This window comes from Qipengyuania sp. ABI-127-1 (assembly GCA_022953095.1).
Lineage (GTDB): Bacteria > Pseudomonadota > Alphaproteobacteria > Sphingomonadales > Sphingomonadaceae > Qipengyuania.
In genome coordinates this window covers 1-55,813 of the sequence record JALJCR010000004.1, presented here as the reverse complement: position 1 = coordinate 55,813, position 55,813 = coordinate 1, and the positions used below count along the sequence as shown (strand labels likewise).

56 protein-coding genes, 2 tRNA genes and 1 pseudogene (1 of these 59 cut by a window edge) are annotated in these 55,813 nt (G+C 63.2%); 23 read left to right on the top strand and 36 right to left on the bottom strand.

Annotated features, from left to right (window positions below):
• From MUY37_RS15150 to glpX, 12 genes are all read right to left on the bottom strand, one after another.
• Window positions 1-269, bottom strand: the start of a protein-coding gene (locus tag MUY37_RS15150; RefSeq protein ID WP_499196195.1) for an SDR family NAD(P)-dependent oxidoreductase. 484 nt of this gene lie to the left of the window's left edge; only the first 269 of its 753 coding nucleotides appear in the window; its start codon is at window positions 267-269; its stop codon lies beyond the left edge, outside the window.
• Window positions 266-2,656, bottom strand: a complete 2,391-nt coding sequence (gene pheT / locus MUY37_RS15145; protein WP_499196194.1) for a phenylalanine--tRNA ligase subunit beta — start codon at window positions 2,654-2,656, stop codon at window positions 266-268. The genes MUY37_RS15150 and pheT overlap by 4 nt, the downstream gene beginning before the upstream one ends.
• A complete protein-coding gene (pheS, locus tag MUY37_RS15140; protein WP_499196193.1) occupies window positions 2,653-3,753 on the bottom strand; it encodes a phenylalanine--tRNA ligase subunit alpha in 1,101 nt (366 codons plus the stop codon). The genes pheT and pheS overlap by 4 nt, the downstream gene beginning before the upstream one ends.
• Window positions 3,754-4,016: 263 nt before the next feature.
• The gene (locus tag MUY37_RS15135; protein ID WP_499196192.1) at window positions 4,017-4,934 is read right to left on the bottom strand and encodes a helix-turn-helix domain-containing protein; all 918 of its coding nucleotides are present in this window, start codon (window positions 4,932-4,934) and stop codon (window positions 4,017-4,019) included.
• Window positions 4,935-5,042: 108 nt separating this feature from the next.
• Window positions 5,043-5,912, bottom strand: coding sequence for an AraC family transcriptional regulator (locus MUY37_RS15130; RefSeq protein ID WP_499196191.1), 870 nt, complete (start codon window positions 5,910-5,912; stop codon window positions 5,043-5,045).
• 119 nt (window positions 5,913-6,031) lie between these two features.
• Window positions 6,032-6,391 carry a 50S ribosomal protein L20 gene (rplT, locus tag MUY37_RS15125; protein WP_499196190.1) on the bottom strand — a complete coding sequence of 120 codons (360 nt, stop codon included), beginning with the start codon at window positions 6,389-6,391 and terminating at the stop codon, window positions 6,032-6,034.
• Window positions 6,392-6,414: 23 nt separating this feature from the next.
• Window positions 6,415-6,618: a 50S ribosomal protein L35 gene (gene rpmI, locus MUY37_RS15120; RefSeq protein WP_067693021.1), complete on the bottom strand. Its 204-nt coding sequence runs from the start codon at window positions 6,616-6,618 to the stop codon at window positions 6,415-6,417.
• Between the two features lie 118 nt (window positions 6,619-6,736).
• A complete protein-coding gene (locus tag MUY37_RS15115; RefSeq protein WP_499196189.1) occupies window positions 6,737-7,477 on the bottom strand; it encodes an SDR family oxidoreductase in 741 nt (246 codons plus the stop codon).
• Between the two features lie 16 nt (window positions 7,478-7,493).
• Window positions 7,494-7,925 (bottom strand): hypothetical protein, encoded by a 432-nt coding sequence (locus tag MUY37_RS15110; RefSeq protein ID WP_499196188.1) that lies wholly within the window; start codon window positions 7,923-7,925, stop codon window positions 7,494-7,496.
• A gap of 43 nt (window positions 7,926-7,968) precedes the next feature.
• The gene (gene hisN, locus MUY37_RS15105; RefSeq protein ID WP_499196187.1) at window positions 7,969-8,742 is read right to left on the bottom strand and encodes a histidinol-phosphatase; all 774 of its coding nucleotides are present in this window, start codon (window positions 8,740-8,742) and stop codon (window positions 7,969-7,971) included.
• Window position 8,743: 1 nt separating this feature from the next.
• Window positions 8,744-9,679: a ribose-phosphate pyrophosphokinase gene (locus MUY37_RS15100; protein WP_499196186.1), complete on the bottom strand. Its 936-nt coding sequence runs from the start codon at window positions 9,677-9,679 to the stop codon at window positions 8,744-8,746.
• Window positions 9,680-9,815: 136 nt separating this feature from the next.
• Entirely contained in the window at window positions 9,816-10,790 is a 975-nt protein-coding gene (gene glpX / locus MUY37_RS15095; RefSeq protein WP_499196185.1) for a class II fructose-bisphosphatase, read from the bottom strand.
• A 108-nt stretch (window positions 10,791-10,898) separates the two neighbouring features.
• On the opposite strand from glpX, the gene MUY37_RS15090 reads away from it, so the two are divergent.
• Window positions 10,899-11,477, top strand: coding sequence for a hypothetical protein (locus MUY37_RS15090; RefSeq protein WP_499196184.1), 579 nt, complete (start codon window positions 10,899-10,901; stop codon window positions 11,475-11,477).
• Here the strand turns inward: MUY37_RS15090 and MUY37_RS15085 are convergent.
• Together MUY37_RS15085 and MUY37_RS15080 are read right to left on the bottom strand one after the other, a co-directional pair.
• Window positions 11,431-12,738, bottom strand: coding sequence for a homoserine dehydrogenase (locus MUY37_RS15085; protein WP_499196183.1), 1,308 nt, complete (start codon window positions 12,736-12,738; stop codon window positions 11,431-11,433). The genes MUY37_RS15090 and MUY37_RS15085 overlap by 47 nt on opposite strands.
• Window positions 12,739-12,808: 70 nt before the next feature.
• The gene (locus MUY37_RS15080; RefSeq protein ID WP_499196182.1) at window positions 12,809-13,651 is read right to left on the bottom strand and encodes a hypothetical protein; all 843 of its coding nucleotides are present in this window, start codon (window positions 13,649-13,651) and stop codon (window positions 12,809-12,811) included.
• A gap of 356 nt (window positions 13,652-14,007) precedes the next feature.
• Here MUY37_RS15080 and MUY37_RS15075 point away from each other — a divergent pair, with 356 nt between their 5' ends.
• The 4 genes from MUY37_RS15075 (at window position 14,008) to MUY37_RS15060 (ending at window position 16,613) form a co-directional block, all read left to right on the top strand.
• On the top strand, window positions 14,008-14,667 hold the full coding sequence (locus tag MUY37_RS15075; protein ID WP_499196181.1) for an energy transducer TonB: 660 nt from the start codon (window positions 14,008-14,010) through the stop codon (window positions 14,665-14,667).
• Between the two features lie 57 nt (window positions 14,668-14,724).
• Window positions 14,725-15,522: a MotA/TolQ/ExbB proton channel family protein gene (locus MUY37_RS15070; RefSeq protein ID WP_499196180.1), complete on the top strand. Its 798-nt coding sequence runs from the start codon at window positions 14,725-14,727 to the stop codon at window positions 15,520-15,522.
• A gap of 83 nt (window positions 15,523-15,605) precedes the next feature.
• Window positions 15,606-16,136, top strand: a complete 531-nt coding sequence (locus MUY37_RS15065; RefSeq protein WP_499196179.1) for an ExbD/TolR family protein — start codon at window positions 15,606-15,608, stop codon at window positions 16,134-16,136.
• 39 nt (window positions 16,137-16,175) lie between these two features.
• Window positions 16,176-16,613: an ExbD/TolR family protein gene (locus MUY37_RS15060; RefSeq protein ID WP_499196178.1), complete on the top strand. Its 438-nt coding sequence runs from the start codon at window positions 16,176-16,178 to the stop codon at window positions 16,611-16,613.
• Window positions 16,614-16,674: 61 nt separating this feature from the next.
• On the opposite strand, the gene MUY37_RS15055 is transcribed toward MUY37_RS15060, so the two are convergent.
• From MUY37_RS15055 to MUY37_RS15035, 5 genes are all read right to left on the bottom strand, one after another.
• Window positions 16,675-19,158 carry a ligase-associated DNA damage response DEXH box helicase gene (locus MUY37_RS15055; protein WP_499196177.1) on the bottom strand — a complete coding sequence of 828 codons (2,484 nt, stop codon included), beginning with the start codon at window positions 19,156-19,158 and terminating at the stop codon, window positions 16,675-16,677.
• 192 nt (window positions 19,159-19,350) lie between these two features.
• Entirely contained in the window at window positions 19,351-20,172 is an 822-nt protein-coding gene (locus MUY37_RS15050; protein ID WP_499196176.1) for a DUF2059 domain-containing protein, read from the bottom strand.
• Window positions 20,173-20,192: 20 nt separating this feature from the next.
• The gene (gene pgmG, locus MUY37_RS15045) at window positions 20,193-21,596 is read right to left on the bottom strand and encodes a phosphoglucomutase/phosphomannomutase PgmG (RefSeq protein ID WP_499196175.1); all 1,404 of its coding nucleotides are present in this window, start codon (window positions 21,594-21,596) and stop codon (window positions 20,193-20,195) included.
• Window positions 21,593-21,859, bottom strand: coding sequence for a DnaJ domain-containing protein (locus MUY37_RS15040; protein WP_499196216.1), 267 nt, complete (start codon window positions 21,857-21,859; stop codon window positions 21,593-21,595). Before MUY37_RS15040 ends, pgmG begins: the two co-directional genes overlap by 4 nt.
• Window positions 21,860-21,891: 32 nt before the next feature.
• Window positions 21,892-22,701, bottom strand: coding sequence for a division plane positioning ATPase MipZ (locus tag MUY37_RS15035; RefSeq protein WP_499196174.1), 810 nt, complete (start codon window positions 22,699-22,701; stop codon window positions 21,892-21,894).
• Between the two features lie 226 nt (window positions 22,702-22,927).
• Between MUY37_RS15035 and MUY37_RS15030 the strand changes: the two genes are divergently transcribed.
• Both MUY37_RS15030 and panC read left to right on the top strand, forming a co-directional pair.
• Entirely contained in the window at window positions 22,928-23,701 is a 774-nt protein-coding gene (locus MUY37_RS15030; RefSeq protein WP_499196173.1) for a CsgG/HfaB family protein, read from the top strand.
• A 75-nt stretch (window positions 23,702-23,776) separates the two neighbouring features.
• Window positions 23,777-24,625 carry a pantoate--beta-alanine ligase gene (gene panC / locus MUY37_RS15025; protein ID WP_499196215.1) on the top strand — a complete coding sequence of 283 codons (849 nt, stop codon included), beginning with the start codon at window positions 23,777-23,779 and terminating at the stop codon, window positions 24,623-24,625.
• A gap of 233 nt (window positions 24,626-24,858) precedes the next feature.
• Here the strand turns inward: panC and MUY37_RS15020 are convergent.
• The 9 genes from MUY37_RS15020 to pepN form a co-directional block, all read right to left on the bottom strand.
• Window positions 24,859-24,932, bottom strand: a tRNA-Gly gene (locus MUY37_RS15020).
• A 46-nt stretch (window positions 24,933-24,978) separates the two neighbouring features.
• Entirely contained in the window at window positions 24,979-25,602 is a 624-nt protein-coding gene (locus MUY37_RS15015) for an OmpA family protein (protein ID WP_499196172.1), read from the bottom strand.
• Window position 25,603: 1 nt separating this feature from the next.
• Window positions 25,604-27,457 carry a cation:proton antiporter gene (locus tag MUY37_RS15010; RefSeq protein WP_499196171.1) on the bottom strand — a complete coding sequence of 618 codons (1,854 nt, stop codon included), beginning with the start codon at window positions 27,455-27,457 and terminating at the stop codon, window positions 25,604-25,606.
• Between the two features lie 93 nt (window positions 27,458-27,550).
• Complete coding sequence (locus tag MUY37_RS15005) at window positions 27,551-28,081, bottom strand: adenine phosphoribosyltransferase (RefSeq protein WP_499196170.1); 531 nt, start codon at window positions 28,079-28,081, stop codon at window positions 27,551-27,553.
• A gap of 79 nt (window positions 28,082-28,160) precedes the next feature.
• Window positions 28,161-29,012: a cytochrome c1 gene (locus tag MUY37_RS15000; protein WP_499196169.1), complete on the bottom strand. Its 852-nt coding sequence runs from the start codon at window positions 29,010-29,012 to the stop codon at window positions 28,161-28,163.
• Between the two features lie 18 nt (window positions 29,013-29,030).
• Window positions 29,031-30,326 carry a cytochrome b gene (locus MUY37_RS14995; protein ID WP_499196168.1) on the bottom strand — a complete coding sequence of 432 codons (1,296 nt, stop codon included), beginning with the start codon at window positions 30,324-30,326 and terminating at the stop codon, window positions 29,031-29,033.
• 23 nt (window positions 30,327-30,349) lie between these two features.
• Window positions 30,350-30,922, bottom strand: coding sequence for a ubiquinol-cytochrome c reductase iron-sulfur subunit (gene petA / locus MUY37_RS14990; protein WP_499196167.1), 573 nt, complete (start codon window positions 30,920-30,922; stop codon window positions 30,350-30,352).
• A gap of 282 nt (window positions 30,923-31,204) precedes the next feature.
• On the bottom strand, window positions 31,205-31,867 hold the full coding sequence (gene pgeF / locus MUY37_RS14985; protein ID WP_499196166.1) for a peptidoglycan editing factor PgeF: 663 nt from the start codon (window positions 31,865-31,867) through the stop codon (window positions 31,205-31,207).
• Window positions 31,868-34,525 carry an aminopeptidase N gene (gene pepN, locus MUY37_RS14980; RefSeq protein ID WP_499196165.1) on the bottom strand — a complete coding sequence of 886 codons (2,658 nt, stop codon included), beginning with the start codon at window positions 34,523-34,525 and terminating at the stop codon, window positions 31,868-31,870.
• Window positions 34,526-34,567: 42 nt separating this feature from the next.
• Between pepN and MUY37_RS14975 the strand changes: the two genes are divergently transcribed.
• A complete protein-coding gene (locus MUY37_RS14975) occupies window positions 34,568-35,353 on the top strand; it encodes a Rossmann-fold NAD(P)-binding domain-containing protein (RefSeq protein ID WP_499196164.1) in 786 nt (261 codons plus the stop codon).
• On the opposite strand, the gene MUY37_RS14970 is transcribed toward MUY37_RS14975, so the two are convergent.
• Both MUY37_RS14970 and MUY37_RS14965 read right to left on the bottom strand, forming a co-directional pair.
• On the bottom strand, window positions 35,337-36,281 hold the full coding sequence (locus MUY37_RS14970) for a DMT family transporter (RefSeq protein WP_499196163.1): 945 nt from the start codon (window positions 36,279-36,281) through the stop codon (window positions 35,337-35,339). The two genes, MUY37_RS14975 and MUY37_RS14970, sit on opposite strands and share 17 nt — an antisense overlap.
• The gene (locus MUY37_RS14965) at window positions 36,278-37,273 is read right to left on the bottom strand and encodes a threonine aldolase family protein (RefSeq protein WP_499196162.1); all 996 of its coding nucleotides are present in this window, start codon (window positions 37,271-37,273) and stop codon (window positions 36,278-36,280) included. The genes MUY37_RS14970 and MUY37_RS14965 overlap by 4 nt, the downstream gene beginning before the upstream one ends.
• 61 nt (window positions 37,274-37,334) lie before the next feature.
• On the opposite strand from MUY37_RS14965, the gene MUY37_RS14960 reads away from it, so the two are divergent.
• Window positions 37,335-37,625, top strand: coding sequence for a GNAT family N-acetyltransferase (locus MUY37_RS14960; protein ID WP_499196161.1), 291 nt, complete (start codon window positions 37,335-37,337; stop codon window positions 37,623-37,625).
• Here the strand turns inward: MUY37_RS14960 and MUY37_RS14955 are convergent.
• Both MUY37_RS14955 and MUY37_RS14950 read right to left on the bottom strand, forming a co-directional pair.
• A complete protein-coding gene (locus MUY37_RS14955; protein WP_499196160.1) occupies window positions 37,622-39,154 on the bottom strand; it encodes a PH domain-containing protein in 1,533 nt (510 codons plus the stop codon). The genes MUY37_RS14960 and MUY37_RS14955 overlap by 4 nt on opposite strands.
• Window positions 39,151-39,618, bottom strand: coding sequence for a PH domain-containing protein (locus tag MUY37_RS14950; protein ID WP_499196159.1), 468 nt, complete (start codon window positions 39,616-39,618; stop codon window positions 39,151-39,153). Before MUY37_RS14950 ends, MUY37_RS14955 begins: the two co-directional genes overlap by 4 nt.
• A gap of 90 nt (window positions 39,619-39,708) precedes the next feature.
• Between MUY37_RS14950 and MUY37_RS14945 the strand changes: the two genes are divergently transcribed.
• Entirely contained in the window at window positions 39,709-40,605 is an 897-nt protein-coding gene (locus tag MUY37_RS14945; protein WP_499196158.1) for an SDR family oxidoreductase, read from the top strand.
• Between the two features lie 298 nt (window positions 40,606-40,903).
• Here MUY37_RS14945 and MUY37_RS14940 read toward each other — a convergent pair.
• Window positions 40,904-40,978: transfer RNA gene (locus MUY37_RS14940), tRNA-Thr, on the bottom strand.
• Between the two features lie 114 nt (window positions 40,979-41,092).
• On the opposite strand from MUY37_RS14940, the gene MUY37_RS14935 reads away from it, so the two are divergent.
• From MUY37_RS14935 to MUY37_RS14890, 10 genes are all read left to right on the top strand, one after another.
• Window positions 41,093-41,236 carry a hypothetical protein gene (locus tag MUY37_RS14935; protein WP_499196157.1) on the top strand — a complete coding sequence of 48 codons (144 nt, stop codon included), beginning with the start codon at window positions 41,093-41,095 and terminating at the stop codon, window positions 41,234-41,236.
• Window positions 41,237-41,364: 128 nt separating this feature from the next.
• A complete protein-coding gene (gene gpmA / locus MUY37_RS14930; protein WP_499196156.1) occupies window positions 41,365-42,051 on the top strand; it encodes a 2,3-diphosphoglycerate-dependent phosphoglycerate mutase in 687 nt (228 codons plus the stop codon).
• A gap of 1 nt (window position 42,052) precedes the next feature.
• Window positions 42,053-42,535, top strand: a complete 483-nt coding sequence (gene purE, locus MUY37_RS14925; RefSeq protein ID WP_499196155.1) for a 5-(carboxyamino)imidazole ribonucleotide mutase — start codon at window positions 42,053-42,055, stop codon at window positions 42,533-42,535.
• On the top strand, window positions 42,535-43,590 hold the full coding sequence (locus tag MUY37_RS14920) for a 5-(carboxyamino)imidazole ribonucleotide synthase (protein WP_499196154.1): 1,056 nt from the start codon (window positions 42,535-42,537) through the stop codon (window positions 43,588-43,590). Before purE ends, MUY37_RS14920 begins: the two co-directional genes overlap by 1 nt.
• Window positions 43,587-44,081: a dihydrofolate reductase gene (locus MUY37_RS14915; protein WP_499196153.1), complete on the top strand. Its 495-nt coding sequence runs from the start codon at window positions 43,587-43,589 to the stop codon at window positions 44,079-44,081. The genes MUY37_RS14920 and MUY37_RS14915 overlap by 4 nt, the downstream gene beginning before the upstream one ends.
• The gene (locus MUY37_RS14910; RefSeq protein WP_499196152.1) at window positions 44,081-45,259 is read left to right on the top strand and encodes a dipeptidase; all 1,179 of its coding nucleotides are present in this window, start codon (window positions 44,081-44,083) and stop codon (window positions 45,257-45,259) included. Before MUY37_RS14915 ends, MUY37_RS14910 begins: the two co-directional genes overlap by 1 nt.
• Entirely contained in the window at window positions 45,256-46,182 is a 927-nt protein-coding gene (locus MUY37_RS14905; RefSeq protein ID WP_499196151.1) for a bifunctional riboflavin kinase/FAD synthetase, read from the top strand. The genes MUY37_RS14910 and MUY37_RS14905 overlap by 4 nt, the downstream gene beginning before the upstream one ends.
• A 47-nt stretch (window positions 46,183-46,229) precedes the next feature.
• On the top strand, window positions 46,230-49,274 hold the full coding sequence (gene ileS, locus MUY37_RS14900; protein ID WP_499196150.1) for an isoleucine--tRNA ligase: 3,045 nt from the start codon (window positions 46,230-46,232) through the stop codon (window positions 49,272-49,274).
• Entirely contained in the window at window positions 49,271-49,822 is a 552-nt protein-coding gene (gene lspA, locus MUY37_RS14895; RefSeq protein ID WP_499196149.1) for a signal peptidase II, read from the top strand. The genes ileS and lspA overlap by 4 nt, the downstream gene beginning before the upstream one ends.
• A complete protein-coding gene (locus MUY37_RS14890; RefSeq protein WP_499196148.1) occupies window positions 49,819-50,229 on the top strand; it encodes a DUF3035 domain-containing protein in 411 nt (136 codons plus the stop codon). The genes lspA and MUY37_RS14890 overlap by 4 nt, the downstream gene beginning before the upstream one ends.
• A gap of 251 nt (window positions 50,230-50,480) precedes the next feature.
• Here the strand turns inward: MUY37_RS14890 and MUY37_RS14885 are convergent, their stop codons facing one another.
• Window positions 50,481-51,800 carry a hemolysin family protein gene (locus MUY37_RS14885; RefSeq protein WP_499196147.1) on the bottom strand — a complete coding sequence of 440 codons (1,320 nt, stop codon included), beginning with the start codon at window positions 51,798-51,800 and terminating at the stop codon, window positions 50,481-50,483.
• A gap of 187 nt (window positions 51,801-51,987) precedes the next feature.
• Between MUY37_RS14885 and MUY37_RS14880 the strand changes: the two genes are divergently transcribed.
• Window positions 51,988-52,683, top strand: a complete 696-nt coding sequence (locus MUY37_RS14880) for a YiaD family glycine zipper/OmpA-like lipoprotein (protein WP_499196146.1) — start codon at window positions 51,988-51,990, stop codon at window positions 52,681-52,683.
• A 198-nt stretch (window positions 52,684-52,881) separates the two neighbouring features.
• On the opposite strand, the gene MUY37_RS14875 is transcribed toward MUY37_RS14880, so the two are convergent.
• On the bottom strand, window positions 52,882-53,649 hold the full coding sequence (locus MUY37_RS14875; protein WP_499196145.1) for a 3'(2'),5'-bisphosphate nucleotidase CysQ: 768 nt from the start codon (window positions 53,647-53,649) through the stop codon (window positions 52,882-52,884).
• A 119-nt stretch (window positions 53,650-53,768) separates the two neighbouring features.
• Here MUY37_RS14875 and sucC point away from each other — a divergent pair, with 119 nt between their 5' ends.
• Window positions 53,769-54,968 (top strand): ADP-forming succinate--CoA ligase subunit beta, encoded by a 1,200-nt coding sequence (gene sucC, locus MUY37_RS14870; RefSeq protein ID WP_499196144.1) that lies wholly within the window; start codon window positions 53,769-53,771, stop codon window positions 54,966-54,968.
• Between the two features lie 19 nt (window positions 54,969-54,987).
• Here the strand turns inward: sucC and MUY37_RS14865 are convergent, their stop codons facing one another.
• Entirely contained in the window at window positions 54,988-55,497 is a 510-nt protein-coding gene (locus MUY37_RS14865; RefSeq protein ID WP_499196143.1) for a DUF6265 family protein, read from the bottom strand.
• Between the two features lie 201 nt (window positions 55,498-55,698).
• Here MUY37_RS14865 and MUY37_RS14860 point away from each other — a divergent pair.
• A pseudogene (locus tag MUY37_RS14860) lies at window positions 55,699-55,813 on the top strand (electron transfer flavoprotein subunit beta/FixA family protein); the annotation flags it as partial.

Here is a 55,813-nt window from a genome sequence, read left to right as displayed (position 1 = left end):
CCCTGCGCGAGGCCGGCGTTGTTCACCAGCAGATCGATGCCCGCGAACGCTTCGGGCAATGCGGTAATCGCCGCGTCCATGGCTTCGGCGTCGCGGACATCGAAACAGGCGGCATGGACCTTATCCGCGCCAAGCTCCTCCACCAGCGCGTCGAGCCGCTCCTTGCGCCGCCCGGTTGCCACGCAGCGCCAGCCGCTCGCCACCAGCGTGCGCACGGTCGCTTCGCCAATGCCTGCGGTTGCTCCGGTGACGAACGCGGTCCGGCTCATCCGCGCAACTCCGCGCCCTGCTTGGCGGCGCTCGCGACCACCTTGTCCGAGATCGCCTTGATCTCGGCGTCGGTGAAGCTCTTCTCGCCCGGCTGGAGGGTGACTTCGACGGCGACCGACTTCTTGCCTTCGGGCACGCCCTGTCCTTCGAACACGTCGAACACGCGCGCCTCGACGATCGCCTTCTTGTCTGCGCCACGCACCGCCTTCACCAGGTCGCCCGCCGCAAGATCGGCGGGGACGAGGAAGGCGAAATCGCGCGTGAGAGACTGAAGCGCGGGCGGCGCGTAGTGGGCGCGCGCGAAGCCAGCCCCCTTTTTCGCCGGGACCGAATCGAGGAGGATCTCGACCGCCATTACCGGGCCATCGACGTCGAAGGCCTTGAGCGTCTTGGGATGCAGCGCGCCGAAGCGAGCCAGCACGTTCTTGGGGCCGAGGCGCAGCGTGGCCGACTGGCCGGGGTGGAACTGCTCGCCCGCCTCGCCCATCACCATGAGGTTTGCGACCGGCGCACCGGCGGCTTCGAGCAGCGCGACGGCCTCGGCCTTGGCGTCATAGGCATCGAAGCTCTGCGCCTTGCCGCTGTGCCAGCCGCGCGAAGTCTTGTCGCCTGCAAGCACCACGCCGAGCGTCGGCTTCTCGTCGCTCGCCCCGCCAGACCCGTGAAGATAACGCCGTCCGATCTCGAACAGGCGAGTACTGTCCGCCCCGCGATCGGCATTGCGCTTTGCCGCGGAAAGCAGACCGGGGATGAGCGAGGGGCGCATCGCCTTCATGTCTTCGCTGATCGGGTTGTCGAGCACCCAGAGCTGCGCACTATCGGCAAAATGCTCGGCTTCGGATGTGGGCAGGAAGGACCAGGTGATCGCCTCGTTCAATCCGCGTGCAGCGGCAGCGCGGCGCAGCTTGCGCTCGGCTTGCTGCAACGGGGTTGCGGTGGGCAGCGCGACACCAGGACGACGCGGGAGCGGCTCGCTTTCGACCTCGTCGATGCCGTGGATACGCACCACTTCCTCGACCAGATCGGCCGGACCCTCGATATCGTGGCGGCGCGGCGGACAGATGACCGTCCAGTCGTCGCCCACCGCGAAGTCTAGCGAGGTGAGGATGGCGCGCTGCTCGTCATGGGGAACTGCCAGACCGCCAAGACGCTCGGTCAGGTCGGGGTCGAACGTGACCGTCCGTGCGTCTGTCGGCGGCGTACCAGAACGCACCGCCTCAGTCGGCTCGCCGCCGCAGGTCTTCATGATGAGGTTGGTCAGGATCGCGAGTCCATCATCGAGGAAGGCCGGATCCACACCGCGTTCGAAGCGCGTGCGCGCGTCCGAAGCGAGGCCGAGCTTGCGGCCCGTCACGCCGATCCGCTCGGGATCGAAATAGGCGATCTCGAGCAGCACATCGGTCGTCGCTTCGGTCGCACCCGAATGCTCTCCGCCCATGATCCCGGCAATATCGTGTACATCGTTATCGTCGGCGATCACGGTCATCGTGTCGTCGAGCGTGTAGGTTTTCTCGTTCAATGCCTCGACCGTCTCGCCGTTCTTCGCGCGGCGAGCGACGACTGCGCCCGAGAGCTTGGAAAGGTCATAGACATGCGCCGGACGCCCGAAGGCGAGCATGAGGTAATTGGTCGCATCGACCAGCGGGGAGATCACGCGCTGGCCCGCAGCAATCAGGCGGCGCTGCATCCATTCCGGGCTCGTGCCGGTGTTGTCGACCCCGCGAATAACGCGGCCATAGAACGCCGGGCAGCCTTCCGGATCGTCGGTGCGGATTTCGACCGGGCATGGACCCGAAGCCTCGAGGGCCGAAGCTTCGACCGGCTTGTAGGCCCCAAGGCCCGCCGCCGCGAGGTCGCGCGCGATGCCCTGAACGCCCATGCAATCGGGGCGGTTCGGCGTGATCGCTACGTCGAAGACGGGCGAGGCGTCGTGGTAATCGGCGAATGTCTGACCGACCGGCGCATCTTCGGGCAGCTCGATGATGCCATCGTGTTCCTCGCCCAGTTCGAGCTCGCGCACCGAACACATCATGCCATTGGATTCGACACCGCGGATCGCGCTCTTGCGCAATTCCATGCCGTTGGCCGGGACGACCGCTCCGGGCAGGCCCAGCACGCCCTTCATGCCCGCACGTGCGTTAGGCGCGCCGCAGACGACCTGCAGCGGGTCGCCCTCACCCGTATCGACGGTGAGGACCTGCAGTTTATCGGCATCGGGATGCGGGGCAGCGGTGAGCACATGCGCGACGCGAAAACCGGCGAGCTTGTCTGCCGGGTCCTCAATCCCCTCGACCTCGTGCCCGATGCGGTTGAGCGCGGCCGCGACCTCCGCCGCGCTCGCATCGGTGTCGAGGAAGTATTTCAGCCATTCGAGCGAGAACTTCATGCTTTCGCTCCCACGCCTGCGGAAAGGGTCGGCTGGTCGAAGGGCGAGAAGCCGTAGTGGTCGAGCCAGCGCTGGTCGCCATCGAAGAAGGCGCGCAAGTCGTCCATCCCGTATTTGAGCATGGCGAGGCGATCGACGCCCACGCCGAATGCGAAGCCCTGCCATTCCTGCGCGTCGAGCCCGGCGAACTCGATCACGCGGGCATTGACCATGCCGCTCCCGAGCAGTTCCATCCAGCCGTGGCCCGGCGCATCACCGTCACCGCCAAGCACGCGGCGGCCGTTCACATCCTGCCAGCCGACATCGACCTCCACCGAAGGCTCGGTAAATGGGAAATAGCTGGGGCGCAGGCGCAGTACGATGTCCTCGCGCTCGAAGAAGGCCTTGAGGAAAGTTTCGAGTGTCCACTTGAGATGGCCCAAGTGAATGTCGCGATCGATGACGAGGCCTTCGACCTGGTGGAACATCGGCGTGTGCGTGGCGTCGCTGTCGCTACGATAGACGCGGCCCGGCGCGATGATGCGGATCGGTGCGCCCTGCTTGACCATCGAACGAATTTGCACCGGCGAGGTGTGCGTCCTGAGCAGCATGCGCCGCCCGTCGCTGTCGACGTCCGGGAAATAGAACGTGTCGTGCATCGCCCGGGCAGGATGCGTCTCGGCCATGTTGAGCGCGGTGAAATTGTGCCACTCATCCTCGATTTCGGGACCGGTCGCGACCGAGAAGCCGAGGTCGGCGAAGATTTCCGCCAGTTCATCCATCACCTGGCTGACCGGGTGGACCGATCCTTTCGGCGCTTCGGGCGCGGGGAGGGTCAGGTCGAGGCTTTCGGTTGCAAGCCGCGCTTCGAGTTCGGCGTCCTCGATCACTGCCTTTCGCGCGGCGATGGCGTCGGCGGTTTCGGTCCGCAACCCGTTCAGCAGCGGCCCCTGTATCTGCCTCTCCTCCGGAGTCATCTTGCCGAGCGTTTTCATCAGCCCGGAGATCGAGCCCTGCTTGCCGAGGAATTCGATCCGCAGCGCTTCGAGGGCCGCGGCATCGGGCGCATTTTCGATCCGCGTCAGCGCATCGGTCTTGAGGTGTTCGAGGTCGGTCATTCTGTCTGGCTTGATGTGTCGGGAAGGTATGCCCGCGCCCTCTAGCCGCTTAGGCGCCGCATCCCAAGCCCCGATTGGCCGGGCCGCTCGCTCGAGATGCGGGCGAATGGACCAAGGAAATGCGCCCGGTCACAGCGACAGGAGTTTCGAGGATCGATCCCGTATCTCGTCGGATCACGAGCGGGGAGCGTGCGAAACTTCGCAAGGCACGCTGGCGGCGCAGGAAGATGCGCTGCAGGAACCCTTCTTGCGGCACGTGTCGGTCATTCGCCGCCGAGTGGCCGAGAAGGCTTGTGTAGAACCTGCATCGCTTCGCCCGCAATGGCCGCACGAGCATGGGCCGCGGCCATCAGTACCGGATGCGGCAAGCTGGCATATTCGCTGGGCGACATCATCATGAACCGCCTGAAATCGCGAACGAAATGGGCTTGGTCGTGATAATGGGTATCGAGCGTGTCGATCCATTTGAGCGATGGGTCGAGCATGAACTTGGCGAGGCTGCGGACGAATCGCTGGCGGCGCAGCAACAATTGCGGGCCGAAACCGAACATCCTGCTGCAAAACCGCTCCATCGTGCGTGTGCTCATGCCGAGTGTCTGTGCGAGTTCGGTCACGCTATGGAACCGCGGATCGGTAATCGCCTCTTCGATCCGCAGCAATCTTGCCTCACGCGCGCCCTCACCCGCGGCAGGCTCCGCCAGCAACGCATCCAGCTCGCCGACCATGGCGTCGCGCTCGGCGACGAGATCGCCATCTCCATCGAGGACGCAGGCACACAGTTTGCGCAGACGCTCGAGAGCAGGATCGGTTTCCACATCGGCGTAGCGGTCGGCATAGGCCCTCGCCGGAGCATCGGTCAGCCGAGCCCAGCCGAGCGGCAGGAAGCCAATGCCCCACGACCGCCCCCTGGTGGCCCGGAAATGAGTGGTCACGCTGGTAGGCCCCGCCATAACCGCCCGCGGTACGCGTTCGAGCGGCCCGCCTCCCATTCCCGCCTCGATCGTGCGTTGGGGAATCAGGCGCAAATTGGCCCATTCGGGATGTAGCCAATCCTCCACCACATCGTCTTCGCCGCCGCCCGAGATCTCAAGATGATAAAGCGTCGTGACGAAGGGGCGAAGATGCTCCGGCGGGAGGAAAAATCGCAAGGCAATCGCTGGAGATGCGCCCCCGATCGTCATTATCGTATCACCCCGAGGGCGAGGCGCGCAGCACCCTGATTGGCGGACTTCGGGAACAGATCGTTCATCCTGTCACCATTGCAGGCCTGAAGTATGTTATGATCCTGCTCATGGTGAAACCAGGGTTTGCGCCGGCGACCCCCAAACCCGTTTGCGATCCGCCATGAATGCAGCCATCACCGGATGTGGTTTTGCCGCATATTCGCTGGGCGAGCAGCGCATGAAAGCGTGGAATTCATGCACGAAATGCGACTGGTCATGATAGTGACCATCGATCACGGCCGACCAACTCGTCCGCGGTTCAAGCATGAAGGCCGCAAGGCTGCGCATCAGCCGCTGCCGCCTCAGCAGCAGGCGCGGAGAAAATCCGAAATGACGGGCACACAGACGTTCAAGCGTTCGCTTGGACATGCCGCTACGCTGGGCGAATTCATCGACATAGAGCAGGCGCGGATCGATCATGATCTCGTGCACCTTCTGGATCCGCGCACTGTCGCGCGGAGGGCTGGCAAGCTTGCGGAAGAAATCCGTAAGGAATGCAAATTGCTCCTCGTCCGAGTGCTCGCGCGAGCACATTACCTCGCACAGCGGTGCAAGACGCGAGAAATGCGGACTCGCTTCGCCATCGACAAGCGTATTGGCGTGATCGGCGGCGTGCGCGCCCACGAAGCGCGCCCAACCTTGCGGGAACAGGCCCACGCCCCACATGCGCGTTCTGCCGAGCAGAAAATGTGTTGGGCAGGAAGTCGGGCCGGTTGCCAGAAACCGGGCGCCGGACACGCTGGGTCCTTCAGGAAATTCGGCCTTCGGTGGATTTTCGGCGAAGAAACGCAGATTGGACCATTCGGGCTGGAGCCAGTCTTCGAGTACCTCGCCTTCGGGCAGGCTCACTTCAAGCCGGTAAATCATCGTGAAGCATCGCGCCAGATCATCCGGCGGTGCGAAAAACCGCACATCAATACAGTTCTGATCGATCAATCGCCCCCTCCCAGCATGTAGGGGAATATACCTAGTTGTGGAGCGACGACAAGCGCTTACGAAACAAAAAAGGGCGCTCCTCGCGGAGCGCCCTTTGGAATGAGCCGCAGATTGCGCGATTAGGCGGGCAGTGCCTTCTTGGCCTGCTCGATGATTGCCTTGAAGGCAGCCGCTTCGTTCATGGCGAGATCGGCCATCACCTTGCGGTCGAGTTCGATCCCGGCGAGTTTGGTGCCGTGCATGAACTGCGAATAGGTCAGGCCTTCCGCGCGAACCGCAGCATTGATGCGCTGGATCCACAGCGCGCGGAAGTTGCGCTTCTTAACCTTGCGGTCGCGATAGGCGTACTGGCCCGCCTTTTCGACCGCCTGGCGGGCGATGCGGATCGTGTTCTTGCGACGGCCGCGATAGCCCTTCGCCTGATCCAATAGACGCTTGTGCTTCTGGCGCGTGGTGACGCCGCGTTTGATGCGAGGCATTTCGTATTCTCCTTAATTCGCGCTCAGTCGAGGCCGTAGGGCGCCCACTTCTTCACCGTCTTGCTGTCGGCTTCCGACAGGACGGTGGTGCCGCGGTTCTGGCGAATATACTTCGCATTGTGGCTGATCAGGCGGTGGCGCTTGCCCGCAACACCGTGCTTGACCTTACCGGTGGCGGTGATCTTGAAGCGTTTCTTCACACCGCTTTTGGTCTTCAGCTTGGGCATTTTCATCTCCTTGACAGAGACACGTCGCGCCAGCCCTGGCAGCCCTTACGGCCAGACCGGCGGTGAATCACGTGTCGGTGAAGGGCGCGCATCTAGCGGTTCTGCGCGCAAAAGCAAGTCAGAAGTGGGCCAGATAACCCCCATCGACCGCCAGCGTGTGGCCGGTGATGTAACTTGCCTCGGGTGAGGAGAGGAAGGCCACCGCGCCGACGATTTCGTTCGGCGCTCCCCAGCGACCGAGCGAGGTGCGGCGTGCGAGGTGCTGCGCGATATCGGGATCGGCGACCATCTCCGTATTCGCTTCGGTCGCGAAATAGCCCGGCGCGACGGCGTTCACGGTAATACCGGCATATCCGAGTTCGGCGGCAAGCGCGCGGGTCAGCGCCGCCAGCCCGCCCTTGCTGGCAGTGTAGAGCACGTCGCCGCGCGCAATGTCGGCGGCGATGGAGGTGATGTTGACGATCCGGCCATATCCGCGTGCCTGCATCAACGGCACGGCACGCCGCGCAAGGTCGAACGGCGCGACGAGGTTGGTGGCAAGCATCGCCGCCATGTCGTCGCGCTGGAGCTGGTCGAGGGGGCGCCGGTCGCGCTGGCCGACATTGTTGACAAGGATGTCGAGTCCGTCCTCTGCCAGCCGGGCGAAGGCCTCTTCGGTCGCGGCATCGTCGGAAATATCGAAGGGCAGCGGCCGCGCGCCATCGCCGATCCGCTTTGCCGCCTCTTCCAGCGGAACCGGGTCGCGGCCGTTGAGCCAGACGGTCGCGCCGCCTTCGATCAGTCGCCGAGCAATTTCGAAGCCGAGCCCGCGCGCCGCTCCGGTAACCAGCGCGATCCGCCCTTCAAGCGTGTCGGTCACACAAGGCACCGGCGCATCAGACAGGCATGGCAGAGATGCTGCACATCTGCTCGAGTCCGTGCTTCATTGCCGCTTTGACGACTAGCAGTGCCAGCGGATTGGGCCACCCCAGTTGAGTGACAAGCAATCCGGCGAGTAGAGTGAGAACCTTCTCGAGATCCCCGCTCTTCGCAAGTTGGTCGTATGTGCCGCATACGAGATTTTTCGCCTCGTTCCACAGCTTGCGAAAGATCGCCTTTCCCTTTGCCACCACGTCGCCCCACAGGCCCGCAGCGTGCATCTCCCCCATCATCTCCGCCTTCGTAGCGAAGACACCATTTGCGACACCGGCAATCCCAAATTGCGCGGCCGCAGATGCATCGTGAAGCGCAATGTTCGCCATGAGCTCGTCTTCGCTAAACGACAATAGCTTCGCACGATCCGATGCGCTGATCTCGATCTCGCTCATACCCCGTCTCCTCCCAGCGGCGATCTTTTCATCCGCCTTTACCTCACCCCATCGCTTCGAGCACGTCCTCCAGTCGCGCGGAATCCCCCAAAGCGATCACGCGGCCATCGCTGTTCGCATCCAGGGGATTGCCCTGCCAGTCGCTCATCACGCCGCCCGCACCCTCGACCACAGGAACCAGAGCCGCGAAATCGTGGAGCTTGAGGCCCGCCTCGACGACTACATCGACATGGCCCGATGCGACCAGCGCGTAATTGTAGCAATCGCCGCCATAGATGATCTTGCGTTCGGCCACCGATTTGACGACGCCCATGAAGGCATCGACATCATCGCCTGCAAACTGGTGCGGGGTGGTGGTGGCCAGCACTGCGTCGGACAGCTCTTTGCAGGCCGCGGCCCGCACCGGCTTGCCATTGAACGTCGTGCCTTCTCCAATGCGGCCCACCCACCGCTCTTTGGCGATGGGCTGATCGATTACGCCCAGCACCGGCCAGCCGTCCTGCATCAACGCGATCAGCGTGCCGAAGATCGGCCGTCCGGCGATAAAGCTGGTGGTCCCGTCGATCGGGTCGAGCACCCATTGCCGCCCGGCGCCTTCATTGCGCGTGCCGTATTCCTCGCCGATAATGCCATCGTCGCCACGTTCTGCCTCGATGATCGCCCGCATGGCAGCCTCGGCCGCACGATCAGCCTCGGTCACGAAGCTGCGATCGGACTTCTGTTCCTGCGACCATTCGCCGCGAAACAGTGGTCGAATCGCTTCGCCCGCCGCCTCGGCCAGGCGGTTGGCGAGGACGAGATCGGCCGCGCTCGCCATATCAGTCGAACAGCGAGCTGACCGAACTTTCGTCGGCGATCCGGCGCACCGCCTCGCCGATAAGCGGGGCGATGGTGAGGATGCGGATGCGGTCGGAATCCTTGGCGGCATCGGTCGGACGGATCGAATCGGTGATGACCAGTTCTTTCAGCGCAGAGCCATCGACGCGTGCCACCGCGCCGCCCGAAAGGACGCCGTGGGTTATATAGGCGGCGACAGATGCTGCGCCCTGGTCGAGCAGCGCCTGCGCCGCATTGCACAGCGTACCGCCCGAATCGACGATGTCGTCGATCATGATGCAGTGGCGGCCCGACACGTCGCCGATAATGTTCATCACTTCGCTCTCGCCCGGGCGGTCGCGGCGTTTGTCGACGATGGCCAGCGGGGCGTTGTCGAGCCGTTTGGCCAGCGCACGGGCACGCACCACGCCGCCGACGTCGGGGCTGACGACCATCAGATCCTGATCGCCGTAGCGCGCCTGAATGTCCGCCGCCATGACCGGCGCGGCGAAGAGGTTGTCGGTCGGGATGTCGAAGAAACCCTGGATCTGCCCCGCATGCAGGTCCACTGCAAGGACCCGGTCGGCGCCTGCTTCGGTGATCAGATTGGCCACCAGCTTGGCCGAGATCGGCGTACGCGGGCCGGGTTTGCGATCCTGACGGGCATAGCCGAAATAGGGAACAACCGCCGTGATCCGGCGCGCCGATGCGCGTTTCAGAGCATCGATACAGATCAGCAGTTCCATCAGGTTGTCGTTCGCCGGATAGCTGGTCGACTGGACCACGAAAACATCTTCGCCGCGCACGTTTTCGTGAATTTCGACGAAAATTTCCTCGTCGGCGAAGCGGCGCACCTGCGCATCGACGAGGGGCATTTCGAGATAGCCTGCAATCGCGCGAGCAAGCGGCAGGTTCGAATTGGCGGCCATGATCTTCATGCGGCGAATCCTTGGGAGCTAGCAGTGCGCCCCGCCTAGCCGAGCGTCATGGGATTGCAACACGGCGGTGAGGGTTTTGAAGAGTCTTTAGCCCATGTGTGCTGCCGACACTCGCGACCAGCACACGGCACTAATATTACTTCGTGTGGTGTTCACCTTTGATCCAGCGCACGGTGCCGCTCGACGCACGCATCACCACGCTTTCCGTCGTCATGCGGCCACCGCGCAGATATTTTACGCCTTCGAGCAGGGAGCCGGAAGTCACCCCGGTAGCGGCGAAGATGCAGTCGCCCTTCACCAGATCGTCACGGATATAGATACGATCGAGATCCTCGATGCCCCATTTGGCGGCACGCGCCTTCTCATCGTCGTTGCGGAACACAAGGCGTCCGTTGAACTGTCCGCCGACGCAGCGCAGCGCTGCAGCAGCGAGGACACCTTCGGGGGCGCCGCCCTGGCCCATATACATGTCGATCGTCGTATCTTCGTCGGTCACGGCGATCACGCCCGCCACATCGCCATCGCCGATCAGGACCACGCCGCATCCAAGGCCGCGCAATTCGGCAATCAGATCCGCATGGCGTGGGCGGTCGAGAACGCAGACGATGATGTCGGAAGGCTCCACGCCCTTCGCTTCGGCGACCGCCTTGACGTTCTCGGTCGGCGTTTTGGCCAGATCGATAATGCCTTCGGGATAGCCCGGGCCGACCGCCAGCTTGTCCATGTAGACATCGGGAGCGTTGAGCAGGCAGCCCTCTTCCGCCGCCGCAAGAACTGCCAGCGCATTGGGGCCGGCCTTGGCGGTGATGGTGGTGCCTTCGAGCGGATCGAGAGCGATGTCGATCTTGGGGCCGCGGCCCGGCGCGCCGCCGACCTTTTCGCCAATGAACAGCATTGGTGCCTCGTCGCGCTCGCCCTCGCCGATCACCACCGTGCCGTCCATATAGAGCGTATCGAAGGCCTTGCGCATGGCTTCGACCGCAGCGGCGTCGGCGGCCTTTTCGTCGCCCCGGCCGATGAGCTTGGACGCGGCGACCGCCGCGGCTTCGGTCACACGGACCATTTCCAGCACCAGAACGCGGTCGAGCGGATTGTCGGCAGGCGAGTTCATTATCGGTTCATTCCCTCACGTGAGTTTGGCGCGACGGATTGCCGACGCGAGAATTCGTTTGCGGGGCGCGGATAGACAGGGAGCCTTGCATTGTCGAGACGCTGGTGGGTGGCAATTACTACAATCGGCGCGGTCACACTGTCAGGCGCCGGGGCCGCGCAGGAAGGCCCCGGGCCGCCCGAACGTATCGACATCCTGATCCCGCAGCGCGATTTCGAAGGCCCGCTGGAGGATTGCAGCGCGGAACAGGAAGCCGCGACCATATCGGGAGAAATCATCGTCTGCCGCAAGCGCCGCGACAATGCCGAGTACGGATTCGACGCCGAGCGCGCCCGGCAGCGCTTTGCCGAGGAAACCATGAACAAGGGCGATATCCGGGCACCCGACGTCGCAGGTGCGGGGATTTTCAGAGGACCTGCAACCGTCGGCGGCGTATGCGGGATCGGCCTGAACCCCTGTCCGCCCCCGCCGGCCTATATCGTCGATTTTTCGGCTCTGCCGGAAGCCCCACCCGGATCGGATGCTGATCGCATGGCCCGCGGTCTTGCACCGCTCGGCAATGCCGCCCCCGCCCAGCAGCAACGCAAAGAGGTCGACCTCGGCCTGCCGCCCGTACCGACAACGGACCGAGGCAGCGACATCAGTCCTTCAGAATCGGCATCACCAAAGGTGGAGCCGTCAGGCTAGGCGAACCATCGAGCAGCTCGAGCGCCTTGGCCACGCAGCGCTCGGGTCCCTCATGCGTGACCATGGCCACCAGAACCTCCCCGCCCTCATGGTCGCGGCCACGCTGGATAAGGCTTTCGATCGAAACCTCCGCATCGCGCATGGCGGCGGTGATTTCGGCGAGCACGCCGGGTCGGTCGTTCACGGTGAAACGGATGTAGTCGCGGCCCACGCGATTGCCCGGATCGGCAGGAGCGAATTGTTCGAGCTGCTCCACCGGGACCGAGAACGGAGCTCCGCTATCGCCTCGCGCAATATCGATGAGATCGGCAACCACGGCGCTCGCGGTAGGCCCGGCCCCGGCGCCGGCCCCTTGGAACAACAGGCGTCCGACGAAATTTCCCTCGGCGACAACCGCATTGGTCGGCCCGGCGACCGCTGCCAGGGGATGGCCGCGCCCGACCAGACAGGGGCGAACGCGCTGGAGAAGCGTAGGCTGCTTTTCGCTTCGGTCGAGCGAGGCGATACCGACCAGCCGGATGACATAGCCAAGCGATCCTGCCTGGGTGATGTCGGCTGCGCGAACTTCACCAATACCCGTAGCCGCGACATGATCGAAATCCACGCGAGCGCCAAAACTGATCCCAGCGAGAATCGCCAGCTTGTGCGCGGCATCGACTCCTTCGATATCGAAGGTAGGATCCGCCTCGGCATACCCCTTTTCCTGCGCCGCGCGCAGCATGTCGCCGAAATCGGCACCGGTGCGCTCCATCTCGGACAGGATGTAGTTACAGGTGCCGTTCAAAATACCATAGATTCGCTCGATCCGATTGGCTGCGGCGCCTTCGCGCAAGCCCTTCACCACCGGAATGCCGCCAGCAACCGCCGCTTCGAACTTGAGCGGCACACCGCGCAGGGCAGCCTGTTCCGCCAATGCGAGCCCATGATGCGCGATCATCGCCTTGTTCGCGGTGACGAACCCTTTGCCGGCATCGAGTGCCGCCCGCGCCAGTGTGAGTGCGGGACCGTCCGATCCACCGACCAGTTCGAGCACGACATCGACATCGCCGCGCTCGGCCATGGCCTGCATGTCGTCGACCCAGATATAAGAGGACAGGTCGATACCGCGATCGCGTGAACGGTCCCGTGCATTGATTGCAACGATCTGGAGTTCCCGACCGGCACGGCTTTCGATGGTCGACCGGTTGGTTTCGAGCAATTCAATCACACCGATTCCGACGGTGCCGAGCCCGGCAAGGGCAATGCGGAGAGGTTCAGCCATGGCGCTCGCCTAGCCCAGCCGCAGGCGTGGGGGGAACCAGTTTGTCTTGTGGAAGGTGAAGCGCCGCCTGTCAGTCGCGGGTGCGGGGGCAAGGCCCCAACGCCTCGCGAACCAGTGTATAGTCCACGCTGGCAAGCGCACGCGAACGCGGGTCGCGCGACAGGTTGGCATTGCCGGGCAACGTATCGGGCAGCGAACAGGCAAGCCTATACCATTCGAGCGTGTCACGCTGCGGAGCGCGTGCCGACTGATCGACTATCTCGGTCCACGAGACACCCCAGCGTGGAGCCTGCCCCGGGCGCCGCACGATGGTGACCGAAACCGGCCCGTCGTTTTCGGTGTCGAGGAAAAGCTGGGTTTCGGATTCACCGGCCAGGGTACCCTCGACCGCGAGGGCATCGCGGATGCCAGTCACGCGCGGAGGCGCATCCGGTGAGAGGAGCGCGGACAGAACCGGCCGCAGCCGCGCTTCGAATGCCTCACTATAGGAAAACTGGGCTCGCGGATCGACAAGCTGAATTTGGTCGGGTCGATCCGGGACAGGACGCGCGAACAGGATCACCTCCTGCTTCTTCAGCTTGGGCGCCCTACCCCGCTCATCCAGCGGGACATCGACCAGATAGCGCAGCGACTCGCCGACCGGCACATTTCCCGCGATCAGCGCGGAGGTCCGCGCCTCTACATAGAGTCGGACGAATCCCGGCAGGAGACCCGGCGACCGCTCGGGCTCCACCGTAGCTTGTCGGCGAATCTGCGCGCGCAAGACCAGCGGAGCGCCATCGGCGAGGTCAACGATATCGGCATAGGATAGCTCGTCGGCTTCCGCGTGATCCTGCGCCATACCCGGCACCGATACCGATATCAGGGCGGCGCAGGCGAGCAGAGATTTCGCTGAATATCGTGTGATTTGCATGATGATGGCTACTTCTGCTTGCGTATGCGGGAGGCAATTCGGTCAACCGATGACCACTCGCCAAGGTTCCTCCGCACACGGCACTGAATCCCCGGTTAACCGATAAAGGATTTGCGGTGAAAGGGCATCGTAGCTAAAGGGTCGGGCCGGACCCGAGTAGATGATACATTGTTGCTTGGGGAGAGGTGTCCGGGTTCTAATTGGGAACTTTCGTGCACCTTCGCCGCTGAGCCTTCCGTGGCCCGAGCGGTGCGAATGCGTTAACGATGCCCCATGTCACGCCAATCGGGCGGGTCGCAAGTGGGTGTCAAATGGCCCCGGGTTAACCGGGGCGACCGATGGAGTGATGCAACCGAATGGCTTATGCTGACCAACAGATGAGCGGCAATCGCATCGTCGCGATCATCATTGTTGCCCTCATTCATGTCGCTCTCGGTTACGCTCTCATCACCGGCCTCGCATATAATGCGGTACAGCAGGTGGTCGAGCGCGTGACCACGATCGATATCGAGGAACCACCGCCCCCCGAGGAAGAGCCGCCGCCGCCGCCGCCGGAGAACGTGCCCGACACGCCGCCGCCGCCGGTCGCACCGCCGCCGCCGATCAATATCGCGCCGGCTCCGCCTCCGATCCGGACGCAGACGACGATTCCACCGCCGGCTCCGCCGCGGCTCGTCATCCCGCCGCCCGCACCGCCGGCGCCGCCTCCACCGCCGTCGAAGGCCCGCAGCGCGACTCCCAAGGGCCAGAGTGGCTGGGCTCGTCGCATTCAGAGCAACTATCCTCGCCGCGCGGAGCGGGAAGGTACCGAAGGTTCTGTCGGTGTGACAGTTCAGATCGGGGCCAATGGTCGCGTATCTTCCTGCAGCGTGACACGCTCTAGCGGATCGAGCGACCTCGATTCGGCCGCTTGTGACGGGATGACCCGCTATGCGCGGTTCAACCCTGCGCAGGATGCCGCAGGCAATGCGATTTCGGATACCTGGTCGACCACCATCGTCTACCAGCTGAACTAACTCTCCAGGGCCTGCTGCGGCAGGCGGACCACGGAATACTCAAAAGGACCACTCGTTATGACCTTCGAACTTCTTGCAGCTGCCGCAGATGCAGCTCCGCAAAGCTCTTTCGGTTTCATGGAAGCCATGGAACAGGGCGGCTTCGTCGCCTGGTTCATTCTCGGCGTGATGGTGATCATGTCGGTCGGCTCGTTCTACATCCTGTTCACCAAGCTGTTCGAACAGCGCAAGGTGCTGGCCCAGTACAAGGCCGTGCGCACGCAGTTCTGGAAAGCCGGCTCGCTCAAAGACGGCGCAACGAAGCTCGACAAGAACAGCGCATGGCGTCAGCTCGTCGATGATGCGATCCTCGCCGAGAACCAGCATGCCAAGATGACCGACAAGCTCGAAGCGCACGACTGGATGCACGGTTCGCTGCAGCGTTCGGAAGACACGATCAACTCGAAGCTCGCAGGCGGCCTGCCGTTTCTCGCAACGGTCGGGGCAACCGCACCGTTCGTCGGCCTGCTCGGCACGGTTATCGGCATCTACCGCGCCCTGATCAACATCGGCATCGCCGGTTCGGCTTCGATCGACAAGGTCGCCGGTCCGGTCGGTGAGGCGCTGATCATGACCGCAATTGGTCTGTTGGTCGCGGTTCCGGCCGTGTTTGCCTACAACTGGCTCCAGAGCCGCAACAAGCGCATCGCCGAGCTGATGCACGCCTTCTCAAACGACCTTCTGGCCAACATCAACTCGAACGGTTCGGTCAAGCCGACCTACATGACCGCGACCTCGACGCAGGCAGCCGGCAAGGCCGCCCGTACCGCTCCGGCCGCCAAGCCGGCTGCGACGACCACCACGGTCAAGAAGTAAGCGATCGGGATCGGGGGCAGCCTTCGGCCGTCCCCGATTTCTCCGCATCGAACCCAAGAATTTCGAACGTTAGGAACTGAACCATGGCGATTTCGACAGGAGGTGGCGGCGAGACGCCCATGTCGGACATCAACACCACGCCACTCGTGGACGTGATGCTGGTGCTTCTGATCATCTTCCTTATCGCGGTTCCGGTCGCGATCCAGACTATCGAGAAGCTGGAAGTCCCGGTCTTCGAATCGCTCGAGTCCAAGGACAAGGTTGAAAACCTCCTCCTCACCGTCAGCACCACCGACGACAATGGCGTCAGCGCTGGCGAGCCCGGTTTCCAGGGTGCATCGCGTAACGGCGACTGCCGCGTCTATTTCAACAATATCGCGCCGGTCACCTCCGAAGAACTGTACGATCAGGCTTTCGAGCGTCTCGACGCCATCGTGCAGCGCGCCGGAGGCCCCGAGGCGATCATGGAAGACCCGGAGAAGATTCCGCAGGTGCACATCCGCGGTGACGTGAACGCTCCCTGGTCCTGCGTGGCCGGTGCGATCTACAACGTCCAGGCGGCGGGCTACCCCACCGTCGGCTTCATCTCGAACCCGGTCGATCCCAACGCGTGATCGCGCGGTTCGGCAAAGCACATTAGGGAGTAACCCACTATGGCAATGTCAGGCGGCAAGGATGATGGCGCGCCGATGATGGAAATGAACATGACGCCGCTTATCGACGTCCTGCTCGTTCTCCTCATCATGTTCATCATCACCATTCCGGTCGCGACCCATGCGGTCAACATTGACCTTCCGCAGCCTAACCCGACACCGCCCGATGTCGTCGTCGAGCCTGAGAAGAACAAGCTCGTGCTCACGGTGGACAACGCGATCCTGTGGAACGGGAATGCGGTCGACATGGGTCAGTTGCGTACGCTGCTCGAGCAGTCGAAGGCCATCAACCCCGAGCCCGAGCTGCAGTTCGAGCCCGAGGCGCAAGCCAGCTACGATCTGGCCGCCAAGGTCCTGCAACTGATCAAGGCCAGCGGTGTGACCAAGTTCGGCTTCGTCGGAAACGAACGCTACCGGACGTTCGGGAAGGCCGGTTAAGGCGTTTCTCGGCACAATCGGACAAAAGAGAGGGGGCGGAGAAATCCGCCCCTTTTTTCGTTCACTCGGCGTCGGTGCCAGGCAAGATTTCCATGCGCATCGCAGCGCCTGCGAGACTCTCCGCCTCGAGTAGCAATTCGTCGTCCACCGCCCCTTGAGGAGTCGCCTCGCGGCCGATCATGACCATGACCGGCACGGCGAGCGGACTGACCCGGTCGAGTTGGACATGCACCAATTGTTCCTCGGATCGGTCGAGCAGGTCGCCCAGACGGCCGACATCGGTCAGGCGCGCGCGCGCATCGGCCCATGCCGCCTCCAACAGGACGTGATCGGGTTCGTATTTGCGGAGGACGTCGTAAATGAGGTCGGTGGAGAAGGTTACCTGCTTGCCGGTTTTGCGCTTTCCGGGATGCTGCCGTTCGACCAGACCGCCGATCACTGCGACTTCGCGAAATGCGCGGCGCAAGAGGTGCGAACTCTGGACCCAATCGATGAACTCATCCTGCAGAATGTCGGGAGACAGAAGCGGCGCCGGGTCGGTCACCGGCTTGAGGCCCCACACCGCGAGTGAATAATCGTTGGCCACGAAACCGCCGGGCAGAAGGCCCCTATCCTCCATCCGCCGCGTAATGAGCATGCCGAGGCTCTGGTTCGCGTTCCACCCCTCGAACGTGTAGTAGACGCTATAATGCCGTTTGGCGTGGGGGAAGCTTTCCACCAGCAGTTGCCCCGGCCCTGGCATTTGCGAACGCCAGTCCTGCACTTCCAGCCATTCTCGCACATCGTCGGGGAAGCGGCCCCAGCCGGTACGGTCGACCAGCATTTCGCGCACCCGTTCGGCCAGATGCGTGGTGAGCGGCATGCGCGCCCCGCCATAGCTGGGAATCATGGCACTGGTTTTGGCTGCCGTGACCACGACTTCCATGTCCTGAAGTTTGACAACCTCGAGGCTCATGCCCGCGAAGGCGAATGTGTCCCCCGGGCTGAGCGAGGCTGCAAACCGTTCCTCCACCTTGCCGAGGCTGCGCCCTCCCCGCCCTCGGCCCGCATGGATCCGCACTTCGAGCATTTCGGAATCGACAATGATCCCGGCATTCATCCGATGTCGCTGTGCTTGTTCGGGGTGGGTGAGCCGCCACACACCGTCCCGATCACGGACGATCCGCTTGAACTTCTCGTAGGCCTTGAGCGCATAGCCGCCGGTCGCGACGAAGGTGAGCACTCGCTGCCACACCTCACGATCGACCCAGGCATAAGACAGGTTCGTGCGAATCTCCGCCAGCAGCTCATCTTCCTGGAACGGTGCCGCGCAGGCGCAAGCCATGACGTGCTGTGCCAACACGTCGAGCCCGCCCGGACGAAATTCCTCGCCATCCCGTTTGCCTTCATCCACCGCTTCCTTGGCGGCGGTGGCCTCGAGGAATTCGAAACGATTGCCGGGAACCAGTAGAGCTCGGCTGGGCTGATCGAGCCGATGGTTGGCGCGGCCGATACGCTGAAGGAGCCGCGAGGACCCCTTGGGCGCACCCATCTGAACCACGAGATCGATATCGCCCCAGTCGACACCGAGGTCGAGACTGGCCGTTGCCACGAGCGCCCGCAACTCGCCCCGTGCCATCGCCGCCTCGACCTTGCGCCGCGCCTCCTTGCTCAGACTACCATGGTGAACCCCGATCGGCAGATTGTCTTCGTTCACATCCCACAGGTTCTGAAAAACATACTCGGCCAGAAAGCGCGTATTCGTGAAGATCAGGGTGGTGCGGTTGGTCCTGATCCGTTCGTAAAGCTGCGGAATTGCCCAGATCGCCGCGTGGCCGCCCCATGGCACGCGCTCTTCGTCTGGTAGCAGGATCTCGACCTCGGCTGCCGCGCCCGCTTCGCCCTCGACCAGCTCCACGGCATCGACCTCACCTTGTTCGCCCGTAGACAGCGGAGCAAGCCATTCGCGAAAGCCTTGCGGGTTGGCGAGTGTTGCGGACAATGCCGCACGCTGCATCCGCGGCGCGATGGCCTGCAATCTGGACAGCGCCAGAGCCAGCAGATCGCCGCGCTTGCCGGTGGCAAAGGCATGGACCTCGTCGATGACTATCCGTTTGAGCCCGTGAAACAGTTCGAAACTGTCGGGATAGGAGAGCAGCAGGGAAAGGCTCTCAGGCGTGGTCAGCAATACATGCGGCGGACGCATGCGTTGGCGCTTCTTGCGATCCGAAGGCGTGTCGCCGCTGCGAGTCTCCACCCGTATGGGAAGACCGATCTCCTCGATCGGCGTCAGGAGGTTGCGCTGCACGTCATGCGCCAGGGCCTTCAGCGGCGAGACGTAGAGCGTGTGAAGGCCTTCGGGCGGCTCTGTACCATCCAGGCGCGAGGGCGTGAAGTCGGCCAGCGTCGGCAAAAAACCCGCAAGCGTCTTGCCCGCCCCGGTATCCGCGACCAGCAAGGCATGTCGACCGGCATCGCTCGCCGCCAGCATGTCGAGCTGATGGCGGCGCACATGCCAGCCGCGCCCGGCGAACCAGTCTTCGATTTCGGGAGGAACCGCGGCCATGGAAGGTCAGCGTAGCGCAACCCGCGCGGTTCCCGCTAGAGGCCGACGAACAGGGTCATGGGCGCATCCTCCGAGCGGTCGAATTCGGCCTTCCGCGTCACATACGCCGCACGGGTTTCATCCCTGCTCTTGGTCTCTGCGATACCGAGTTCGGCCCAGGGCGAGGCAGTAAAACCGGCTCACCTCCCCTATTCAGAACGGCGCGTCCTCCGCATCCTGCTGCTCGACCTGTCGCATGCCCACTCGCAGGTCTTCTTCGGTGAGGCCGGTGAGGGAGAGTATCCGCTGACGTTCGGTAGCGCCCAGCGCCTCAAAGTCTTTCTTTTCCGGAAGGTCCGCCATCTCCGCCTTCATGTTCTGGCCCATCTCCTCGAAAGTCGCGACCATCTTGGGAAGTTCGCTCATCGCGGCGTGCATGATGCGCGGGTCAGACGTAAGCTGGTAGGACTTACGCGCATAGGTCGCGCCGATTTCGGTCGAGAAGAATGCAAAAATGCCCTCGAGTTCGGCTTGCGTGAAATTGGCAGCGTATGCCTCCGCCATGCCTCGTTTCATCGTCGGCTCCATAGCGGTCATCATCTGGCCCATCATAACCTTCGTCAGGTCCATCGTCCGACGCTGGCGTTCGCGCCACTCGGGATCGATGATGGCGGCAATCTCGGCCACTGCCTCGTCATCCAATTCGAGCTCGGTCTCGTCATATCCGATGAAGGTCGAAAGGCTTGGACCTGCCTGATCGGCAAAGTCCATGATCGGACCAAGCATACCGTCGAACATCGAACCCATAATCTCGTCCATCGTGCCATCGGGCATGATTTGCTCGATCAGCGAAGCGGCAAGCGGCAGGCGGGCCTGCTGCTCTGGAGTCAGTGGCTCGGCCGGGAACATCTGGGCTATCATGGCGATCGCCTCGGCCTGCTTGTGGGCCTTGGCGTCCTCTTTCTCGTCAGCCACAGCGGGCTGGCCAATCAGGGCCAGCGGCGCAGCTATCGCCAGCATCCATTTCTTCATCATGCGAACCCTCCCTTACAAATTCAGTGTCCGACGCTTTCGCCGCGCTCGAGGCCCGAGGCGGCAAGCTGCTCGTCGATCTGCGCGACCAAGCGGTCTAGGCCTTCCTGGCTTTCGCTTTCCGCGCGCGCGACCAGGACATCCTGCGTGTTCGAGGCACGCAGCAGCCACCATCCATCGTCGGTCGTCACGCGCACTCCGTCGGTCGTGTCCGCAACCGCATCGCTGGCAGCGATGCGTGCGGCGATCTCCTCGATCGCGGTGAACTTGCGGCTTTCGTCGACCTGAAACCGCATCTCGGGCGTGTTGACCATCGGCGGCATGGCACCGCGCAGCTCGGTCACCGACTTGCCGATCCGCGCGGCGGCAGCAATCAGGCGGACACCGGCATAGAGCGCGTCGTCATACCCATAATATTCGTCGGCGAAGAACACGTGGCCGCTCATCTCCCCGGCCAGCGGCGATCCCGTTTCCTTCATTTTGGACTTAATTAGCGAGTGGCCGGTCTTCCACATCAGCGGTTTGCCGCCATGCGCCGCCACATGGTCGAACAGGGCGCGACTGGCCTTGACGTCCGCGATGATCGTGACACCTTTGCGGCGCGCGAGCAAATCTTCGGCATAGACCATCAGGAGCTGATCGCCCCATATCACGCGCCCTTCACCGTCGATGGCGCCGATCCGATCGCCATCGCCGTCGAAGGCCACTCCGAAGTCGAGCGACTTCTCCGCGACGAGCGCGCGCAGATCTTCCAGATTCTCTTCGACCGTAGGATCAGGATGATGATTGGGAAAGTCACCGTCGACATCGGTGTAGAGCAGGTGGTGTTCACCGGGAAGGCGCGCGGCGAGCCTTTCGAGCGCCGGCCCCGCAGCGCCATTGCCCGCGTCCCAACCGACCTTGAGGCGATCAAGCACCGCGGTATCGATGCCATCCAGCGCTTCGAGCATCCGGTCGATATACGCATCGAAGACGTCGCGTTCCTCGACTTCGCCCGCACCATCGATCCATTCCCCTGCGGCGGCGCGGCGGCCGAGTTCCTGGATATCCGCGCCGAAGAAGGGGCGACCCTGAAACACCATCTTGAAGCCATTGTAATTGGCGGGATTGTGGCTGCCAGTTATCTGGATGCCGCCATCAATATCCTCGGCTGAGGCCTCGGCATAATAGAGCATGGGCGTCGCCCCCATGCCGACCCGGGCCACATCGATGCCCGAAGCGGTCAGGCCCTCGATCAAGGCATGTTCGAGCATGGGCGAGCTGACCCGACCGTCATAGCCAACCGCGACCTTCTTGCCGCCCGCCTCGGCGAGCATGGAACCGAAACCGCGGCCGATCGCGCGCGCATCCTCCGCCCCAAGGGTTTCCCCGATAATGCCCCGGATGTCGTATTCGCGCAAAATAGTGGAGTGAAATCTGTGGCTCATTCGGAACGCTCCGTTCGAATACGGGAAAGATGGTCGAGCAAGAGATCACGCGCCGCGTTTGCCTCTTGCAAAGTGGCGGTGCTACCCCCTCTATCCGGGTGATTTATTGTAGCAATGCGACGGTGCGCCGCGCGAATTTCCTCGGCGGTCGCATTTCGGGAAACGTCGAGAATGGCGCGCGCACGCGCGAGCGAGCGATCGGCTGCGCTGTGTGCCCTCAAATACTCCCATGGCCATTTGCCGAAGATCAGGCGACAGGCCACCGAAACCAGGAAGACGAGGGCAAGCAGACGGATCACTGCGCGGCTTCCGGCACGATTTCGGCAATGCTGTCCGGCAGGCGCAAGCTGGCGATCAGGCCGCGCAGCTCCTGCCGCGCCACGAGGTGGCTGGTTCCCAAATCGCCCAAATGCCCCTTGTCCAGCAGAGTAAGACCCGAGGGGAAAAGTTCGCGATAAATGACGCGCTCCGACAGGCCTTTCGCCACGCGGAACCCGACTCTCTTGGACATTTCGGCCAGGGCCTGGTTGATCCGCCCCATATTGCGCGCCTCGGTGTAACCGGTGCGGTTGCGCACCACGACCCAATCCATCTGCGCGCGGTTCTGCTCAATCGATGTCCGGCTACGCTTGATGCGCGCCTCCCAGATCAGCTCGGCATAGAAGGACAGTTTGCGGACTTTGAAGCTTTCCCCTTCCACCTGTCCGATGAGATCGAAATCGACGAAGCTGTCATTCATCGGCGTCACCAGCGTATCGGCCGTCGTCGCGGCATGGCGAGCCAATGGATCGTCACGGCCGGGTGTATCGATCACCACGAAGTCCGCACCGACGGTCCGCTCCTCGACAAATCGCTCCATCGCAGCTTCGTCCATGCCTTCGACGACATGGCATCGGGCAGTGGGCAGATCGATGCCGCGCCGCTGCATCGTTTCCGCGCGGTTTTCGAAATAGCGGCACATGGTTCGCTGTCGATGATCGAGATCGAACGCGGCGACATTCGCACCACGATAGGCAAGCGCCACGGCGACATGCACGGCCGTGGTGGATTTACCCGTTCCGCCTTTCTCATTGGCGAACACGATCCTGTGCGGTTGGGGCATCATTGGTATGTGACGGTGTAAATCATGCTGCGCTCGTCCCTATCCAACCCGCTGCTCCGCGGCAACGCAAGGCCATGGGGAGCACGTTGGTTTTTCCCACAATGGCGGATGTATACTAGCCTGCATTGCAACTTTTGATATTGTGCTGCTCATCCGGGTCGCATTTGACCGGCGAGAAACGACAGCAGGTCGACCGCCGCGAAATGTTCACAGAGGGGGATCCCGGATAATGAAAAAGGTATTTTTCACAGCGTTGGCCGTACTTTCCATGACAGGCATGGCGGCCGAGCCGGTGCTCGCACAAGGCCGCTCATCGGGCCGCAAGGCGCAAGACCGCGCGACAATGGAAATTCCGCGCTGCACCCAAAACCTCGGCACCATCGCGGTGGTCGAGCCGGATGACAAATGGTGGCGCGAACTTAATCTCGGCAGTCCCGAACAAATCATCCGGGTATTCGTCCAGCGTTCGGGTTGCTTCACCATGGTCAGTCGCGGGCGCGCGATGCGCAGCCGGGCGATGGAACGGGCGCTCCAGGAACAGGGCGAGCTGCAGGATGGGCAGAATGTGGGCTTGGGCCAGGTCCGGACGGCGGATTACTTCCTTCAGCCTGACATAGTCAGTGCGAACAGCAATTCGGGCGGCGGCGGCGGGCTGTTGGGCGGCGTCGTCGGCGGACTGTTCGGGCGGACCGCAGGCGCGATCGCCGGTGGTATCCGGGTCAAGAAAGGCGAAGCGAATGTTGTCCTTTCGCTGGTGAATGCCCGTACCACGGTGGAAGAAGCCCTGGTCGAGGGATATTTCCGCAAGAAGGATCTCGGCTGGGCGGCCGGTGGCGGCCTGTTCGGCGGGGGCGGCGGTGCAGCGGGCGGCTTTGGTAGCTATGAGAACACGGCGATCGGCCAGATCATCGTGCTCGCCTATCTCAACGCCTATACCGATCTGGTGACGCAGCTGGGCGGCCTGCCGGTCGATGCCGCCGCCGCGGCGCCCGAAGCGCGCTGATATTCGGACGGCTTGCAAGAAGCGGGGCGGGGCGGCACAGATCGCCCCGCCCTTTTCGTTGACGGAGTGCGAGCGCTGGACACGATCACGACATTGAACGAATTGCGCGGCGCCACCGCCGCCTTGCGCAAGACCGGATCTCTGGCGCTGGTACCGACCATGGGCGCCTTGCACGAAGGGCATCTGACGCTGGTGCGCGAGGCCCATAGACTTGCGGAGCATGTCGCCGTGTCGATTTTCGTCAATCCGCGTCAGTTCGGCGCGAACGAAGATCTCGATGCCTATCCCCGGCAGCTTGCGCGCGATTCGGAGCTGCTCGACAAGGAAGGGGTTGCCCTGCTCTGGGCGCCGCCGCCGAGTGAGGTATATCCCGATGGCTATGCGACCAACATATCGGTTGGGGGAGTGAGCGATGGCTTGTGCGGCGCCGACCGGCCGGGCCATTTCGACGGTGTCGCGACCGTCGTATGCAAGCTCTTCAATCAGGTGCGTCCCGACATGGCCTTTTTCGGCGAGAAGGACTGGCAGCAGCTCGCGGTTATTCGCCGGATGGCACGCGATCTCGATCTTACATCGCCACATGTCGATGCGATTTACGGCGTACCCATCATACGCGAGGCGGACGGGCTCGCGATGAGCAGTCGCAACGCCTATCTTTCGACGGAACAGCGCAATATCGCGGCCGCCCTGCCACACGCCATGCACGAGGCAATTACCCGGCTTTCAAGAGGACAGGCAGCAAAGGCGGTTCTGGCCGACCTTGCCCGGCGTTTGATCGATTTCGGCTTCGATACAGTGGATTACGCCGAATTGCGGCACGGTGACAACCTTGTGCCCGCCACCGCTGCAGCTCCTGGAACCCGGCTCTTCGTTGCCGCCCGGATCGGCGGAACGCGCCTGATCGACAATATGGCGGTCGACTGAAACCGGTTGCAGGCCGCCGCTCGGGCAATGCCTACCAAGGATAAACGCGGGTCCGTTGGAACGTCGATGCAGAGGCGGGCCTCCGGGCAGGCACCCTTCGCTTCGCAAGGGCCGAGTGCGGGGCGCTGTCTAGGGAAGGCTTCCGCTTCACCCGGCCTCCGCTACCGATAGTGCCATGCACCCCTGCGCACCGCTCCGTTCGTTTATGGTAGGAAATTTGGAGCGGGGAAATTTGGAGCGGGTAAGGGGAATCGAACCCCTCTAGCCAGCTTGGAAGGCTGGAGCATTACCACTATGCTATACCCGCTCGGGCGATGCGCCAATGCCATCGAAGGCACGTCGGCGTCAACACGCTATTCTTCGGTCTCTAGGTCTTCTTCCGAACCCTCTTCCCCGGCTGCAGCAAGGCTTTCGGCGAATGTGGGCTGTTTGCCCTGAACGGGCTGTTCTTCGCCGCGCACTTCTATTTCCACACGGCGATTGGCGGCCCGCCCCTCTTCATTGGGCGAGCCGTCGGGCAAGGCATTGGGAGCAGCGGGGTTCTGCTCGCCGAATGCAATGACCGTGATCCTTTCGCTATCGATCCCGTTATCGACCAGCCAGTCGCGCACCGCTTCCGCCCGTGCCTGCGAGGCGCGCAGATTGCCGTCATCGCTACCTCCGCTGTCGCTGTGACCCCGCAGAATGATCTCTCCGCCCTCGGCCATCTGAGGCGACGCCAGAACCGTCGCCAGTTCCGCGAGAGCATCCTCGGTCAGTTCGGCCCCGTCCGGAAACAGAACCCGGGTTTCCAGCGTGCCGAGCGTGTCCAGGCTTTCGATTGGCTCGACCTGGAATTCGGGCCTGAAGATGGAACGCTTCTCGCCAGTATCCGCCGAATCTCCGGCGTCGGTCTCCGCCGGGCGCTGGTCACTGCAAGCCGAAAGAACGAGCGATGCCGCGGCAATTGCGAAGATGATTGTCAGCCGGTGGTTCATATCACGTCCCCTGTTCGGCGGCCTTATTGCGCTTGCGTTCGCGTTTCGCCGCAGCGTCCTGGGCGCTGCGTTCCTGTGGCGGGGCGAAACTGACGATGATGTCCCCCGCCCTTGGTTCGGGCCGCGCCGCATGGGTGAAGAAGCGGAGTGTGCCGTTTTCGCGGACCAGCAATAGCATCGAGGCTGCATCGGGCAGACGTTCTTGCGCGGCCTCGAAATCGAACTCTTCCGACAGCTTCGTTTTGCGGAAGACCCAACCCCGCGCGAGCCGTTCGTTGACGTCCTCCACACCGAATCCGGTTTCAAAAAGTGCGCGGCCGCGGATGCTGCTGGGCAGGGCATGTCGGTCGTCGTCGTCGACCGCGTCGCCGAGCTGAAATACCGTATCGCGCCCAATTTCATAAGCGAACTCGTTGCAGACCAGCGCGTTATAGGCCTCGTTCTCGGTCGCGGCGACCAGCACCGCATAGGGGGTCAGATCGAGATTGTGCTCGGTCGCCTCGTTGAGAATTTCGCCGTGATAGAAGGGCAGACCTTTCTGACGCGCGAGGGCCAGGCGTTGCCAACTGGGGTCGACGATCATGACCGGCGATTTCAGTTCCTTCATCATCAGCGCGAGCGAGATCGTCCACGGCGTGCTTCCTACGATGATGACGCCGGGCCGTTTGCTGCCCTTGAGGTCGAGCAGGCGTGCGACAAGGTCAATCGTGAATCCATGGGCGACGATCGTTGCCACCACCACTGCGAAGCTCAGGCCGATCAAGGCCGTGCCATCGTACCCGATGTCCTCAAGGCGCAGGGCAAACAGACCCGAGATTGCGACAAGAACGATACCGCGCGGGGCGATCCAGGCGAGGAACAACCGCTCGTTCCACGGGACAGAGCTGCCTAGCAGACTGAGCAGAATGGTTGCCGGGCGCACGAGAAAGAGCAGAGCGAGCAGGAACAGCCCGAAATTCCAGTTGAGGTAGGCCAGTTCCTCGAACTCGAGGCTGGCCGACAACAGAATGAAAATGCCCGAAATCAGCAGGACGGCGATATTCTGCTTGAACGGATGGATGCTCCGAATCGACGTGATGTTCATATTCGCCAGAGCGATGCCCATGACCGTGACCGCGACCAGACCGGCTTCATGTTCGATCTGGTTGGAGAGCACGAACACCACGATGACCGAAGTCAGGAGGACGGGAACTTTCAGGTATTCTGGGATGGCCCCGCGCGGAAAGGCCCAGGCGATGGCGGCAGCGGCGACATATCCGATCAGACCGGCGATAATCGCCGCTATGACCAGGGGCGGGACGACCTCTATCAGGCCCGAGCCCGGCGCTTCGGCGACCTTGCGGAAGTATTCGTAGGAGACGACTGCGAACAGCGCGCCGATGGGATCGTTGACGATCGCCTCCCATTTGAGAATTGCCGCCGGTCGGGCCTTGACCGAGGACTGGCGCAGCAGCGGCATGACGACGGTCGGCCCCGTGACCACCAGTATCCCTGCGAACAGGATCGCCACCGGCCATTCGAGTCCGCCGATGGAGTGAGCCGCGAAGGCGCCGAGCACCCAGGCAATCGGCCCGCCGAGCAGCACCAGACGCCAGACGCCGTCGCCGGCATGGCGTAACTCCCGAAAATCGAGGCTAAGGCCGCCTTCGAACAGGATCAGGGCGACACCGATGGCAATCATCGGGTCGAGCAGGTCGCCAAAGGCATGTTCGGGATCGAACAGGCCGAGGACCGGCCCGGCCAGGAAGCCTGCGGCCAACATCAGAACGATGGCCGGCCATCCGGTGCGCCAGGCCACCCATTGGGCGCCGATGCCCAATATGCCGACCATTGCGATGACTAAAGACTGTTCCATGCCCCTCCCCGACTGAGCGACGATCCGCTGCTCAAGGCGCGAGTTCTATAAATGCCCGAAGCGGCGAATATATCCAGCCCCGGATCGGATGGCTCAATCGCCCTCGAATTCCATCAAGGCACGGACATCCACTGCTTCATCGGCGAGGCGCTTGCTTCCACCGAGATCGGGAAGGCCGATCACGAACGCCGCCCGGCTGACCCGGGCACCCGCCTTGCGAAGCAGGGCGGTCGCAGCCAGAGCGGTACCCCCCGTCGCGAGCAAATCGTCGACGATCGCCACCTGCTGTCCATCGGTAACGGATTGGGGGTCCATCTCGAGACGGTCAAGTCCGTATTCGAGCTCGTAATCCACGCCAATCACCTGACAGGGCAGCTTGCCGGATTTGCGGATCGGCAGGAAGGGCAGACCGAGGCGCGCAGAAACTGCTGCTCCGAAGATGAACCCGCGTGCCTCCATTCCGGCGATGGCCTCGGCCCCGCGTACCTCATCCGCCAGCCATTCGACCGACGCGGCAAACCCCCGCCCGTTACCGAGCAGAGTCGTAATGTCGCGAAACTGGATGCCCTTTTTCGGAAAGTCGGGGATGGTCCTGACCAAGGCCTTCAGGTCGGCAGGCGTCATGTCGTCTCTCCCGGAATCGAAAGCGCCCCTTGCATCGATGTGACGCAAGGGGCGCTGGTCATTCGTGTCGACCGAGGGATCAGTCGCCCTTGCGCTTTGCGGCAGCCCAGATCTGCTTCTTGGACATATAGGCAAGCACGGTGGCGAAGAGCAGGAAGATCAGCACCGGCCAGCCGGTCTGCTTGCGCGCCACCAGAGTCGGCTCGGCGGTCCAGGTCAGAAAGGCCGCGACGTCCTCGGACATCTGCTGCACGGTCGCCTCGGTGCCGTCGTCATAAGTCACCTGACCGGCGGTGGTCAGCGGCGGTGCCATGGCGAGGTTTAGATTGGGGAAATAGGGGTTGTGATAAAGGCCCGGCCCCGGGGCGGCCTCGGGATGCTCTTCGAGCAGTTCGGCCGAAGGTTCGGCATAGCCGGCCAGCAGCGATGCCACATAGTTCGTGCCGTCTCCGCGCGCCTTGGTCATCAAGGAAAGGTCGGGCGGGATGGCGTTATTGTTCGCTGCAGCCGCCGCGACATTGTTCGGATAGGGCGACGGGAAATAATCGGTCGGAAGGCCGGGGCGCGTGGTCGCCTCGCCGGTGTTCGGGTCGATACCCGGCACCTGCTTCGACGCAGCAAAGGCTTTCACCTGGCCTTCGTCATACCCGATCTGCTCAAGGTCGCGAAAAGCGACATATTTGAGGCTGTGGCAGGCGGCGCAGACTTCGTCATAGACCTTGAAGCCGCGCTGAAGCTGCTGGATGTCCCATTTGCCGAACGGCCCGTCAAAAGAATAGGCGATATCTTCCGGCTTTTCATACGGAACGTGTCCGGCGGCTTCCTCCGTGATCGCGGCATAGGCCCCGACGACGAAGGAGTAGAGTGCGATCAGGGCGAAGCCGAGGCCGACGAGAATGGCGACGAGGCGGACGCTGAGAAGTTTGGTCATTTTCTATCTCGTTCTCGCTTAGACGGCCGGTTTTGCGTTTTCGCCGAGCACTGCCTGCTTGTCTTCGCCAAGCACGGCTTCGGTGATCGAATAGGGCAGCGGTTCGGGCTTCTCGATCTGGCTGACGATCGGGAGGATCACCAGGAAGTGCAGGAAGTAGTAAGCCGTCGCGACTTGGCTGAGCATCACATAGGGCTCTTCCGCCGGGGCACCGCCGCAGATGAACAGAACGATCATCGCGGGAATAAGGCCGAACCAGAAGAACTTGCGGAACAGCGGCCGGTAATGGCCACTGCGCACCGGCGACTTGTCGAGCCAGGGCAGGAAGAACCAGATCAGGATCGACCCGAACATCGCGATCACGCCGAGCAGCTTGGCGGGGATGAACAGGAAGTCGACCGTGAAGGCACGCAGGATCGCGTAGAACGGCCAGAAATACCATTCGGGTACGATGTGCGCCGGGGTCGAGAGCGGGTTCGCCTCGATGTAGTTGTCGGGGTGACCCAGCGCGTTGGGCAGGAAGAACACCATCGCGAAGAACAGCAGCAGCGCGACGCCGAGACCGAAGCCGTCCTTCGCCGTATAGTAAGGGTGGAAGGGCAGCGTATCGCTTTCCTGCTTCACTTCGACCCCGGTCGGGTTCGACGACCCCGGGATGTGCAGCGCCCAGACGTGCAGGATCACGACGGCGGCGATGACGAAGGGCAGCAGGAAGTGCAGGCTGAAGAACCGGTTCAGGGCAGCGTTGTCGGGGGCGAAGCCGCCGAGCAGCCAGATCTGGATCGGCTCGCCGACCAACGGGATCGCGCCGAACAGCCCGGTAATCACCTTGGCACCCCAGAAGCTCATCTGCCCCCAGGGAAGGACATACCCCATGAAGGCGGTCGCCATCATGAGCAGGAAGATCACGACGCCGAGCAGCCAGATCATCTCGCGCGGGGCCTTGTACGAACTGTAGAAAAAGCCGCGGAAGATATGGAGATAAACGACGATGAAGAAGAAGCTCGCGCCATTGGCATGGGCATAGCGCATCAGCCAGCCCCAGTTGACGTCGCGCATGATGTGTTCGGTCGTGGCGAAGGCAACCTGCGCGTTAGCTGCATAGTGCATCGCCAGGACGACGCCGGTGACAATCTGTACCACCAGGAAAAATCCAGCGAGAACGCCGAAATTCCAGAAATAGGACAGGTTGCGCGGAACCGGATAGCCCGCGCCGACCGCGTCGTAGACAAGACGCGGCAAGGGCAGCTTCTCGTCGAAGAACTTCATGACCGGATTGGTCGGGGTGTATTCCTTGGCCCAGGGAAAGCTCATCGTTTCGTCTCTTCTCTCTAAGCTCAGCCGACCTGGATGACGGTGTCCGAGGTGAACTCGTATTCCGGCACTTCGAGATTGGTCGGCGCCGGACCTTTGATGATGCGACCGGCGGTGTCGTAATGCGAACCGTGGCAAGGGCAGAAATAACCGCCGAACTCGCCCTTCACCTCGCCTTCGGCCGCGCCCAGCGGCACACAGCCCAGGTGGGTGCAGACCCCCATGGTGACCAGCATGTCCTCGCGGCCTTCCTTGGTACGGTCGGCCAGTGTTTCGGGATCGCGCAGCGACGAAACCGGGCGCGCATTGGCTTCGGCGATTTCCTGCGCGGTCAAACGACGGATGAACAGGGGCTGCTTGCGGAACACCGCCTTGATCGCCTGCCCCGGCTCGACCGCCGAGACGTCGACCTCGGTCGTGCTGGCAGCCAGAACGTCCTTCGAAGGCGCCATTTGACTGACCAGCGGATAGACCACTGCCAGACCACCGATACCGGCGGCACTGACCGCAGCGATGTCTAGAAAATCGCGGCGGCGGATACCATCTTGAGTCTCGCCTGCCGTTTCGTGTGTTGCGGTTGCAGCCGTGTCTGCCATCAGCGCTTTGCCTTGCCTGCTTTGGTAGTGCGCCTCCGCCCTCTCGGGGTTCGACGCGATGTGCGAATCCATCCCGGTCAGCGATAAAGGCCGGAGCGCCCGACAGAATAATACGCGCGCGAAAGCCCCCAACGTGCCCGGTTTGGAGGCGCCTCTAGCCGCTATGCGACAGGTTGCCAACCGCCATTTTGGCAAGCATTGTGCACTGGCATGCAAGAGCCCGGGAATTGGCGCCCCTATGCAGGAGTGCCTGTCGGCCCATGCGCATTGCGTGGCGGAGACTCAGGCGGGCACAGCAATGACGCTGAGCTGCCGCCCCTCGTCCGCTTCCGCGCGATGGGTAGCGCGGCGGAACGAGAAGAATCGGTCGGGCTGCGTATAGGTGTCCTCGGCGAGGTCCTCTATCCTGAGGACACCCGCAGCCTGCAAGCGGTGCGCTACATAGGCAGGCAGATCGAACTGGTAGCGGCCTGGGCGGCCGACTGCGAAGAACTGTTCGTCCCCGGCCCTGAATTGTTCGCGGAATTGGCGATCGACCTCGTAACTTGCCTGCGCGATAGTCGGACCGATCGCCGCGCGGATCAGGGCACGGCGCGCACCAAGCGAGATCATCGCCTCGACCGTATTCTCCAGAACGCCCGATCGCGCCCCGCGCCAGCCGGCATGCGCCGCGCCCACAACCCCTGCCTCGGGATCGGCGAACAGCACCGGCGCGCAGTCGGCGGTGACAATGCCGAGCACAAGGCCGGGCCGATCCGTGCACAAGGCATCGCCTTCTGGCCGATCCGGCCATGATTCGGCTGCGCGATGCACTCTATTGGAATGCACCTGTTTGAGCCGCACCAGCGGCGCGCCCGGAAGAATCTCGCCGACATCGAGCCCGACAGCGGTCGAGAACCCGTGCGGGATCGCCTGCAGCAGGCCTGCTTTCAGTATCTCCGCCATTCAGCCCCGCCCGAGAGAACGGGCGACCTGTTCGAACGTGTCGCGCGACAGCTTGGGCGCGGTGGCGATCCGTTCGAGCGCCTCGCGCATCAGTATCGCGCGTTTTTCCTCGATCCGCCGCCAGCGTCCCAGCGGCGGGACGAAGCGAGCAGCCGTCTGCGCATTGATCGGGTCGAGTTCGAGAATGAGATCGGCGATCATCGCGTAGCCCTCCCCGTCCTCGGCATGGAAGGCGGCAGGATTGGCGGCGAAGGCCATATAGAGCGAGCGCACGCGATTCGGATTCTTCAGCGTGAAATCGGGATGGTCGCGCAGTGCCTTCACATGCTCGATCGCCCGGGGATGCAACGAGCCTGCCTGTATCGCGAACCATTTGTCGATCACCAGCGCATTATTCTGGTAGCGATTGTAAAAATCGAGCAATTTGCCGGTACGCTCGGCGCTATCGAGCCCGGCCAGCACCATCAATGCGCCCTGCCGGTCGGTCATGTTGTCCGCACGATCGTATTGGTGGGCTGCCAGCTCGACCGCCTTGGCGGGATCGCTGGCGGCGATATAGGCGAGCGCCAGGGTCTTGACCTTGCGCGCTCCCTTTGCCCCGGCATCGAGCGAGAACGGCGTGTTTTCCGTGCGGGCGTATAATTCCTGCAAAGGACCCTCCAGCCGCGTTCCGAGATCGGCTTTGAGCGCCTCGCGCCGGGCATGAATGCGCCCCGGGTCCGCCACCAGCATCTGTTCGGCGACATATGTCGCACCCGGCATAATCAAGAGCTCGCCGCGCATCAGATCGTCGAGCTGATCGTCCTCCAATACCGACCGCATGGCGCGCGCGATATCCTCGCACGCCGCCTCGCGCGCATCGTCATCAAGGTCGTCCGTCACATCCGCGACGAGATGCCCGGTCATTAGTTCCTGCATCGCCTCGTAACGGGCGAAGGGATCGTCATCCTTTTCCGCAAGAAAAACCAGCTCTTCGCGCGATACGTCCCGCTCGATCGTCACCGGCGCCGAGAACGTCCGGTTGATCGACAGGATCGGCTTTTCGGTAAAGCCATCGAAAGTCACCTCGGCGCGATCCTCGTCGAGAATCACAAGCTCTTCCCCCCTATGGGTGCCGCTCGCACGATCGAACAGAGCGAGCTTGAGCGGGATGGGCATGGGCTGCTTTTCGCTCTGGCCGGGGGTGGCGGGAACGGTCTGCGTCAGCGTGAGCCTGGCCGTTTCGCCCTCGTGCTCCAGCGTCACACCGACCCTGGGCGTTCCGGCCTGCGAATACCAGCGGCGGAACCGAGTGAGGTCCAGTGCCGTGCCGTCCTCGATCGAACTGACGAAGTCCTCGCAAGTCGCCGCCTCTCCATCGTAGCGGTCGAAGTAGAGATCGGTCCCTTTGCGGAAGCGCTCCTCGCCGGCCATGGTGCGCATCATGCGGATCACCTCGGCGCCCTTGTTATAAACGGTCGCGGTGTAGAAATTGCTGATCTCGCGGTAGGAGTCGGGCCGGATCGGATGTGCCAGCGGCCCCGAATCTTCCGGAAATTGCACCCCGCGCAGAATCCGCACGTCCTCGATCCGCTTGACCGGCTCGCTCCCCATATCGGCGCTGAACAACTGGTCGCGCAGCACGGTGAAGCCTTCTTTCAGGCTGAGCTGGAACCAGTCCCGGCAGGTAATGCGATTGCCCGACCAATTGTGAAAGTATTCATGGCCGATAACGCCTTCGACCCCGTCATAATCGCCATCGGTGGCGGTTTCGGGGTCGGCGAGGACGTATTTGGTGTTGAAGATATTGAGGCCCTTGTTCTCCATCGCCCCCATGTTGAAGTCGCTCACGGCGACGATGTTGAACAGGTCGAGATCGTATTCGCGCCCGAACATCTCCTCGTCCCACTTCATCGAGCGTTTGAGACTTTCCATGGCGTGTTCGGTGCGCTCGAGGTCGCCTTCGCGCACCCAGACATTCAACTCTACCTCGCGGCAGCCCATCGTGGTGAAGCTGTCGCTGCGCGCGACGAGATCGCCCGCCACCAGTGCGAAGAGATAGGACGGCTTGGGCCAGGGATCGTGCCACTCGGCCCAATGGGTATCACCCTCCTCGCCGGTCGCCACCCGGTTCCCGTTACACAGCAGCACCGGAAACCGGGCCTTGGAGCCGCTCATCCGCACGCTGTAAGTGCTCAACACGTCGGGCCGATCGGGAAAGAAGGTGATCCGGCGAAAGCCCTCGGCCTCGCACTGCGTGCACAACATGCCGCCCGACGCATAGAGCCCCATGAGCTGCGAGTTGGCGCTCGGGTCGATTTCGGTTTCGATACCAATCTCGTGGGCGTCCCCCGGAAGTGTCAAGATGAGATCATCCCCATCCATCACCCAACTTTGCGTCGGTTCGCCATCGACGGTGACGCTGGTTGCCTCGATCCCGTCGCCATTGAGCCGGATGGTCGCCGAACGGTTGGCCTTGGCATTGCGCGCGATCGTGAGGGTGGAACGAACCCGGGTGCAGTCGATGCCGAGGTCGAAGTCGAGCCGCGTCTCCGACACGATCCAGGGAAAGGGCCGATAATCCTCGCGCCGGATTTCGGGCGGATCCTTGGGGTTGACGGCAGCGTCGGCCATTTCCGGATTTCCGTCGGGATTGGAGGGGGTGCGCGCGATATCCATGCTTTTCCTGTCAATTGCGGGATCACCGGCTAATACGCTCCGATGGCCCGATTGTTCATCTTCGGTCTCGGCTACACGGCGGGACGTTTTGCGCAAGAGATGCGCGCCCGCGGCTGGCATGTCGATGCCACGGGAAGCGCGGGAAACATCGATTTCTCGGACAGTGAATCGGTGGTCGCGGCGGTGTCGCGGGCAAGCCACGTGCTGAGTTCGGTCCCGCCTTCCGATGGGAGCGACCCCGTACTCGACCGCTATGGCAATGCGGTGACGGACAAATGGCTCGCTTATCTGTCCTCGACCGGCGTCTATGGCGACGCACAGGGGGCGTGGGTCGACGAGGCATCGCCTACCGGTGGCGGGCGGCGCACTGCGCGTGCGGATTGCGATGCGCGCTGGCTCGAAGCAGGGGCACGGGTGTTCCGCCTTCCCGGCATTTATGGCCCAGGTCGCAGCGCGCTCGACCGGGTGCAAGGCGGGAACGCCCATCGGATCGACCTGCCCGGCCAGGTCTTCAGCCGCGTGCATGTCGACGATATAGTGTCCGGCGTCGTTGCAGCGATCGAGAGCGATGCGCTGCCAGGCGCCTACAACCTCGCCGACGATCTCCCGACCAGCCAGAATGCCGTAATCGAGGAGGCCTGTCGGTTGCTGAGCGTCACCCCTCCCCCGCTCCAGACCATCGAAGAGGCGAAACTGTCGCCCATGGCGCGCGGCTTTTACGCGGAGAATCGCCGGGTCGCGAATGGCAAGGCGAAGCGCGTCCTCGGCTGGGAGCCGAGATATCCTACATTTCGCGAGGGGCTGGCCGCGCTTACGGTTCGGGCGTAGCGCGTCTTGGCGGGGCGCTGGCACGTCCGCGCATCGCGACGACCATGCCGATCAGGGTGATGATCGCCCCGGCAGCCGGTAGCGCGCCCCACTGAAACCCCTCGAACAGGGTGGAGAGCACCATCGCCACGATCGGAACGATCACCGAACTGTAGGCGGCCTGTCCCGCCCCGACCTTGCGCACGAGGCCGTAATAGAGCGGGAAGGTGACGACCGAACCGGCCAGCCCGAGATAGAGAATGCCGAGCGAATAGGAGGGTCGCATGTCGAATTGCGGTGGGCCGTCCATCGCGAAGGCATAGACGGTGTTGATTGCCACGCCGATTGCCATCGACCACGCGAGCAGCGCCAGGAAGGGTTGCTTCTTCGCGCCGTCCATCGCCTGCGTGATGTTGGCGATGCTCGCCGAGAGAATTCCGCCGACAGTCAATCCCGCGCCCAGCAGGACCTCTTCGAGCGTGGCGGGGGATGAGCGCCATTCATGCGCGAACAGTAAAGCGACGCCAAGCGCCGCGATCGCCGATCCGAGCACGAAAGCGCCGGTAATCCTCTGGCCGAGCAGAATGCGCCCCAGCACTGCATTGGGCACGACCAATAGGGCGAACATCACCGCGACGAGGCCGGAGGTAATGTAGCTTTCCGCATTGTAGACGAAGCCGAAATTGAGCGTGAACTGGAACAGGCCGAGCATGACCGCCCAGCGCAGCCCGCCAGGCGCTAGGCGCAGCGGTTCCCGCCGCATCGCGGCAAGTGCGAACATCCCGAAAGAAGCCACGAGAAAACGATAGGAGATCGACCAGCTCGCCGGAACACTCGCTATCTGATCGCGGATGACCAGCCAGGTTCCGCCCCAGATCAGGCTGACCAGCAGAAAGGCTGCGAAATTGCGCGGGGTGAAGAGGCTTTCTGCCTCGGCCGGCGGATTCATAAGCTCGCTATCGCCTTGGCGAGCGATAGCGCATCCTCGTCACGCGTGTTCCAAGCGGTGACGAAGCGCGCGGCGCCTTCACCCCAGTCATAAAAGCCAAAGCCCCGCTCACGCAGCGCGTCCCGCTCTGCGAGCGTGCAGCGCATGAAGAGTTCATTGGCCTCCACCGGATGCATCAGGCGTCCGTCACAGGCCTGCGCGATCTCCTGCGCGGCGGCATTGGCGTGACGCGCATTGTGCAGCCAGACGTCGCCTTCGAGCATTGCGTGTAGCTGCGCCGCCAGAAAGCGCCCCTTCGACTGAAGATGCCCGGCGCGTTTGCGCCGATACCGTGCGACATCCGCCAGGTTCTGCTCGAAAAAGACGATCGCTTCCGCCCCGAGCCCGCCATTCTTGATGAACCCGAAGCTGAGCGCGTCGACCGGCCCCGCCGCAGCGGCAGGCGCGCAATCGAGGAAAGCGACTGCATTCGCGAACCGCGCGCCGTCCATATGCAGGCCCAGCCCGCGTTCGGTTGTCAGCGCAGCAATCGCCTCCACTTCTGCCGGCCGGTAGCTGCAACCGTACTCGCTCGCCTGGGTGATCGAAATGGCATGGGGCTGGACTTGATGCACATCGTTGCGGATCGGATCGATCGCATCGCGGATCGCCCGAGGGGAAAGCTTGGCCCCGGCCCCCTCGCACAGTATCAGCTTGGCGCCGTGAAGGAAGAAGCCCGGCGCACCGCCCTCGTCGACTTCGATATGCGCTTCTTCGTGACACACGACCGCGCCATGCGGCTGGACCATCGTCGCCAGCGCCAGGCAATTCGCCGCCGTCCCCGTCGCCGCCCACAGCACGGTACAGGGCTTGCCGAACACCTGTGCAAAACGCTCGTCGAGCGCGGCGCTCAGCGCATCGTCATCATAAGGCGAATCGGGCGAATCCGCGGCTTTGAGGGCTTCCCACACACTTGGGTGGACCGCAGCGGCATTGTCGGACAGGAATTGCATCGGAACGCCCTTAACTGCCGGAGCATTGCTTGCACAGAAGGGAAAGTTCGAAAGGATGAAAGTGGAGCGGATCGAAATCGAAAGGCAAAACTCTGCGGGTAGCGGAGCCTATCTCGCGACCGGCGCAAGCGGTACAGAGGCTGGGAAGCTGACCTGGACCTTGCGCGATGGGGCGCGGGACGCGCAGCATACGATCGTGCCATCGCATATGCGCGGCCATGGAATCGCCGCCCGGCTGGTGGACGCCCTGATCGAGGATGCCCGCCGGGAAGGGTTCACCATTATCCCGAGCTGCTCCTATGTAGCCGCGCAGTTCGAGCGCCATCCTGAATGGGCGGATCTGCGCGCCTAGGCGCGCACGGTCTGGCCCTCGACGATCTCGGAAAAATCCTGCTCGGTCATACTGTCGAGCACGGCATCGCGTATCTGGCGGGCTTCCACGAGCGGAAGCCCGCGAATGCGCAAGCGTCCGCCTGCCAGACCAAACCGCAGGTCGGCATAGCCGCGCATTCGCGCCAGCGGATTACGGACAATCTCGACCGATTGGAGCTTGCCGCGCGAGGCGATGGCGACATCCGGCGCGAACCAGCCGCGGCGTGTGTAAAGCTGCCCGGCATCGATCGCATGGCGGCCCCAGCGCCAGGCAAGGTATTCCTGAAGCGCCATCCAGCCACCACCTATGAACACAAGCAGCAGCGCAACGTCGAATCGGCCCAAAGCAAGCACGACGGCAGAAGTCACGAGTGTGATGGCGAAACCGACTAGGAAATTGTCGATCCGATAAGTCGGCATTGCGCGGTGCCAATCGAGAGTGTGGCCAGGCAGCGAAAAGCCGGTCTCCGCGACCACCGGTGCGATTTCCTGCATCTGCGCGAAGGGCACCGCCTCGTGATTGGCCGAGCCGCTGTCACCCGCAAGGCTCACAAGCTTCAGCGCATGCCAGCCGAACAGGCGGCGGACGAATCCCGTCCGTACCCGCAGCGCCTGCACGCGGTGCACCGGCATGACGAGATCGGTCCGCGTCACCAGTCCGCGTCGCCGCCGCAGCCCCTTGTCGGTCCGTTCAAGCCGGAAATCCCATTCGCGCATCACAGTCCGGATCACGCCCGTCACCACGCCGACGAGCAGGAGCGAGCCGACCGCGAACAGACCGCCGATGACCTGCGCAAGAAAACCGAGTCCTGCCAGCCATTGTCCCGGACCGGCCAACTGTTCGCGCCAGGCTCTCCAGTCCCAGATTTCGAACGGCAGCAGGAAGTCGATCTGACTTGCGAAGCCGCCGACGACGGCCACGACCGCAAGCGAGAACTCGAACAGGCCGAAGGTGACGACGCGCCGGGGCGACATGGCGAAGAGCAACCGGCTCTCTTCAGTCGAAGCGGGCACCTCGTCATCGGATTGCTCCAGCACGGCACCTTCGCGGCGGGTGCGCACCAGTTCGCGCAGACGCTCGCCCTCGCTTTCCGGAAGATAGGCCAGCGCGAGATCGTCTCCGCCGCCCGCGCCAGTCTCAAACTTGACCTCGACCAGACCGAACAGGCGTGGGACCAGTTTCTGCTCGAGGCTGACATCCTGGATACGCTCGTAAGGAACCGAACGGGCGGCGCGCGACAATACGCCGCTGTCGACCCTTATATCCGCTTCGCCCACCGAATAGGTCAGCCTGCTCCATCGCAGATATGCGAACAGGATATTCGCTCCCACCACTGCAAGGACCAGCGGCAGGAAGAACAGGATCATGTCATCGAATTCGCCTTCATCGAGAATGGCGAAGCCGCCGATCATGATCGGGATGACGAGCTGCGACAGCAATGAGACCGCGCGGACCGCAAAGGTGCGCGGATCGGTCCGGCGCGGTGTATCGTCTGTGTTTCCGCTCACCGCGTGTCGCGCCGGATGGCCGCACGGATATTCTCGCGCATGGCAGTCGCGTCCTCATGCCTCAATCCCGGCAGAGACACCGAGGCGTTGTGCGTGCCCGCAGTATGCACGGTCAGTGTGGCGATACCGAAAGCCCGCTCGAGCGGTCCCTGGCCGACGTCGATATGCTGCACCCGACCGAATGGAACCACAGTGTCGGTGCGGAAAAAGATGCCGCGCACGACCCGCAGGCGTTCATCCGCCAGCGAGAAGCCGGTCGCATGATAGCGCCGGAGAGGGACGCGGATAAGCGCATAGGCAGCCACGCATAGGGCGGGGATCCACACCGCACCGGTCCAGCCGGGAATCGCCACCTCGGCAATCGTCGCCGCGACAAGCAGGACAAGCGCGGCAATCGCCAACTGCAATCGCAGCATCGATTTGTAAGCGGGGTCGAGCTGGGTGAGGTCGTCGGCGTCGTCCATGGCGTTCTAGCTAGGCAATACAGCCAGGCGATTCAATTGGGTATCGCGCAGACATTCGAGTAGGACTCTGCCCGGGCAGAGGAGATAGCGATGGATACTTCAAGGCTGATGTTTCGCGAGGGCCTGATGGAGGGCGAGCGCATCCTCGTCACCGGCGGCGGCACCGGACTTGGCAAGGAAATGGCGGAAGCCTTCCTCAAACTCGGCGCCGAAGTGCATATTTGCGGGCGGCGTCAGGGCAAGCTCGACGAGGCGGCCAAGGAACTCGGCGAGAGGCACGGCGGAAAGATCGTCGGACATGCCTGCGACATCCGCGATCCCGATGCGATCCATGCCATGGTCGATGCGATCTGGGACAGTGGGCCGCTTACCGGTGTGGTCAACAATGCCGCAGGCAACTTCATCAGCCGGACCGAGGATCTTTCGGTCAATGGCTTCAATGCCATCAGCGACATCGTCTTCCGCGGCAGCTTCTACGTCACGCTCGATGTGGGCAAGCGGCTGATCGAAGAAGGCCGCAAGGCCAGCTTCCTCTCCATCCTGACCACGTGGATATGGAACGGCGGCCCCTTCGTGGTGCCGAGCGCCATGAGCAAAGCGGGCCTGAATGCGATGACGCAGAGCCTCGCGGTGGAATGGGGCCGCTATGGCTTGCGCTTCAATGCCATCGCGCCGGGTCTATTCCCCACCGACGGGATGAGCGCGCGCCTTTCGCCCGGCGGGAGGGGCGGCAATTCTCACGATGATATGAACCCGATGGGCCGCCATGGCGAAATGCACGAAATCGCCAATCTCGCCGTCTTTCTGATGGGGCCGGGTGCGGCTTGGGTAAACGGCCAGACGATCGCCATCGACGGCGGCGGTTTCCAGACGCATGGCGGCAACTTCTACACCGCGCTCAAGGACATGGGCGACGAGCAGTGGGAAGCGATGCGCGCGATGATCAAGGGCACGAATGCCAAGGATAAGGCGGATAGATCGACCTAGGTCCCGCAGCGCATTCGGTTTTTGTTGAGCCTCAGGCGCCGACGGCCGCGCCCGCGGCCTTAGGCTATCCTCGCTCACACGCCCTTCGGGCGCGTCGCTGCGGGGGCGCAGTCGCGCTAGCCTCGCCTGACGGCTCGGAGACTATTGCAAACCCTGAGGGACGCCCGCGATCCGGGCCGAGATGGCCCGGCAAGGTCAAGCGGCCGCCCCGCAGCGGGTGCAGCTTGCTGCACGCATAGCGAGGACGCGCCGACGGATGTCGGTGCGAAAAACAAGGAATCCATTTTTCTTCGAAAAATGGTGCTGCTGGGGAGGATTGAACTCCCGGCCTCACCCTTACCAAGGGTGCGCTCTACCACTGAGCTACAGCAGCACGTCGTGCCCGCCGGAAATGCCAGCGGGGTGGAGGCGCGCGCTAATGGCAGACGCGGCGCATAAGTCAACCTTCGCTTGCGGCTGGAGCCGATTTTCGCAAAAGGAATGCGCCATGAACGCCCGAAATGACAAGATGACACGCGAGGAGCGGCTCGCTGCGAAACTTCGTGAGAACCTGCGCCGCCGCAAGGCGCAGGGGCGGGAAATGCGCGAATCGGACGAGCAAGGCCTTTCCAAGGACGATACGGCCAGCTAACGCGCCTTGCTCATTGTTGTCCCGCTTACGCGGGGATGCGGTTCCAGCCCACTCCCCACCCGGCCACCCGGACAGTATCTTGCCGTGGGTGCCGGGGGAGTGGGCTGGAACCGGAAACGGGAGCAGATATGTCGAAACTCATCCTTGTCCGCCACGGCCAGAGCGAGTGGAATCTCGCCAACCGCTTCACCGGCTGGTGGGATGTCGACCTCACGGAAAAGGGTGTGGCCGAAGCGCGCGAGGCAGGCGAGCTGATGAAAGCCAAGGGCGTGCTGCCCACCACTGCGTTCACCAGCGTCCAGAAGCGTGCAATCAAGACGCTCAACATCGCGCTCGAAGCCTGCGACCGCCTGTGGATCCCGGTCACGCGCGACTGGCATTTGAACGAGCGCCACTATGGCGGGCTGACCGGCCTCGACAAGCAGCAGACACGGGAGAAGCATGGCGACGAACAGGTCCATGTCTGGCGCCGTAGCTTCGACGTGCCCCCACCCGAGCTCGAGCCGGGCAGCGAATTCGATCTGTCGAACGACCCGCGCTATGCGGGGATCGACGTGCCGCGCACCGAAAGCCTCAAGCTCACCATCGAGCGCGTGCTGCCCTATTGGGAAAGCGCGATCCTGCCGCAACTCGGCAAGGGCGAAACGGTCATCATCTCCGCCCATGGCAATTCCTTGCGCGCGCTGGTGAAGCATCTGTCGAACATTTCGGACGACGAGATTACCGGTCTCGAAATTCCGACCGGCCAACCGATCGTCTATGAATTCGACGGCATGCAGGTGTCGGGCGACCGCTACTATCTAAAGGATGCCTGAGATGAACGCCAAGGTCGCCATCGTCATGGGCAGCCAGTCCGATTGGGACACCATGACCTGCGCCGCCGAGGTGCTCGAAGAGCTGGGTGTCGAAAGCGATGTGCGTATCGTCTCGGCCCATCGAACGCCGGATCGCATGTATGATTTCGCCAAGGGCGCGGCAGATGCGGGCTTCGAGGTAATTATTGCAGGCGCGGGTGGCGCCGCGCATTTGCCCGGCATGATCGCCGCGCTGACCCATGTTCCGGTGCTTGGCGTGCCCGTACAGTCAAGGGCCTTGTCGGGCGAGGACAGCCTGCTTTCGATCGTCCAGATGCCCGCCGGCGTACCGGTTGGAACACTGGCTATCGGCAAGGCGGGCGCGACCAATGCGGGCCTGCTTGCCGCCGCGATCCTCGCCAATCACGACTCCGCGCTTTCGCAGCGCCTGCAGGATTGGCGCGCGGCGCGCAGCGCAGCCGTGACCGAGCGCCCCGTCGACTGATGCTGAAGCGCGGTTCGACAATCGGTATCCTCGGCGGTGGGCAACTTGGCCGAATGATGGCCGTGAGCGCCGCACAATTGGGCTATCGCTGCATCGCCTACGCGCCCGAAGGCGACAATGTCGTCAATCAGGTGTGCGACGATCTGTTCGTGAACAAGTGGAACGAAACAGCAGCCCTTGCCGCCTTTGCCGCGCAGTGCGACGTAGTCACCTGGGAATTCGAGAACGTACCCGTCGCCACGGCCAATGCTATGCCGGAAGGACGCATTTTTCCGCATCCACGCGCGCTCGAAACGGCCCAGGATCGCCTCGCCGAGAAGCGCTTCGTGGAAGGGCTTGGCGGCCGACCCGCCGCTTATGCACGGGTCGATTCGCGCAGCGATCTCGAGGCGGCGGTCGATCGGCTGGGCGCGCCCGGCATCCTCAAGACCCGGCGGGACGGCTATGACGGCAAGGGCCAGTGGCGGATCGGATCGGACCGCGATGCACAGGGCCTGCATCTGCCCGACGTCCCGCTGATCTACGAAGGTTTCGTCGAGTTCGAGGCCGAATTCTCGATCATAGTCGTGCGCGGACAGGATGGCGAAATCCGGTTTTGGGATTCGGCGCGCAACACGCATGAAAATGGCATTCTGGCCGCTTCCACCCTGCCCGCGGGCGACATCATCGAAGCCCAGGTGGACGAAGCGCGCGAGCTGGCCCGCCAGGTCGCCGATGCGCTGAAATATGTCGGCGTGCTGACGCTTGAATTCTTCGCCACGCATGAAGGGCCGATCTTCAACGAGATGGCCCCGCGCGTGCACAATTCGGGCCACTGGACGATCGAGGGCGCGGTCACCAGCCAGTTCGAGAACCACATTCGCGCGGTCGCTGGCCTACCGCTGGGCGATACGGCGACCATCGCCAGATCCGTCACCATGACGAACATCATCGGCGCCGACATCAAGACGGCGCAAGAACAGCTGGCCGCGGTCGACACGCACCTGCACGATTACGGCAAGGCCGAGGTCCGCGAGGGACGCAAGATGGGCCATGTGACCCGGCTCGAACGGTGAGCCTGTTCCTGATCTATGCCCGCGCGGCCAATGGCTGCATCGGCAAAGACGGCGTGCTGCCATGGCACCTGCCCGCCGATCTGAAGCGCTTCAAGGCGCTGACCATGGGCCAAGAGAACCAAGGCCTGCCGATGATCATGGGCCGCAAGACCTTCGAGAGCCTGCCGGGCCTGCTGCCGGGCCGCCGTCATATCGTACTGACCCGCCGCGAGCGCTGGGATTCGACGGGCGCGGAAATTGTGCGTTCAGTCGAAGAGGCGCTGTCTGTCGCAGGAGACGGCGACGTGGCCGTCATCGGCGGCGCTGCGATATACGACGTGTTCAGGGAACATGCCGACCGTATCGAGCTGACCGAAATTCACGCGGAATTCGAAGGCGACACTTTCATGAAACCGCTCGGTCCCGAATGGAACGTGATCGGCCGCGAGGATTTCGCAAGCGAAGGCGACCTGCCTGCCTATAGCTTCGTCACGCTGGAGCGCGCGGCGTGATGCGCAAGCTGCTCATGGGCATCCTCGGCCTGATCCTCGTCGCGCTCGCCGGGTTCTTCCTGCTCGTACCGGGAATGGCCGAGCGGGACATGAACAAGATCGATGGCAAGCCGCTGATCGAAATCTCGGACGAGGCGAGGGCGTTGCACGCCAGCCTCGAAATCGTCGACCTCCATGCCGATACATTGCTTTGGAAGCGCGATATCCTCGACCGGGCGGAGCGCGGCCATGTCGACCTGCCGCGGCTGCGCGAAGGCAATGTCGCGCTGCAGGTCTTCTCCAGCGTGACTAAAACCCCGCGAGGGCAGAACTACGATTCGAATTCCGCCGACAGCGACAACATTACGCTGCTGGCGATCGGCCAGATGCAGCCGGTGCGAACCTGGGGTAGCCTGCTCGAACGCTCGCTATGGCATGCCGAGAAACTGGAGCGGGCATTCGAGGCCGGGCGCGAAGAAATCTATCAGGTCTGGACCCCGGCGGACCTCGATCGCCTGATGGCGGCACGTAAGGACGCCTCCAAGCCGGTCGGCGCCCTGTTCAGCGCCGAAGGCCTGCAAAGCCTCCAAGGCAATCCCGACAATCTCGACCGGCTTTATGCGGCAGGCATGCGCATGGCGGGGCTCACTCATTTCTTCGACAACGAACTGGCCGGGTCGATGCACGGGATCGAAAAGGGCGGCCTCACACCGATGGGGCGCGATGTGATCCGCCGGATGGAGCGCATGGGGATGATCGTCGATATCGCCCATTGCAGCCACCAATGCGTCGCCGAGGTACTCGCCATGGCGCAGCGGCCGGTGGTCTCCAGCCATGGCGGCGTGCAGGCGACCTGCCAGGAAAACCGCAACCTCACCGACGCAGAAATTCGCGGGGTCGCGGCGACCGGCGGGATCATCGGTGTCGGCTATTGGGAAGGCGCGGTGTGCGACACCTCGCCGCGCGCCACCGCCAGGGCGATGAAACATATTCGCGACCTAGTCGGGATCGAACATGTGGCGCTGGGCAGCGACTATGACGGCGCGGTCACCGTGCGCTTCGATACCTCGCAACTGACCCAGGTTACGCAGGCGCTGCTCGACGAGGGTTTCACCGAGGACGAGATTCGCGCGGCGATGGGTGGCAATGCGCTGCGGGTGATCGGTGAAGGGCTGGTGCCGCAGGAGACCACGCGATGAGATGGCTCGATCACCGCGAACCGCTGCCCGAGAGCCTGCGTGGCGCGATCATCGCATTGGGCAATTTCGACGGCTTTCACCTCGGCCACCAGGCCGTGGCGGGCGAGGCGATTCGCTGGGCGCGCGCGGAAGGCCGTCCCTCGATCATCGCGACATTCGATCCGCATCCGGTGCGCCATTTCAAACCCGATGCACCGCCTTTCCGGCTGACGACGCTCGAACAGCGGCAGGAACACTATATCGCCGCCGGGGCGACCGCGATGCTGGTGTTCCATTTCGACGGCGAACTGGCCGGGACCACGGCAGAGGATTTCGTGGGCAGGCTGCTCGGCGATCATCTCGGCGTCGCGGGCGTCGTTACCGGCGAGGATTTCACCTTCGGCAAGGCGCGGGGCGGCAATTTCGACAACCTGGTGAGCCTCGGCAGGGATGTCGGGATCGAGGCGCGCGCAGTGCCGCCGGTGATGGATGGCGGAAAGCCCGTATCCTCCAGCCGGGTGCGCGATGCGCTGCGCGAGGGCGATCCGCAGGAGGCTGCGCGCCTGCTTACCCGCCCCTTCGCCATTCGCGGCGTGGTTCAGCACGGCGACAAGCGCGGGCGCGAAATCGGCTATCCCACGGCGAACCTGCCGGTCGAACAATATCTGCGCCCGAAATACGGCGTCTACGCCGTGACCGGGCGCATCCTGTCGACCGGGCAGGAACTGAAGGGCGCGGCCAATATCGGCGTGCGCCCGCAATTCGACCCGCCCAAGGAATTGCTCGAGCCCTATTTCTTCGATTTCTCCGGCGATCTCTACGGGCAGGAAATCGAAGTCGCCTTCCACCACTTCCTGCGCGGCGAGGCGAAGTTCGATTCGCTCGAGGGGCTGATTGCCCAGATGGAAAAGGATTGCGACGAGGCCAGGCGGCTGCTCGGCTGACCGAAACTCTTTCCACCGCGCCCCAATTCGGTTAGCGGCTCGCCTCTATGTCCGAGAAGCGCGATTACAGAGACACGGTCTTCCTGCCCAAGACCGATTTTCCCATGAAGGCCGGCCTCCCCGCAAAGGAGCCGAAGATTGCCGCGCGCTGGGAAGAGGAAGGGCTTTACCGCCAACTGCGCGAAGCGCGCGCCGGGCGCGAGAAATTCATCCTGCATGACGGCCCGCCCTACGCCAATGGCGACATGCATATCGGGCACGCGCTCAACCACACGCTCAAGGACATGGTCTGCCGCACGCAGAACCTGATGGGCAAGGACGCGCCCTATGTCCCCGGCTGGGATTGCCACGGCCTGCCGATCGAATGGAAGGTCGAGGAGCAATACCGCAAGAAAAAGCGCAGCAAGAACGAGGTCCAGCCGAAGGAATTCCGCGCCGAATGCCGCGCCTACGCCCAGAAATGGGTCGATGTGCAGCGCGAGCAGTTGAAGCGCCTCGGCATCATGGGCGACTGGGACAATCCCTATCTGACGATGCAGTTCGAAAGCGAGGCGACCATCGTTGCCGAGCTGATGAAATTCGCCGAAGCAGGCAATCTCTATCGCGGCTCGAAGCCGGTAATGTGGAGCCCGGTGGAAGAAACCGCGCTGGCCGAGGCCGAGGTCGAATACGAGGACCTGACCGACAGCCCGCAGATCGACGTAGCGTTCGAGATCACTGAGAGCCCGATCGAGGAGCTGGTCGGCGCGCATGCGGTAGTGTGGACGACGACGCCTTGGACGATCCCGGTGAACCAGGCGATCGCATACGGTCCGGAGGTTGAGTATGTTAGGCTCGAGTTTGTCGCGTTCAACGCGCTCGAAGACGTCGATGCTCAGCATACAAAATCGACACCATTGGACCATCCGTGGAGCGGCAAGACCGTCCTAGTGGCGGCAGAGCTAGCTGAACAACTTAAGGGAAGGCTTCTCAACCAGCTAATGCGGGAGAATCCTGCGAATCTTACTCAGCCGAAGTATGGTTTGGAGTATGGCGTTCGCGGCAAACTGCGAGGCTCCGACCTCGCCGGGACCGTCGCGCGTCATCCCATCTACGACCTCCTCCTCTCCCGTCAGCCCGGACTTGATCCGGGCCAAGGCTTCTCTTCTGCGATGGCAGCGGAAGGCAGCACCACCCCGGATCAAGTCCGGGGCGACGACGGTAGTCAGGTCGCGGCGTGGGAAAAGGCGCTCGCATTCTACGCCAAGCCGCGACCCTTCCTGCCGGGCGATTTCGTCACCACCGATAGCGGCACCGGTCTCGTCCACATGTCGCCCGACCATGGCGAGGACGACTTCCTGCTCTGCCGCGAGCATGGGATCGAGCCGGTCTTCGCGGTCATGGCCGATGGGCGCTATCGCGACGACTGGCCGTGGCTCGGCGGCGAGGACGAGCGTCGGCGCAGCGTCATCAACAAGCCGTTCAATGCGCCCGAAGGCCCGATCTGTTCGGATCTGCGCGAAGCGGGCGCGCTGCTATCGGCGAGTGCCGATTACGAACACTCCTACCCGCATTCGTGGCGCTCGAAAGCCAAGGTAATCTATCGCTGCACACCCCAATGGTTCGTGCCGATGGACAAGCCGTTAGACGTCGTCCCAGCGAAAGCTGGGACGACGTTGAGGGAACGCGCCATGTCCGAAATCGAGCGCGTGCGCTTCGTGCCCGAGAAGGGGCGCCGCCGGATCGGCTCGATGGTCGAAGGCCGCCCCGACTGGGTGCTCTCGCGCCAGCGCGCCTGGGGCGTGCCGATCACGCTGTTCGTGCGGCCTGACGGTTCCTATTTGCAAGACCCGGACGTCAACGCCCGCGTCGTCGTCGCGGTGCGCGAAGACGGCGTCGATGCCTGGGACGAGGCGCGCAAGGCCGAATTCCTCGGCCCCGAGCACGATCCGGACGAGTTCGAGATGGTCACCGACATTCTCGACGTCTGGTTCGATTCGGGCTGCACCCACGCTTTTACGCTGGAAAGCGGGCGCTGGCCTGCGCTCAAATGGCCCGCCGATCTCTATCTCGAGGGCAGCGACCAGCATCGCGGCTGGTTCCAGTCCTCGCTGCTCGAAAGCTGCGCCACGCGCGGCCGGGCGCCCTACGACCAGGTGCTGACGCATGGCTTCACCATGGCCAGCGACGGGCGCAAGATGTCCAAGAGCCTCGGTAACACGATCGATCCGCTCAAGGTCATGGAACAGTACGGGGCGGACATCATCCGCCTGTGGGCACTGAGCGTCGATTCGACCGAGGATCACCGCATCGGCGACGAGATCCTCAAAGGTACGGGCGACCAGTACCGGAAGCTGCGCAACACCTTCCGCTATCTGCTCGGCGCGCTTGACGGATTTGTCGGCGATATGAGCGATGTCGGCGAAGTGCCCGAACTGGAGCTCTACGTCCTCGCCCTGCTCGCCGATCTCGACGGAAAGCTGCGCCAGGCGGCGGAGAATTACGACTTCACCGCCTATACGCGGCTGCTGGTCGATTTCTGCAACGAGGACCTGTCGGCCTTCTACTTCGATATCCGCAAGGACGTGCTCTATTGCGACGGGCCGGACAGCGTGAAGCGCAATGCCTATCGCACCGTGCTCGACCTGCTGTTCCACGCGCTGGTCCGCTATGCCGCGCCGGTGCTGGTGTTCACTGCCGAGGAAGTGTGGTCGACCCGCTATCCCGACGGTGGCAGCGTCCACCTGCTTGAATGGCCACAGGTTCCCGGGGTCGGCGCAGATGGCGCCCGGTGGGACAAGCTGCGCGAATTGCGTGAAGACGTGATGGAAGCGATCGAGCCACTGCGGCGCGACAAGGTGATCCGCTCGGGGCTGGAGGCCGACGTGGTCGTGCCCGCCGCGGCGGTGCCCGAAGGCTTCAGCGATGCCGATCTCGCGGAACTGTTCATCACCGCGTCAGTCACCCGCAGCGATAGCGACACGGTGACGGTCACACGGACAAACGAAAGCAAGTGCGGGCGCTGCTGGCGCCTACTGCCATCGGTCGAGGAAGACGGCGATCTGTGCGATCGCTGTCAGCCCGTCGTCGCCCAATGGGATGCCGCCCGATGAACGCCGTGATGAAGAACCGCCTGATCGGCTGTGTGGTCGCGCTGGCGATCTTTGCCGCCGATCAGTGGAGCAAGAATTACGTCACCAAAGTGCTCGGTATCGACCGGGTCGGCGACGCCATGGAACTTCTGCCGATCTTCGACCTGCGCTTCACGCGCAATTTCGGCGTGTCGCTGGGTATGTTCGAGGCGACCAGCCCCGAAATGCGCTGGGGCCTGGTCCTCGTCACCGCACTGATCGCGCTGGTCGTGACGGTGTGGATGCTGCGCGAAAAACTGCTCGGCGATATCCTCGCGCTGTCGCTGATCCTCGGCGGGGCGCTGGGCAATATCAAGGACCGCTACGCGTTCGGCTATGTCGTCGATTTCGCCGATCTGCATTTCGGGGATTTTCGCCCCTTCCTCATTTTCAACGTCGCCGATGCGGCTATCACCATCGGCGTAGTCATCGTCCTTGCGCGGGCCTTCTTCATGCGCGACAAGGATGAACAAGAGGTCGATGGCCTCATGAACAACAAGGCGGCCGACGCCGCGGAGAGCAAGCAATGACCCAATACGCCCGTATCGCCCTGATCGCCGGCCTCGGCGCCATGACCGCAGCCTGCGGTGGCGGGGGCCTGCTCAACCGTGACCGGCCCGACGAATTCGCCGTCCAGCGCCAGGCTCCCTTGGTGGTGCCGCCCGAATTCAACCTCGTTCCCCCGCAGCCCGGCGCCCCGCGCCCGGCCGAAGGCAGCGCGGCACAGCAGACTCTCGAAGCGCTCTTTGGCGGCCCGCAGGCACGCAGCGACGTGGAGACGAGCCTGCTCGAACGCGCAGGAACCGCGGCACCTGGAATCCGCAGCGCTGTGGGTGACCCGGATACCGCGACTGTCGCCAAGGGCAGCGTGACCCGCGACATCATTGCCGCGCCCGAAGGCGACGGTGCGAGCGCGAGTGCGGTGATCCCCGGGTAAGGGCTTTTGTTTTGCGAACCCGCCTCCGCGGGTTCGTCCTCGCTCGACATGCAGCAAGCTGCACCCGCTGCGGTGCGGCCACGTGGCCTTGCCGGGCCTCCCCCGGCCCGGACCTGGTGCGAATCCTGATGTTGGCGAAAGTTCCGAACCGTAGGCGAGGCAAATGCGACCGCCAGGTCGCGTGAACGAGGATAGCCTAAGGACCCGGACAGGCCCGCCGGTGCTTGAGGCCAAACAAAAACCTCTCTTCTTTAGCCCTCTGCCGTTGGAACGGCATTGCTCTCGCGGCTCACCAGCAGCTTGTCGATACGTCGGCCATCCATATCGATCACCTCGAAACGCCAGCCCTGATCGGTGAAATAATCGCCTTCGCCGGGAAGGCGCTTCAGGACGTGCAAGGCAAAACCGGCAGCCGTGCCAAATTCGCGGTCCTCGCCATATTCGATCGCCAGCCGATCCGCGAGAACGTCGGCGGAAAGCGAACCCGCGACCAGAAGGCTGCCATCCTCACGTTCGACGATACCCGGCGCTTCGCCCGGATCCTGATCGCTGACAAAATCGCCGACCAGCGCGGTCAGCAGGTCGACCGGCGTGACGATCCCGTCGAGATGCCCGTATTCGTCGTGGACCATGGCCATCGCGACCTCTGCCTGCTGCAGAACCCGTAGAGCGTCCACGGCATCGAGCTGGTCGGGCACGACCTCCGCCTTGATCATCAACGACTGCAGATCGACCGCCTGCTTCGCCACCAGCCGGGTCAGGATCTCGCGCACCTTGACCACGCCCAAAATCTTGTCGGGCGACCCTTCCGCCACCGGCAGCAGCGAATGAGGGCTTTCATCGAGCACAGCGCGAATCGCATCTTGATCGGCTTCGATATCGATCCAATCGACCTCGGTACGCGGCGTCATCAATTCACGCACGGGCCGCTGGGCGAGGCGGACGACACCCTGCAACATCTGATGTTGTTCATGTTCGATCACACCCGAGCGTGTCGCCTCGGCGAACAGCATATGGAGTTCTTCGGCGGTCACCGCGCTCTGACCCGCCGGCCTTACGCCAAGCAGACGGATGAGTGCGCCAGAGGATATATCCAGCAACCACACCACCGGAGCGGCGATTCGCGCCAACATCTCCATGGGCCGTGCCATGACAATCGCGATCGGCACCGCAGCGCGCAGCGCGACCTGTTTGGGCACCAGCTCGCCGACCACGAGGCTGAGATAGGTCGTCACGGCTATGACCGCGGCGAAGCCCGCCTCCTGCGCCCAGCCGGTCGGGAAACCGATAGCGGCGAGACGCTCGCCCACGGGGCCGCCAAGGCTCGAGCCCGAATAAGCCCCGGCAACGATCCCGATCAATGTGATTCCGATTTGGACCGTGGAAAGGAACTTGCCCGGCTCCGCTGCCAGTTCCAGCGCAATCTTGGCGCCGCCGTTCCCCTGCTGCGCCGCCGCCCTGAGGCGGGCGGTACGGGCAGAGACGATGGCCAGTTCACTCATGGCGAAAACGCCATTCAGCACGATCAGCCCGGCAATGATCAGCAGGTCGGTCCAAGGAAAGGGTGTCACAGGGCGGGGGCTAGCACAAAACCCGCCTCGTGCCAGCGGGCTGTGCGACTTATCTGCAATTGCGCTGGAACGCTGCGGTGACTGAGCGGTTTGGGCAGATGTGACGCGGGTGGGCGCGTCCGGTACCGTTCGCCCGGCCTCGGCCCCCTTATTCGGGCCTGGAGCTACACATGATGGGGAATATCATATGAAAAAGTCGCGCATTCTTACCGCCAGCCTGGCCGCCGTATCGCTTATGACCGTTTCGGCCTGTGTCACCGATCCCAACACCGGCGAGAGAAAAGTCTCGCGCACCGTTCTCGGCGGGGCCGGGGGCGCCATCGTCGGGGGCCTGCTTGGCGGGGTGATCGGCGGCAAGACCGGGCGCATCATCGGCGCGGCCGCAGGCGGCGTTGCCGGCGGCGCGGTCGGTTACAAGATGGACCAGCAGATCAAGGAACTGAAAGAACAGACCGCCGGATCCGGTGTCGACGTTTCGGAAACCGATGGTGGGGAAGCGATCCTCGTCAACCTGCCCGACGGCGTGACCTTTGCCACCGGCAGCTACACGATCTCGCCGGGCTTCCGCGACCTGCTCGATCGCGTGGCGAGCAGCCTCACGCAATATCCCAACAGCCTGATCGATGTGTACGGCCATACCGACACGGTCGGTTCGGCGCAGTCGAACCAGCGCCTATCCGAACAGCGGGCGCAAGCGGTGTCCAACTATCTGATCTCGCGCGGGGTCAGCTCTTCGCGCATTCGCTGGATGGGTTTCGGCGAAACGCGGCTCAAGGTTCAGACCGCCGATGGCGTGAACGAACCGCTCAACCGGCGCGTCGAGATCAAGATCATTCCTTTCGACGAGCAGGATGTGCAGGCAGCGCAGGGACAGGGGTACTAGACGCCCGCCCTTCGCAATATCCGCAACCATTCGGGGTCGGCCTTCGGGTCGGCCCTTTTTGCGTGGGGTCAGGACCTCCGTCCTGACCGTTCTGCACCGGCCCACTCCCCCACCCGGCCACCCACGGCACGGTAACTTATGGGGGGCCGGTGCAGCCGCGAGCTATCGACGGAGGTCGGTGGCGCACCTCATATCAGCCTACCCAATCCGCTTCGCCAAGCGCTCGACCGCTGCTCCATGGATATCGGGCGCGCTGACCAGGACTCCGAAAGCACGCGGGTCGCGCTTGTTGTAATCCAGCTTGTTGCCATAGGCGTCGCTAACCGCGGCCCCCGCCTCGCGCGCGATCATTCCGGCCGCGGCAATATCCCATTCGAAACCCCAGCGCACGGTGGCGACAAGGTCGGCCTCGTCGGCGGCCACCATGGCAATACGCAGCGCTATCGAGTTGGGCTGGTCGACGGTGATCAGATCGCCATCGGTCTTGGGCAGAGCAAAGGCAGGCACGCGCGATCCGGGAAATTCCCGCCGCGTGCTGGCATGAAGCCTCTTGCCGTTGCGAAACGCCCCCTGTCCGGCAACGGCCTGCCAGACTTCCCCTCGCGCCGGCGCGCACAGCGTACCGATGAGCGGCCGACCAGCGCTGATCAGCGCGACGGACACCGCCCAGCCGGTTCGTCCGCGAATGAAATCGCGCGTCCCGTCCACGGGATCGACCAACCAGATCAGGTCATGATCGAGACGAGACGAATCGTCGGCGGTTTCCTCGGACAGCCATCCGGCCGAGGGGAGCAGCGCCCCCAGCTCTCGCTTGAGAAAGGCATCGACCGCTAGGTCCGCCTCGCAAACCGGGTCTCCGGGTTTCTTCTCCCATGAATCCAAGGCGTTCCCCGCCCCCGGCCACAGGCCGAAGGCGATCCGTCCCGCTTCGGAGACGATGGATTCCAGGCGCTTGCTGTCGATCATGGGTGCTCGGGTCGCCAATGTACCGGAAAGTCGGTCTTTTCAAGCGCGCCCAGACATGCTTATGGCCCACGCGACACCCAACTCCCCCACGCGCATCACGCGAAGGACGACGCTTCGACATGAACATTCACGAATACCAGGCCAAGGAACTGCTCGCGAAATACGGTATCGGCATCCCCGCCGGTCATGCCGCGCTGACCGTGGAGGAAGCGGTCGAAGGTGCCAAGCAGCTTCCGGGTCCGCTTTATGTCGTCAAGGCGCAAATCCATGCCGGCGGGCGCGGCAAGGGTAAGTTCAAGGAACTCGGCCCGGATGCGAAGGGCGGCGTGCGCCTGTCCAAGAGCATTGAGGAAGTCGAAGCGAACGCCAGGGAAATGCTCGGTAACACGCTGGTGACCGTGCAGACCGGCGATGCGGGCAAGCAGGTCAACCGCCTCTATGTGACCGACGGGGTCGATATCGCCGAGGAATATTACCTCTCTATGCTGGTCGACCGCGCCACGGGCCGCGTCGCCATGATCGTTTCGACCGAAGGCGGCATGGACATCGAGGAAGTCGCGCATTCGACGCCGGAAAAGATCACCACCATCACCATCGACCCGGCGCAGGGCTTCATGCCGCACCATGGCCGCGCGGTGGCCTTCGCGCTCAAGCTGACGGGCGATCTCAACAAGCAGGCGCAGAAGCTGGCCAGGCAGCTTTACACCGCCTTCATGGATCTCGATTGCGAAATGCTCGAGATCAACCCGCTGGTTGAAACCGAAGACGGCAATCTCCTCGTCCTCGACACCAAGATGAGCTTCGACGGCAATGCGCTGTTCCGCCACAAGGATGTCGAAGCGCTGCGGGACGAGACCGAGGAAGACCCGGCCGAAGTCGAAGCGAGCGAATACGATCTCGCCTACATCAAGCTTGACGGCAACATTGGCTGCATGGTCAATGGCGCAGGCCTCGCCATGGCGACGATGGACATCATCAAGCTGAACGGTGCTTTCCCGGCCAACTTCCTCGACGTGGGCGGCGGCGCGACGACCGAGAAGGTCACCGCGGCGTTCAAGATCATCCTCAAGGACCCGGCGGTCGAGGGTATCCTCGTCAACATCTTCGGCGGCATCATGAAGTGCGACGTCATCGCCAACGGTATTGTTCAGGCGGCGAAGGACGTGAACCTTTCGGTTCCGCTGGTCGTGCGCCTCGAAGGCACCAATGTCGAAGAGGGCAAGGCTATCCTCGACAATTCGGGCCTCCCGATCGTCAGCGCCGACGACCTGGGCGACGCTGCCCGTAAGATCGTCGCCGAGGTGAAGCAGGCGGCCTGACCGGCCGCCACGCTTCGGCTCAGTTCGTCCGCTCGAAGCGGAAAATCAGTTCGTTGATCTCGCTGCCATTGCTCTTCATGCGCACGGCGGCGAGCAACCCGTTCTCGCCGTCGCAGCGCAAGGTCAGGGAGCGGAAATAGGCCGCGCATGGCTCCATGGCGATGAGGCGGAAGGTGAGCATGTCGTCCTTCTCCTCCCATCCGGTCAGGTCGGCATTGAAGTGCTTGAGGCGCAGGACCAGCGTGCCCTCTTCCTCCATCAGGTAGAGATGTTCGGTGAAGCGAATCGTCTCCGCATCGGCTTGCTGGACGAAGGTGCCGACCATCGTTCCGCCTGTTGGCGGGAGCCAGCTTTCGTAGGCAGGCTGACCACCGATGCCTTCGCCCGCCCAGTGACCGACCAGCCAGCCCATCTGCTCCAGCGTCGCCGGAGGCGGCACATGGCCATCGGGCGCGGTGCGTGTCTCCTGCGCCAGTAGCGGATTGGAAATCAGCCCCGAAAGGCTTGCGATTAGGGGCCAAACGCGCATGGGACACCTCCTGTCTCGTGGCGTGAAACTATGCCTCGCGCCAACCATAGTAAAGACTGAGCCATCCGCCGCTTGACCTGTCCCGCGCGCCGCGCGAGGGATCGGCCAAGTGTCACGTTCCGGCACACCGCCTTGCTTGACGTTTACGTAAACGCAAGCTAGGCGGGCGGCACAGGTTTCAAGTCGAGAGGAAGGTATTGCATGAAAATCCTCGTCCCCGTGAAGCGGGTGATCGATTACAACGTCAAGCCGCGCGTGAAGGCGGATGGGTCTGGCGTTGATCTTGCCAACGTCAAGATGAGCATGAACCCGTTCG

What these genes read in the sequence shown, in the direction of transcription:
- pheT (WP_499196194.1), bottom strand. Translation starts at nt 2,656, where the DNA reads ATGAAGTTCTCGCTCGAATGGCTGAAATACTTCCTCGACACCGATGCG.
- pheS (WP_499196193.1), bottom strand. Translation starts at nt 3,753, where the DNA reads ATGACCGACCTCGAACACCTCAAGACCGATGCGCTGACGCGGATCGAA.
- MUY37_RS15135 (WP_499196192.1), bottom strand. Translation starts at nt 4,934, where the DNA reads ATGACGATCGGGGGCGCATCTCCAGCGATTGCCTTGCGATTTTTCCTC.
- rplT (WP_499196190.1), bottom strand. Translation starts at nt 6,391, where the DNA reads ATGCCTCGCATCAAACGCGGCGTCACCACGCGCCAGAAGCACAAGCGT.
- rpmI (WP_067693021.1), bottom strand. Translation starts at nt 6,618, where the DNA reads ATGCCCAAGCTGAAGACCAAAAGCGGTGTGAAGAAACGCTTCAAGATC.
- MUY37_RS15110 (WP_499196188.1), bottom strand. Translation starts at nt 7,925, where the DNA reads ATGAGCGAGATCGAGATCAGCGCATCGGATCGTGCGAAGCTATTGTCG.
- hisN (WP_499196187.1), bottom strand. Translation starts at nt 8,742, where the DNA reads ATGGCGAGCGCGGCCGATCTCGTCCTCGCCAACCGCCTGGCCGAGGCG.
- MUY37_RS15100 (WP_499196186.1), bottom strand. Translation starts at nt 9,679, where the DNA reads ATGAAGATCATGGCCGCCAATTCGAACCTGCCGCTTGCTCGCGCGATT.
- glpX (WP_499196185.1), bottom strand. Translation starts at nt 10,790, where the DNA reads ATGAACTCGCCTGCCGACAATCCGCTCGACCGCGTTCTGGTGCTGGAA.
- MUY37_RS15085 (WP_499196183.1), bottom strand. Translation starts at nt 12,738, where the DNA reads ATGGCTGAACCTCTCCGCATTGCCCTTGCCGGGCTCGGCACCGTCGGA.
- MUY37_RS15080 (WP_499196182.1), bottom strand. Translation starts at nt 13,651, where the DNA reads ATGCAAATCACACGATATTCAGCGAAATCTCTGCTCGCCTGCGCCGCC.
- MUY37_RS15075 (WP_499196181.1), top strand. Translation starts at nt 14,008, where the DNA reads ATGGCTTATGCTGACCAACAGATGAGCGGCAATCGCATCGTCGCGATC.
- MUY37_RS15070 (WP_499196180.1), top strand. Translation starts at nt 14,725, where the DNA reads ATGACCTTCGAACTTCTTGCAGCTGCCGCAGATGCAGCTCCGCAAAGC.
- MUY37_RS15065 (WP_499196179.1), top strand. Translation starts at nt 15,606, where the DNA reads ATGGCGATTTCGACAGGAGGTGGCGGCGAGACGCCCATGTCGGACATC.
- MUY37_RS15060 (WP_499196178.1), top strand. Translation starts at nt 16,176, where the DNA reads ATGGCAATGTCAGGCGGCAAGGATGATGGCGCGCCGATGATGGAAATG.
- MUY37_RS15055 (WP_499196177.1), bottom strand. Translation starts at nt 19,158, where the DNA reads ATGGCCGCGGTTCCTCCCGAAATCGAAGACTGGTTCGCCGGGCGCGGC.
- MUY37_RS15050 (WP_499196176.1), bottom strand. Translation starts at nt 20,172, where the DNA reads ATGATGAAGAAATGGATGCTGGCGATAGCTGCGCCGCTGGCCCTGATT.
- pgmG (WP_499196175.1), bottom strand. Translation starts at nt 21,596, where the DNA reads ATGAGCCACAGATTTCACTCCACTATTTTGCGCGAATACGACATCCGG.
- MUY37_RS15035 (WP_499196174.1), bottom strand. Translation starts at nt 22,701, where the DNA reads ATGATGCCCCAACCGCACAGGATCGTGTTCGCCAATGAGAAAGGCGGA.
- MUY37_RS15030 (WP_499196173.1), top strand. Translation starts at nt 22,928, where the DNA reads ATGAAAAAGGTATTTTTCACAGCGTTGGCCGTACTTTCCATGACAGGC.
- MUY37_RS15015 (WP_499196172.1), bottom strand. Translation starts at nt 25,602, where the DNA reads ATGAACCACCGGCTGACAATCATCTTCGCAATTGCCGCGGCATCGCTC.
- MUY37_RS15010 (WP_499196171.1), bottom strand. Translation starts at nt 27,457, where the DNA reads ATGGAACAGTCTTTAGTCATCGCAATGGTCGGCATATTGGGCATCGGC.
- MUY37_RS15005 (WP_499196170.1), bottom strand. Translation starts at nt 28,081, where the DNA reads ATGACGCCTGCCGACCTGAAGGCCTTGGTCAGGACCATCCCCGACTTT.
- MUY37_RS15000 (WP_499196169.1), bottom strand. Translation starts at nt 29,012, where the DNA reads ATGACCAAACTTCTCAGCGTCCGCCTCGTCGCCATTCTCGTCGGCCTC.
- MUY37_RS14995 (WP_499196168.1), bottom strand. Translation starts at nt 30,326, where the DNA reads ATGAGCTTTCCCTGGGCCAAGGAATACACCCCGACCAATCCGGTCATG.
- petA (WP_499196167.1), bottom strand. Translation starts at nt 30,922, where the DNA reads ATGGCAGACACGGCTGCAACCGCAACACACGAAACGGCAGGCGAGACT.
- pgeF (WP_499196166.1), bottom strand. Translation starts at nt 31,867, where the DNA reads ATGGCGGAGATACTGAAAGCAGGCCTGCTGCAGGCGATCCCGCACGGG.
- pepN (WP_499196165.1), bottom strand. Translation starts at nt 34,525, where the DNA reads ATGGATATCGCGCGCACCCCCTCCAATCCCGACGGAAATCCGGAAATG.
- MUY37_RS14975 (WP_499196164.1), top strand. Translation starts at nt 34,568, where the DNA reads ATGGCCCGATTGTTCATCTTCGGTCTCGGCTACACGGCGGGACGTTTT.
- MUY37_RS14970 (WP_499196163.1), bottom strand. Translation starts at nt 36,281, where the DNA reads ATGAATCCGCCGGCCGAGGCAGAAAGCCTCTTCACCCCGCGCAATTTC.
- MUY37_RS14965 (WP_499196162.1), bottom strand. Translation starts at nt 37,273, where the DNA reads ATGCAATTCCTGTCCGACAATGCCGCTGCGGTCCACCCAAGTGTGTGG.
- MUY37_RS14950 (WP_499196159.1), bottom strand. Translation starts at nt 39,618, where the DNA reads ATGGACGACGCCGACGACCTCACCCAGCTCGACCCCGCTTACAAATCG.
- MUY37_RS14945 (WP_499196158.1), top strand. Translation starts at nt 39,709, where the DNA reads ATGGATACTTCAAGGCTGATGTTTCGCGAGGGCCTGATGGAGGGCGAG.
- MUY37_RS14935 (WP_499196157.1), top strand. Translation starts at nt 41,093, where the DNA reads ATGAACGCCCGAAATGACAAGATGACACGCGAGGAGCGGCTCGCTGCG.
- gpmA (WP_499196156.1), top strand. Translation starts at nt 41,365, where the DNA reads ATGTCGAAACTCATCCTTGTCCGCCACGGCCAGAGCGAGTGGAATCTC.
- purE (WP_499196155.1), top strand. Translation starts at nt 42,053, where the DNA reads ATGAACGCCAAGGTCGCCATCGTCATGGGCAGCCAGTCCGATTGGGAC.
- MUY37_RS14920 (WP_499196154.1), top strand. Translation starts at nt 42,535, where the DNA reads ATGCTGAAGCGCGGTTCGACAATCGGTATCCTCGGCGGTGGGCAACTT.
- MUY37_RS14910 (WP_499196152.1), top strand. Translation starts at nt 44,081, where the DNA reads ATGCGCAAGCTGCTCATGGGCATCCTCGGCCTGATCCTCGTCGCGCTC.
- MUY37_RS14905 (WP_499196151.1), top strand. Translation starts at nt 45,256, where the DNA reads ATGAGATGGCTCGATCACCGCGAACCGCTGCCCGAGAGCCTGCGTGGC.
- ileS (WP_499196150.1), top strand. Translation starts at nt 46,230, where the DNA reads ATGTCCGAGAAGCGCGATTACAGAGACACGGTCTTCCTGCCCAAGACC.
- lspA (WP_499196149.1), top strand. Translation starts at nt 49,271, where the DNA reads ATGAACGCCGTGATGAAGAACCGCCTGATCGGCTGTGTGGTCGCGCTG.
- MUY37_RS14890 (WP_499196148.1), top strand. Translation starts at nt 49,819, where the DNA reads ATGACCCAATACGCCCGTATCGCCCTGATCGCCGGCCTCGGCGCCATG.
- MUY37_RS14880 (WP_499196146.1), top strand. Translation starts at nt 51,988, where the DNA reads ATGAAAAAGTCGCGCATTCTTACCGCCAGCCTGGCCGCCGTATCGCTT.
- MUY37_RS14875 (WP_499196145.1), bottom strand. Translation starts at nt 53,649, where the DNA reads ATGATCGACAGCAAGCGCCTGGAATCCATCGTCTCCGAAGCGGGACGG.
- sucC (WP_499196144.1), top strand. Translation starts at nt 53,769, where the DNA reads ATGAACATTCACGAATACCAGGCCAAGGAACTGCTCGCGAAATACGGT.
- MUY37_RS14865 (WP_499196143.1), bottom strand. Translation starts at nt 55,497, where the DNA reads ATGCGCGTTTGGCCCCTAATCGCAAGCCTTTCGGGGCTGATTTCCAAT.